Consider the following 57,671-nt stretch of genomic DNA (forward strand, 5'->3'; position numbering starts at 1 on the left):
TATTTTTCCTGATCCGCATTTAACGTGATCTGTACTAAATTATTCACCTTCATCCCTCTTTCCTACATAAGTTTAAGTATCTAATATAACCTATTTTTGTGCAAGAAAAAAGACGGCATGTACGTCTGCCGCCCTTATTTCAATTATCCATCAAGTTCAACGCCTTGCAGGTCTTTCATTTTACTATAAACACGACCTCGTTGACTTGAATCAAACTCCAAAACAAGCATATCGCCGCCACGAATAATCGTCTGACCCGTTGGGATAATTTCACCCCCATCACGGCGAATAGTTCTAACTCTAGTATCATCAGGCCACTTAATATCTGCGACCTTTTTATCAACTAATTTACTGCTCTCATAGACCGGCAGAACCATTTGATCGGCCTCGCCAGTATAGTTAGCCTTGCGATCGCTGCTAGTGTCCATAGCGGCTGCGAGAAGACCGTAAATCGGCTTGCCGCCAAGTAGTTCATCAACCAAAAGTGCAATAAACGCAACAACTGCTAATGGCATTAAGTGAAGCAACGAACCAACCATTTCGGTAATCAAAATAATTGCAGTAAATGGTGCCCGGATAATTGCAGCAAAATAGCCTGCCATTGAAAAGATGACCAGGTTAACTACCAAGCGTTGTGGTAATAATCCAAGTTGAACCATAAACATACCGTAAGTAGCACCAATCAAGGCACCCATCGTCAGAATTGGTAAGAAGATACCACTTGGTAAACCTGAATCATAAGCTACGATTGAAAAGACGATTCTCATTACGTAGTAAAAGGCCAAAAGTCCAACTAAGCCCCAACCTGTTTTGGTAATCATGTTAGGAAGTGACAAAATCAAGCGATTACCTGGACCAGTAATTAAAGGCCAGAAATAAGCGATTGGAATCAAAAGTGCTAAAGGAATAAGACCATGTAACCAACGTGGTAAAAAAGTGATTTTAGCATAGACCTTTTTTAGGCTAAATAAGCCCACCTTGTAGAGGTGACCCAATAGTCCCAATAAAACGCCCAAAATAATTAAATGCCAATAAAGATTAATTGGAAAAGAATAATTATATGGAATTGCCAATGCATGGTGCAAACCAAATAAGTTGGAAACCACAAAGTTTGAAGCAAGTGCACCAGCTAAAGCATTCATCCATACAAGAGGAGAAAAATTATGAAAGACTTCTTCTAAGACAAAGAGTGCGCCACTCAAAGGTGCACCAAATGCGGCAGATAAACCACTAGAAGCACCTGTAGCTAATAAAACTCTTGTATTAAGCTTATTTTGTTTAAAGCCTTCACCTACGCCTTGACCAATTGTAGAACCCAATTGCAAGGATGGACCCTCTGGTCCTAAAAATAGCCCAGTACCGATGACCAGGATTCCTCCGATTAGCTTACGCCATAAAATTGGAAACCATTGCAAAGTTAATTTACCTTGCAGCTGCAATTTTACTTCTGGAATACCAGATCCACCTACGTGCGGATATTGCTTAACAAAATAGCCAGCAATTACCGCTACTGCAATAAAGCCAACAATAATTGCAATAAACCACACTGGATTTTGGTGAGCTAATTGGAACAAATGCAACCAAAAAGCGGATGTTTGTTCAATACCAAATCTAAACAGTCCAACTACTATCCCAGTACAAACACCAACTACTAAAGCCTGCAATAGCAGCTTTATATTAGTTTGATTTCCCTCGTCTTTCATAGAATCCTCTCTTTAAAACCATAAAAATATACCGATACTTATTGTACAATAAAAAGCCAGTTAGAATATGTCTAACTGGCTTTTTTTGGTTTCACATGAAACCTAATTATTTTTCCTCGTACCATTCAGTGTGGAATGTACCCTTACGGTCATTTCTAAGGTAAGTGTGAGCACCGAAGTAATCACGTTGACCTTGGATCATGTTAGCTGGCAACTTAGGGTTAAAGATTGATTCCAAGTAGTTGAGTGCTGCACTCAAAGTTGGAGTTGGAACGCCAGCCTTGGTAGCAAATTCAACTGACCTTCTTAAAGCTGGAAGGTTGTCTTCCATTAACTTTCTGAAGTAGCCATCTTCAAACAAGTTAGTAAGTTCCTTCTTGTCTGAGTAAGCATCTTCAATATCCTTAAGCATTGCAGAACGAATGATACAGCCGGCTTCCCAACCTTGGGCAATTGACTTGTATCTAAGGTCCCAGTTGTAAGCTTTAGCAGCCATAGTTAATTCTTGGAAACCTTGAGCATATGCGACAGCTTGAGCTAATTGCAAAGTCTTACCGAATTCGTCAACTAAGTCTTCAGGGATTTCACCTTCATACTTAAATTCAGTTGGCTTAATGTCGCTTTCAAGTGCCAAATGAGTTTGTTTACTCATGAAACGTGCCATAACGGCTTCGGCAATAACTGTTACAGGTGCACCAAGAGCTACACCATCTTCAAGAGTCCAGTTACCAGTACCCTTGTATGAAGCAACGTTTAAAATGTGATCAATGATGTTGTCTGAAGTAAGATCATCCTTTTGCTTCAAAACCTTTGAAGTGATTTCACTTAAGTAAGCTTGTACCACGCTGTGGTTCCACTTATCAAAGATTTCTGACATTTCATCGTCACTCTTATGAGCAACATCACGGAGCAGGCTGTAAACTTCTGAGAATTCTTGCATGATGGCATATTCAATACCGTTGTGAACCATCTTTACGTAGTGACCTGCACCTTCAGGGCCCATGTAACTTACACAAGACTTACCTTCTTTGTTCTTAGCAGCAATGGCTTCAAGAATTGGAGCAACTTCCTTGTAAGCTTCTTCGTCACCACCTGGCATAAGAGCAGGACCATTTAAGGCACCTTCTTCACCACCGGAAACACCCATACCGATGAAGTGAATGCCATGCTTTTCCATTTCGTGGTAACGACGGTTAGTGTCGTGGTAGTTTGAGTTACCACCATCGATCACGATGTCGCCTTTATCCAAAAGTGGAAGCAACTTATGTAAGGTCTCATCAACTGGAGCACCAGCCATAATTTGGATCAAAATTTTACGTGGCTTTTCAAGTGAGTTAACAAATTCTTCCAATGTATAGCATGGCTTTAACTTGTCATCTTCATATTTTGCTAAAGCATCAATTTCAGGTTTATCAATTGAATAACCTGAAACTGAAAAGCCGTGATTTCTAACGTTTAAAGCAAGATTTTTGCCCATAACAGACAAACCGATAACGCCGAATTGTTGCATATCTTTATAACGTCCTCCATTTAATCAAAATTTATCAATTATTATTATACGTTTTAGTATAGAAAAAAGCGAAACGAAAAGGTCTAAAATTTTCGGTATGGTTAATAACTGTTTTATTATTGTCTAAAAATGTTTCACACACGTTTTTTGATTTCCCAGGAAATATTTCTTAGAAAATAAAAAAGGCGAGATTTTCATCTCGTCTTTTTATGGTTATTACTCAAATGAATTAGTGTTGTGAAGCACCGGAAACTGTATCAGGAGCAGTATCTTCTTCTGGTTCTGATTCTTCATGTTGAGATGCACCTGTTGCAGCGTCAGCTTCCAAGCCATACTTTTCAGCAAAGTAGCTGAATGGCTTCAAGTCTTCTGCTTCATACTTCTTAACGAATGCTGGATCATCCAGTGAATTCAATTCAGTTGAGTAAGGCATGTTGTGAGTGTATTTAACATCAATCAACATTGGGCCATCTATCTTCTTGAATTCGTCAACTGCTTCTTCGAATTCCTTCTTGGTGCGAACCACTACACCCTTAACATTCATACCTTCAGCAACCTTAGCCCAGTCGTTGTCTGGAAGTTTTACACCTGATAATGGTTGGTGAGATTCATCTACTTGTTCAGCTTCGATGTAGCCTAAAGTTTCGTTAGTAAATACTACGTTCAAGATATGCATGTTGTAGCGTGACATAGTCAAAAGTTCTTGGTTCATCATGGCAAAGCCACCATCACCAGCTAAGTTCCAAACTTCACGGTCTGGGTAAACTGTAGCTGCCATCAATGCGGCAGGAGCACCGTAACCCATAGTTGCGTGAAGGCCAGAAGTTGTCCACTTTTGATCATCGTGTAAGTTCAAAAGACGGCAAGAGTCAACGTTTACGTTACCTACATCGATAGCAAAGACAGCGTTGTCGTCAGCCTTCTTGTTGATAACATCCCATATTGGTTCTTGACGAACTGGCATCTCATCTGAGTTCTTGAAGCTGTCTTCCCATGCATCCCAGTTTTCACGGTCTGCAATAGCAGCCTTGTAAAGTGGTGATTCATTTCTTTCTTCACCAGCATCAATGATAGCGCGAAGTGCCTTCTTAGCATCTGCAAGCATTGATACATCAGTTGAGTGACGCTTACCAAACTTAGCAGGGTCAACATCAATTTGGATAACCTTAGCGTTCTTAGGGAACCATAATACTGAGAATGGTGAGTTATTGCCGACCCAAACAACTAAGTCAGTTGCCATTTGAACTTCTTGAGCTGCCTTAGGTCCGATACGGCCGATAGTACCCATGTATGCTGGGAACTTGTCTTCAACAACACCCTTGCCTAAGTATGATGACATAATAGGTGTCTTGAACTTTTCAGCGAATTCCTTAACTTCTTCGCCAGCATCCTTAGCACCTAAACCAATGTACATTGTTGGGTTCTTGGCTTCCCTCAAAAGCTTGACAGCTTCATCAACTGAAGTCTTAGTTGGTGCTGGGTAGTTTGGCTCTGGATGAGCATCCTTGTTTACACGGAAGTTATCCTCAATCTTTTGCCAACCGTAGTCCTTAGGAATGATTAAAACTGCAGGACCTTTTCTTGCGTAGGCTTGACGGATAGCTTCGTCAGTCAATACTGGAATAAGCTCTGGAGTCTTAGCTGAAGCGCACCAAACGCTAGCGTCTAAGAACCATTTATCTTCATCAAAGGCTTGGAAGAAGTCGATGTCTTGTTTGCTAGTTGGAACATTAGCTACGATGGCAAGCATTGGAGTCTTGTCAAACTTAGCGTCGTACAAGCCGTTGAATAAGTGGGCAGCACCAGGACCAGCTGAGCCAAAACATACACCCAATTTACCAGTAACTTTGTATTCAGATGAAGCAGCAAGTGCGCCAGCCTCTTCGTGACGAACTTCGATAAATTTCATCTTATCTCTGAAGTCGTAAATAGCATTCATGCTGGAGTCGAATGATCCACCTGGGAAACCATAGATATGATCAATTCCCCAGTCATAAATAACTTTAAGCATTGCATCAGAACCATTAATTTTAGTCATATAAGTGCATCTCCTTAGTTTCGTTTCTTTCATAATGTATTAAAACACATTTTTTCACATTTGCAAAACGTCAAAAGCATTGTTATTATGCAGATGAAAACGCTTTTGTAATAATAATCATTTCACAAGCTCAGATAAATTATTACTTACGTCTTGCTAAAGGATAGCGTTTTACATTGTGATTCAATGAACATTATTATACTAAAACTTTTTCATTTTATATATTTTTTTATTTACTTATAGCTAAAATTTAAGAAAAATTTTTCAATTATTTTTTCCTTGGCCCTAATTATTTCCTGGGTTATCTTATTTCCAGTAAAAAAAGAGGGACATGATTATTTTTGAATCATGCCCTCTTTATCTTTTAGCAAAAATTATTTTTTAACTCTTGAATAGCGTCCGTTTTGAATGTAAACACTCAAAATAGCCAAATCAGCTGGGTTTACCCCGGAAATACGCTCTGCTTGGGCCAAAGTCTCTGGACGAATCTTTTCAAACTTTTGACGTGCTTCAGTTGCCAAGCCTTCAATTGCTTCATAATCAATATCTGCAGGAATCTTCTTAGCTTCTTGGCGCTTCAAACGAGCGATACGAGTTTCCTCTTTCTTGATATAACCAGCATATTTAATGCCAATTTCTACCTGTTCCTTTACGTAACGGTCGCCTGGAATCTTTTCACCAGTTAATCTTTCGATGTCAGCAATCTTTACATTTGGACGACGCAAGAAGACGTCTGCCTTAACCCCAGCCTTCATTGGTTCTTGGCCAATGCTCTTCAAAAAGTCTTGCACCTCATCAGTCAAGTGAACTGTAATTTCATGCAATCTTTCTTTAGCTTTCTTAATGGCTTGCTTCTTTTCTTCGAATCTCTTGTAACGCTCATCAGAAATAAGACCTAATTCATGACCGTATTCAGTCAAACGCAAGTCGGCGTTATCAGTACGTAAAATCAAACGGTATTCTGCACGGCTAGTAAGCAAACGATATGGTTCGTTAGTGCCCTTAGTTACTAAGTCATCAATCAAAACACCGATATAAGCATCGTTTCTACCCAAAGTAAAGCCAGGCTTGTTTTGAGCAGAAAGCGCAGCGTTAATACCGGCGATCAAGCCTTGACCTGCAGCTTCTTCATAACCGGAAGTACCGTTCATTTGACCTGCAGTAAATAAGTGCTTTACGTTCTTAGTTTCCAAGGTATGCTTCAATTGCCATGGTTCAACTACGTCATATTCAATTGCGTAGCCTGGACGCATCATTTCAGCATGTTCAAGTCCGGCAACAGAGTGAACCATCTTTAATTGAACTTCTTCTGGCATTGAAGTTGAAAAGTCACCTACATAAACTTCCTTGGTAGTCTCACCTTCTGGTTCAAGGAAAATTTGGTGACGATCCTTATCAGCAAAACGTACAACCTTGTCTTCAATAGATGGACAATAACGAGGTCCTACACCCTTAATTACACCAGTAAACATAGGTGCACGATCAAGATTGTTGCGGATAATCTCATGCGTGGTTGGGTTAGTATAAGTCATCCAGCAAGAAATTTGGTGTTGTAAATAATCGGCATCCTTGGTTTCAAATGAGAAGTGACGTGGAGTCTTGTCGCCAGGTTCTTCTTCGGTCTTGGAATAATCAATAGTATTGCCGTTAACACGTGGAGGCGTACCGGTCTTGAAACGACGAAGCTTAAAACCAAGCTTTTCCAAATTCTCAGACAACTTAATTGAAGGAGTAGTGTTGTTAGGTCCTGACGAATAAGTAAGTTCACCAATAATGATTTTACCGCGGGCAGCAGTACCAGTAGTCAATACAACACTTTTAGCATGGTATTTAGCACCAGTATTGGTAATTACTCCTTTGCAGACGCCATCTTCAACGACAACTTCATCTACAATTGCCTGACGCAAAGTCAAGTTAGGTGTATTTTCAATGGTATCCTTCATGTGTTCATGATATTGCCACTTATCAGCTTGAGCACGAAGTGCACGCACTGCAGGACCCTTACCAGTATTAAGCATCCGCATTTGAATGTAGGTAGCATCAATGTTTTTACCCATTTGACCACCTAAAGCATCAATTTCTCTAACAACGGTACCCTTGGCTGGACCACCTACAGATGGGTTACATGGCATGAAAGCTACCATATCAAGCCCAATAGTTAACAGTAATGTCTTTTGTCCCATGTGGGCACTAGCAAGAGCAGCTTCACAGCCTGCGTGACCCGCTCCTACAACGATTACATCATATTCATTTGAATCATATGTCTTAATCATTATTTCCCCTACTTTCCTAAACAGAATTGACTGAACAAAGTTGTGATCAATTCATCCGGTGCACTTTCCCCTGTAATCTCACCTAGTGTATCCCACGCACCAGTGAAATCAATCTGTGCAATATCCACAGGCACGCCGTCATTCACAGCTTGCACAACATCCTGCAATTCCTTTTTCGCCTTTTGCAAAAGTGAAGTTTGTCGTTGGTTGGTAACCATAACCTGATCATTTGAGTTTTCAATCCCTGAGAAGAATAACTTGCTGATCACTTCTTCAAGCTGATCTAGATTCTTTTCCTTCAAAATTGAAGTTGAAATAACTTCGCTGCCAGTCATTTGCTTCATCTGATCAACTGTCAGCTTTTGACCCAGATCAGATTTGTTTAAAATGATAATCCGCTTCTTGTCTTTAGTTTCGTCAATAAGTGCTTTATCTTCATCTGTTAATTCTTGACTAGCATCGATTAACAAGAGAACAAGATCTGCTCGTTCAAGAGCTTTTTTAGATCTTTCCACACCAATTTTTTCCACTTTATCATCAGTATGGTGAATACCCGCAGTATCAATTAATTCTAGAGGTACACCTTTTACAGATACATATTCTTCAAGCGTATCACGCGTAGTCCCAGCGACATCAGTTACGATAGCCTTGTCGCTTTGGGTTAAGTAGTTTAGCAATGAAGATTTACCAACATTTGGCTGCCCTACAATCGCTGTCGCAAGGCCGTTACGCAAGATTTTACCCTCTTGAGCCGTACTCAAAAGTCGATCAATTTTTTTAATTACTGAGTTTGCTGTATCCGCCATTTGCTTAGCAGTTACAGTATCAGCATCATACTCTGGGTAGTCAATATTAACTTCCACATTGGCAAGCGTATCTAAAATTTCTTGACGCATTGCACGTATCTTGTGCAAAAGTCCACCTTCAAGTTGTTTTTCCGCAACTTTTCGTGCCTTGTCAGTCTTAGCACGAACGATATCCATCACACTTTCGGCCTGGGTCAAATCGATTCGTCCATTTACAAAGGCACGCTTGGTGAATTCGCCAGGGTCTGCCATTCGAGCACCGTGGCTTAAAAGAAGCTGCAAAATACGGTTAGTAACAACGATACCACCGTGACAATTGATTTCAACGATATCTTCACGGGTAAAAGTCTTAGGCGCACGCAACACAGTAACCATTGCTTCATCAATAGTTTCACCAGTATCAGGGTCAATAATATGACCGTAGTGGATCGTATGAGTTGGAACTTTAGCTAAATTAGCACCTTTAAAAACCTCATTAGCAATTTTAACTGCATCTTCACCGGACATTCGTACTATGGAAATTCCACCTTCACCAATAGGGGTAGAAATCGCTGCAATTGTATCAAATTCTGTTAAAGTTTGAGCCATAATTTTCCCTTTTCTCAATAAAAAAAGTGCATTATCCCACCACGAATAAACATGATGGATAAAGCACTTTGACTACTTTATCTAAAATCATTTTTAGATTAAATATTCTTTTATTTTTGTTTGCGTCCTAAACGCTTGTAGGTTCTTCTTAGCTTACGTTTACGTTCGCGTTCTGCCTCAGCCTTTGCTTCTTGTTCTCTCTTGTATTTAAGAGGGTTTTGCAAAATAAAGGTTTGAACTGCCTGGAATAAGTTAGAAATTACCCAGTAAAGTGTGATGGCTGATTGGAATTGCAAGGCCATTACACCAACCATAATGGACATTCCGTAGGTCATTATCTTGGTCATTCCGTTTTGAGATGACGCAGGTGTTGATAATTGACTAATATATGTAGACAAGAAAGTAAACGCCATTGCCAAGATAGGCATAATGAAATATGGGTCTGGTTTACTCAAATCCATCCATAAAAAGCGTCCAGTTTGCAATTGTGGTGTACGTAAAATCGCACCATACAAAGCATACATAACTGGCAACTGAATGATCAGAGGCAAGCATCCAGCATATGGATTTACTCCTGCTTCCTTATACAGTTTGTTAGTTTCTTGTTGTAATAACGATCTTGATTCAGTGTCACGTCCTGGATACTTCTTACGTAGCTCATTGATTTGTGGTTGGATGCTTTGCATCTTAGTTGTGCTTCGAATTGAAATAGCATTCAAAGGCAACAAGATGACACGAACAATAACAGTGAAGACAATGATTGCCCAACCATAGCTATTGCCCATTAACTTAGCTAGCCACAAAATGAAAGCTGACATGTAATAAACAATCCAGCGGTCCCACCAGTTACCACTTGTGTGTGATACTGGTGCCACTTGACCGTTTGCACCCTGACTTGCACACCCTGTCAAAACAACAGCCAAGGTGATTACAGCTAGGACTGCAAGAAGACGTTTGACATTTCTTTTAGTCAGAATGTCCTTCAATCTAATTTTCCTCAACTTCATCTGGCATTTCTTCAATGATATGTGCCAAAGCTAACGCATGTAGCAAGTTCTTGCGTACCTTAACAATATCAAAATCGCGAGCATAAGGCCGCGTAATGATTAAAAAATCAACATTTGGATTAATTTGCAATTTTTCTTCATCAATTACGGCCCGAATATAACGCTTGAGTCGATTACGTGCGACAGCGGTATGACCAACCTTCTTGCCTACAGAAATACCTACCCGAAAATGTTTATTTTCAGGTTTTTCTACTACATATATGACAAAAGCACGGTTAGCGACGGAGTCGCCAGATTCGAAAACTTGCTGGAAATCTTTTTCAGATTTTACTCGATAAGACTTTCTCAAAACGTTTCATTCCACTCTAGTAGACTAAAAAAACCACTGGGATTCAGTGGTTTAAGCAGATAAGACTTTTCTACCTTTTGCACGGCGTCTTGCTAAAACCTTACGGCCATTTGATGTACTCATGCGCTTCATAAAACCGTGAACACGTGAACGGTGACGCTTCTTAGGTTGGTAAGTTCTTTTAGTTGTCATTATAAACTGCACCTCCATAAATTCTTTGTGCCAACTGCACAATTTCTTACTAAGGATAGCACGAATAGCAATAAAAACCAAGTATTTCTTGAAAATAATGCTGCACTCTTTACCACACATTTTTCGATTTTTTGGCTATTTTTGTGTGGATAAAAAATATTTTTATTTTTCCACAAAGCAAAATTCACAAATTAATCCCTAGTTTTTTCCACAACTCACATCGTGTTAAAAACTTAATTCACACTATGTGGATAACGCATATAGATTTTGAATTAAAGTCTTGGTACAATAGCTTTTGCTATCCACACTATAACTGTGCATAAAGTAATCGTTCCACCTCAGTCATGTCAAATTGTGCATATTAAATTCTAAAATATCCACAGGATGTTTATATTGTTAATATTTATTTCACTTGTGGAAAACTTTTTATCAACATGCTAAAATAAATATGCTTTTTATCAACATGGAGGAATGCAAATTGTTCGACATTGAGAAATTTTGGCAACACTTTAACGACGAAATGCGCGCTCGTTTTAATGAAGTTGCCTATAATGCATGGTTTAAAAATACTAAACCTATTTCTTATGATAAAAAAACTCATGAACTACAAATTTTAGTTCAAAATCCTGTTGCAAAAGGTTACTGGGAGAAAAATCTTTCGTCACAATTAATCCAATCAGCATACGGCTATGCTGGTATCGAAATACTACCTGTATTTAAGATATCTGAAGACAGTGACACGCCTGAAAGAATCGTAACTCCTGAGCCACAACACGATATTCGAGTGCAGCCAAGAAATAGGGAACAACAAGAATTCACTAAAGATTTGAAGTTAAACGAAAAATATACGTTTGATAATTTCGTTCAAGGTGAAGGAAACAAATTAGCTGCCGGTGCCGCATTAGCTGTCGCAGACAGTCCTGGTAGTTTTTATAATCCTTTATTTATCTTCGGGGGAGTAGGTCTCGGAAAAACTCACTTGATGCAAGCAATTGGCCATCAAATGCTGCTTGAAAGACCCAACGCTAAAGTAGTTTATATACAGAGTGAGACCTTCGTCAACGACTTTATTAATTCAATAAAAAATAAAACACAGGACCAATTTCGCGAAAAATACAGAACCTGTGATTTATTACTAGTTGACGATATTCAATTCTTTGCTAAAAAAGAAGGAATTCAAGAAGAATTCTTCCATACTTTTGAAACCCTATATAATGATCAAAAGCAAATCGTGATGACCAGTGATCGTTTACCTACAGAAATTCCTGATCTGTCTGAACGTTTAGTTTCTCGATTTACATGGGGCTTACAAGTTGAAATTACTCCTCCAGATTTGGAAACCCGAATCGCAATTTTACGAAGAAAGGCTGAATCTGAAGGCTTAACTATTGATGACAACACTCTCGATTACATTGCTTCTCAAGTAGATACTAATATTAGAGAACTCGAAGGGGCTTTAGTTAAAGTTCAAGCATATGCTACTATCGAAAAGGCTGACATCGACGTTAACTTAGCTCGAGAAGCCTTAGTTGACCTGAAACTCGTACAAAAAAATCGTGGACTACAAATTTCGAAAATACAGGAAGTTGTCGCAAATTACTTCCAAACTTCGACAGCCGAATTGAAGGGTAAAAAGCGTGTACGGCAGATTGTGGTACCACGACAGATCGCGATGTATCTTTCTCGGGAATTAACTGATGCAAGTTTACCTAAGATAGGACAAGAATTTGGCGGAAAAGATCACACGACAGTTATGCACGCTTATGATAAAATCGATAAGCAAATGAAAACTGATGCTGACATCAAAACGGCTGTTTTCGATTTGAAACAAATGCTTGAGCATTAATCAAAGTTATCCACTGTGGACAACTTTGCGAGTTTTACACATCTTTTTTAACCGTTACAATTCCGTTATTTTCAGGCTTCTTATGAGTTTTCAACAGAATTCACAGGCCCTACTACTACTAATTAAATATATAATTAAATAAAAAAGAAAAGTCACTTTCGTTTAGGAGGATTAAAATGAAATTTACGATCAATCGCAACCTGTTTATCGAGAACTTAAACAATGTTATGCGTGCCATTTCATCAAGAGCTACTATTCCAATTCTTAGTGGGATCAAATTGGATTTAACAGAAGATGAATTAACTTTAACAGGTAGCGATACAGATATTTCTATTGAAATCAAGATTCCTGTAAATGAGGACTTGAACGTAGAATCCACAGGATCAATTGTTTTGCCTGCTAGATTTTTCAGTGAAATTGTTAAAAAGTTGCCAGGTAAAGATTTCTCTTTTGAAGTAAAAGAAAGTTTCCAAACTCAAATCGTATCTGAAAATAGCGAATTTACGATTAATGGTTTGGATGCAAATAATTATCCTCGTTTACCAGAAATTTCTGATGCTGCATCATTTACTATTTCAGGTAAAACTTTCAGAGAAATTATCAATGAAACACAATTTGCTACTTCAAATGATCAAACAAGAGCAATTTTAACTGGTGTACGTTTCTTTTTTAATCCTGATAGCATTAAGGCGGTTGCCACTGATTCACACCGTCTTTCACAAAGAACTATTGCTTTAGAAAACGGACCTCAATCAGAAACTGATTTAATTATTCCAGGGAAGAGCTTGCAAGAATTGGCAAGAATTATTGCCGAAGCAGACCCAGAAGTAAAAGTTTGCCCAGGGGACAATCAAGCGCTCTTTGTAATTGGCAATCTTTCATTCTACTCACGTTTGCTTGACGGTAATTACCCTGATACCGATCGTTTGATTCCGACCGAAAAGACTACCAGCATTGAATTTGATATTCCTGAATTATCTAGTGCGCTTGAACGTGCAAGTTTGTTAACGCACGCTGGCCGCAACAACGTTGTAACGTTAACTTTGGATGTGGGAAACCAAACTGCTAAGTTATCAGGTAAATCAGCTGAAATTGGTAACGTAGAAGAAGATGTTAGCTTCAGAAACTTGGAAGGTAATAATTTGGAAATTTCATTTAACCCAGATTACATGCGCGATGCCCTCAGAGCTTCTGTTACTGATTCAGTAATTATGAACTTTACTAAACCACTTCGTCCATTTGTCATCAATCCTGATAAAGAAGACGTTGACTTCGTTCAATTGATTACTCCGGTTAGAACTTATTAATCAATTACACAATATTAAGATTAAGCTTCTTAAAAAGCCACCGCAAAAGGTGGCTTTTATTTTTTTGTTTTTTGTTTAAAGCGTCAAAAATCGGTCTCTGTTACTTTTTCTTCGGCCTAGTGTGATTAGTTTATTTTTTAAAAAAACGCTTATATCGCTTTAAATAGCGTTTTAGGTTTGTTATTTTTGTCGAAAACTAATATAATTATATAGGTATAAAGGGCATTGAAGGTGAGTATTATCAAGTATTTTACAATTACAGGCGAGTACATAACTTTGGGACAATTCCTGAAGGAGGAAAGCTTTATTTCATCCGGTGGACAAGCGAAATTTTATCTGCAAGATAATCCCGTAACTTTAAATGGAGAACTCGAGCAGCGACGCGGCAAAAAAATCTTTGCTAACGATCGTTTGCTCGTAAATGGACAAGAGTACGAGTTTCGGCAGGAAGATTAATGTATCTTGATCATTTCACTGTGCAAAACTTTCGCAATTTGAAAAAGTTGGATGTGGACTTTGACCCTAACGTCAATATTTTTATTGGCAAGAATGCACAAGGCAAGACTAATTTGCTAGAGGCAATTTATTTTTTGGCATTAACACGTTCCCATAGAACGAATAATGATAAAGAATTAATTGGTTTTGATGGAGAATACGCAAATTTATTAGGTCATGTGCAAAAGAGTCAAGTTGATCTGACTTTGCGAGTGTTAATCACAAAAAAGGGTAAAAAAGTGTGGATAAACCGGGTTGAGCAAAGCAAGCTCTCCAAATATGTGGGGCAGCTGAATGCAATTTTATTTTCTCCAGAAGATTTGGAGTTGATAAAGGGTGCGCCAGCTTTGCGACGTCGATTCATGGATCAAGAATTTGGTCAAATTAATCCGGAATATCTATATTTTGCCAGCAAGTATCGCCAGGTACTGATGCAAAAGAATAATTATTTAAAGCAACTGTCTAAAGGCAAGGCGAAAGATCAGGTTTTTCTAGACGTTTTGTCAGATCAGTTAGCTGGTATCGCGGCAGAAGTAATTTCTCGCCGCTTTAAATTTCTAAGATATTTGAGTCATTACGCTAGTGATGCTTATGCACATATTAGCTTAGGCGGTGAAAAACTCGCAATTGCGTATCATCCATCTGTTTCAGATATTGAAGCAGACGATAATACCGAAACGATCTACCAAAAGATCCTAGCAAGTTTTGAACGCAATAAAGCAACCGAAATCCGCAAAGGAACTACTACATCTGGTCCGCATCGCGATGATATTGAGTTTAAGCTTGATGGTAAAAATGCTCATTTGTATGCTTCGCAAGGGCAGCAGCGCTCCATTGCTCTTAGCGTAAAACTAGCGGAAATTCAGTTGGTTCACCAGTTGACCGATGAATATCCGTTATTGCTGTTAGATGATGTCATGAGCGAATTGGATCATGGTCGTCAGAGTGCACTTCTTAATTACATTCATGGAAAGACCCAAACGTTTATTACCACAACTGACTTAGAGGGGATTTCTTGGGAAATAATCAAGAAGCCACGCGTGTACCACATTCAATCAGGCAAAATTAGTTTGGAGAAGGAGAATTAAATGGCTGATAAATCAAAAGAAAATCTTGATAAGGTCAAAAAATATGAAAAAGAGGCCGACAAGTATAATGCCAGTCAAATCCAAGTCTTAGGTGGTCTTGAGGCTGTCCGCAAGCGTCCTGGTATGTATATCGGTTCGACTAGTTCTCAAGGATTGCACCATTTAGTGTGGGAAATTATTGATAACAGTATTGACGAACGACTTGCTGGTTTTGCCACCAAGATCGAGGTTACTATCAACGAAGATGGCAGCGTTACTGTTCAAGATGATGGTCGTGGTATTCCTGTGGATATCCAAGAAAAAACTGGTCGTCCAGCACTTGAAACTGTCTTCACTGTTCTTCACGCCGGCGGTAAATTTGGCGGTGGCGGATATAAAGTTTCAGGTGGTTTGCACGGTGTAGGTGCTTCAGTTGTTAACGCCTTATCCACAAAGCTTGATGTTACTGTTATGCGTGATGGCAAGAAGTACTTCATTGACTTTGATCACGGTCGTGTAAAGGATGAGATGAAACAAATCGGTACGGTTCCACTTAGTGAACACGGTACTATCGTTCACTTTTACCCAGATCCTGATATCTTTACCGAAACTACCGTCTTTGACGACAAGATTTTAAAGAACAGAATTCGTGAATTAGCCTTTTTGAACAAGGGATTAACACTTACCTTTACTGATAAGCGTAAAGATAGTGCAGAAACCGATGTTTACAAGTTTGAAGGTGGTATCAAAGAATACGTTGCCTTTTTGAACAAGGACCAAGAAGTATTGTTTGATGATCCTATCTATGTGGAAAGCACTTATAACGGTATCGACGTTGAAGTAGCTTTGCAATATACAAATGGCTATAAGACAACGTTAATGACCTTCGCTAACAACATTCACACCTATGAAGGTGGGATGCACGAAGCTGGATTTAAGACCGCTTTAACGCGTGTGGTTAACGACTATGCCCACAAGGCTAAGATCTTAAAGGACAAAGACGATAATCTTTCTGGTGAAGATATTCGTGAAGGGATGACTGCAGTTGTTTCAGTTAAGCACCCTAATCCACAATTCGAAGGTCAGACTAAGACCAAGCTGGGTAACTCAGATGCTAGAACTGCTGTTGACAAGTCATTCTCTGAAACCTTTAGCCGCTTTTTAATGGAAAACCCATCAGTTGGGCGTAAGATTGTGGAAAAAGGTCAATTAGCAGAACGTGCTAGAACTGCTGCTAAGCGTGCGCGTGAAGTAACGCGTAAAAAGTCTGGTTTGGAAATTGCCAACTTGCCAGGTAAGCTGGCTGACAACACCAGTAATGATCCAAGTATTTCAGAATTGTTCATCGTCGAAGGTAACTCAGCCGGTGGTTCCGCAAAGCAAGGTAGATCTCGTTTGACTCAAGCTATTTTGCCAATCAGAGGTAAGATCTTGAATGTGGAAAAAGCTTCAATGGATCGAATTTTGGCTAACCAAGAAATTAGATCTTTATTCACAGCTTTAGGCACAGGCTTCGGCGCAGACTTCGATGTTTCAAAGGCACGTTATCACAAGTTGATTATCATGACTGATGCCGATGTCGATGGTGCCCACATTAGAACTCTTCTTTTAACGCTGTTCTACAACTACATGCGTCCAATGATCGACAAGGGATATGTTTATATCGCTCGTCCACCTCTGTACCAAGTTCGTCAAGGCAAGGTTGTTAAATATCTTGATACTGACGAAGAATTGCACGACTACTTAGGCAGCTTGCAACCAAGTCCAAAGCCAGTAGTTCAACGTTACAAGGGGTTAGGTGAAATGGACCCAGAACAACTTTGGGAAACAACCATGAATCCTGAAAACAGACGATTAGATCGTGTAAGTCCTGAATATGCTAAAGATGCCGATGCGGTCTTTGAACTTTTGATGGGTAATGAAGTTGCACCTAGACGTAGCTTTATTGAAAAGAACGCCAAGTATGTAGAAAACCTAGATGCGTAGGAGGTTTTAAATGGACGAGAATCAAACTCAAGATCATAGAATTAGAAACGTTGATCTGACCAGCATGATGCGTAGCTCCTTCTTGGACTATGCGATGTCAGTTATTGTGGCACGTGCTTTACCTGATGTTCGTGATGGTTTAAAACCAGTACAGCGTCGTATTCTTTACGGAATGAGCGAATTGGGCGTAACACCTGACAAGCCATACAAAAAGAGTGCCAGAATTGTTGGTGAAGTTATGGGTAAGTTCCACCCACACGGTGACTCATCAATTTATTTGGCTATGGCCCACATGGCACAAGACTTCTCATACCGTTACATGTTGGTTGACGGACACGGAAACTTCGGTTCTGTCGACGGTGATGAACCAGCCGCAATGCGTTATACCGAAGCAAGAATGAGCAAGATCGCTGTGGAAATGCTTCGTGATATTAACAAGAACACGATCGACTGGCAAAGAAACTACGATGATACCGAAAATGAACCAGTAGTTTTGCCAGCTAGAATTCCTAACTTGCTTGTCAACGGTGCTAACGGTATTGCCGTTGGTATGACCACTAACATTCCACCTCATAACTTGAGTGAAGTTATTAGTGGTTTGCACATGTTGATGAAAAATCCTGACGCTACTACCAAGGATTTGATGAAAGTTATTCCAGGTCCGGACTTCCCAACAGGCGGAATTATCATGGGCCGTGGCGGTATTTACCGTGCTTATGAAACTGGTAAGGGCAACATCGTTGTTCGTGCCAAAACGAATATCGAAACCGAAAAGAGTGGCCGTGAAAGAATTATAGTCAGCGAAATTCCATTCATGGTTAACAAGGCTGAATTAGTTAAAAAGATTGCTGACTTGGCTCGTGAAAAGATCATCGATGGAATTACCGGTGTTCGTGATGAATCCGACCAGACTGGTATGCGGATCACAATTGATATCCGTAGGGATGCAAGTGCGAGCGTTGTTTTAAACAACTTGTTCAAGCAAACTCAAATGCAGGCCAACTTCGGGATGAATATGGTTGCCATTGTTGATGGTGCACCACATTACCTCACCTTGAAGCAAATGCTCCAATACTACTTGGATCACCAAGAAGATGTTGTAACTCGCAGAACTAAGTTCGAATTAGCTAAGGCTGAAGCAAGAGCACACATTCTCGAAGGTTTGAGAATTGCCTTGGACAACATCGATGAAATTGTCCACATCATCCGTAGCAGTCATTCAAGCGATATCGCTAAGGCAACTTTGATCAGTCGTTTTGGCCTTGATGATAAACAATCACAAGCCATTTTAGACATGCGTTTAGTTCGTTTGACCGGATTGGAACGTGACAAGGTTGAAGCTGAATACAAAGATTTACAAGCTAAGATTGCAGACTACAAGGATATTCTTGCTAAGCCAGAAAGAATCGACCAAATCATTTACGATGAATTGCTCGATATCCAAAAGCGTTTTGGTGATAAGCGTAGAACCGAAATTGGTGCCAGTGAAGTTGTTTCAATCGAAGACGAAGATTTGATTGAAAAGCAAAACATTCTTTTGACTGTAACGCATAACGGCTACATCAAGAGAATGCCTATCCAAGAATTTAAGACCCAAAACCGTGGTGGTAAGGGTATTAAAGGTATGGGTGTTCAAGACGGCGACTTTATTGAACACTTGATTTACTCAAGTACGCATGACATGCTTTTGTTCTTTACCAATGCAGGTAAGGTTTACTCAAAGAAGGCCTACGAAATTCCTGAATATGGTCGAATGGCTAAAGGTTTGCCAGTAGTTAACTTGCTCCAATTAGAGAAGGGCGAAAAGGTTCAAACAGTTATCAACATTCCTGAAAATGCGGATGATAACTACTTGTTCTTTATCACCAAGATGGGAACAGTTAAGCGTACCCACGTTAGCGAATTTTCTAACATTAGAAACAGTGGTTTGATTGCCCTTACTCTCCGCGATGGGGATGAATTGAGCAACGTTTTGACCACTGATGGCAACCAAAACATTTTGATCGGTACTCACTTGGGTTATGCCGTTACCTTCAAGGAAAGCGACGTTCGTGCCATGGGTAGAACCGCTGCCGGTGTTCGTGGTATCAACTTGCGTGAAAACGACTACGTTGTCGGCTCAGGCGTTTTAGGCAAGGACGATCAGGTCTTAGTCATTTCAGAAAAGGGTTACGGTAAACGTACTCCTGCCGCTGAATACCCAGTTAAGGGTCGTGGTGGTAAAGGTATTAAAACTGCCAACATCACTGAAAAGAATGGTCCTCTTGCCGGTGTAATCGTTGTGGACAAAGGCAAGGACATCATGGTAATTACTACGAACGGAATTATGATTCGTTTCAAGACCAAGGACGTTTCTCAAACTGGACGTAGCACAATGGGTGTTCGTTTGATTAAGGTTAACGATGACAGCAAGGTTGCAAGTTTGACCATTGTTCCAACTGAAGCTGAACAAAATCAAACCGATGACGATGAATAAATAATTAAAAAAACAAAAAATTTCAACTTTTAAAAAAATTATCAAACTTTTTTGCGTAATAAATAGTGAGCAGTAAAAAAACTGCCAGGATCACGTGAAAAACTGTTTGGTAATTTTTTGTTTATATGCTAGAATTAGAAATTGCGAGTAATATTCCAATTACTCCTTGTTCTTGATTTTAGCAAGAACCATATAGTCCAAAAGGAGGTGCAATAGTCATGGCAACTACAAAGTACGAAGTAACTTACATCATCAAGCCAGATGTTGACGAAGACAACAAGAAGGCTCTCGTAGAAAACTACGACAAGGTTATCGCTGATAACGGTGGTACTATGGTAGAATCCAAAGACTGGGGCAAGCGTCGTTTCGCATATGAAATTGATAAGTATCGTGAAGGTACTTACCACATTATGACTTTCACTGCTGACAACGCTGACGCAGTTAACGAATTTAGCCGTTTGTCAAAGATTGACAACGCTATCTTACGTTCAATGACCGTTAAGTTAGACAAATAATTTTAATTTATTATCGATGTGATTTAGGAAAGGAAGGACATAAGTATGATTAATAGAGTTGTACTTGTTGGCCGTTTAACACGTGATCCTGAATTGCGTACTACTGGGAGCGGAATCTCGGTTGCTACGTTTACTCTTGCTGTTGACCGTCAATTTACAAATAGTCAAGGTGAGAGAGGCGCAGACTTCATTAGCTGTGTAATCTGGAGAAAGTCAGCAGAAAACTTCTGCAACTTTACCTCTAAAGGTTCATTAGTTGGTGTAGATGGCCGAATTCAAACCAGAAGTTATGATAATAAAGACGGGCAAAGAGTATATGTAACTGAAGTTGTTGTTGATAACTTCGCATTACTCGAATCACGCAAGGATCGTGAAGCCCGCGGTCAAAATGGTGGTTATACACCAAATAATGGAAATAATAGTACACCAAGTACTAACAATTTCCAAAATAATGGCGGATCACAAAACAATAATCCACAGAATAATAACAATCAAAATAATGCACAAGATCCATTCGCTGGATCAGGTGATACGATTGATATTTCTGATGATGATCTTCCATTCTAAAAATAAATTTAAGAAAGGATTCTAGAACATGGCTCAACAAAGAAGAGGTGGCCGTCGTCGTCGTAAGGTTGACTACATCGCAGCTAACCACATCGATTACGTTGACTACAAAGATGTCGATCTGTTGAAACGTTTTATCTCAGAAAGAGGTAAGATTTTACCACGTCGTGTTACTGGCACTAGTGCTAAGAACCAACGTAAAGTAGCTAATGCAATTAAGAGAGCTCGTATCATGGGCTTATTGCCATTCGTTGCTGAAGACTAATTTAGATCGAATAAAAACCAGAGGTTAGGAGATATTCTCCTAGCCTTTTTTCATATCAAATCTGAGTGAATACTTGGATTTGATTTTTTAGTTTCAACCTTTTCAATACAGGTACTTAATAAGGTATAATTGACACTGATATAGTTTACTCTTATAGGAAGGATCTTCATGAAAGATTTTTTACATAAGCTTGAATTGCCTGAGTTTATTAAGGATTCAAGATTAACAGCTTCCATGATAATCATTTTGTCGCTTTCCTTACTGGGAAGCGTAATTGCAATGATTATGAATCCGTTATTCGGGTTGGCAATGGTATTGATTTTTATCCTTACCGTTGCTTTTGCAATTTATGGAACCTATATTTTGGCAGGCAATGCGAATAACTTCGCAGTCAACTTGTCTTACCGCATAAAGCGTAGTGAGCAAGAAGCAATGATCAAGATGCCTTTGGGTATTTTGCTGTATGATTCTGATCACCAAATTCAATGGGTCAATCCATACTTGCAATTGTATTTGAAGGATACGGATTTGGTAGGACATACTATTGAGGCTGTTGATCCGGACTTAAATAAGCTGCTTAATGAAGCAATTGAAGCTAAAACCTCAGAGAATCATATCGTCGATTGGGATGGACATCGCTTTGAGATGGTGGTTCAAGATAACTTGGGCGTAATTTATCTATTGGATATTACGCGCTATGCAAAAATTGAAGATAAGTATAAGGCTGAGCGTCTAGCTATTGGTCAAATCTTCATCGATAACTACGATGAATTGAGCGAAACCATGCATGATCAGGAATTGACCAGCATGAGTTCCTATGTGCAAAACACATTGAGCAATTATGCTAAGAAGTTTAAGGCCTATTTAAAGCGGATTGATGAAGATCATTTCCTGTTGCTGGTTCATATGCAGGATTTGGCAGAAATGGAAAAGGACAAGTTCTCCGTTTTGGATAAGGTGCGCCAAGAAACTAGCCGTAACAATACTCCATTGACCTTATCGATGGGGATTGCCTTTGGCAGTGATTCATTATCCGAAATTGCTAACCAGGCTCAATCCAACCTAGACTTAGCACTGGGCCGAGGCGGGGATCAGGTTGTTTTGCGTCAGCCAGGTAAGGATGCCCGTTTCTACGGTGGTAAATCCAACCCAATGGAGAAACGTACTCGTGTTAGAGCGAGAATGGTTTCTCAAGCAATTAGTGAATTGTTCAAAGATGCAGATCGTGTCTTCGTAGTAGGACATCAACGTCCTGACATGGACTCTGTCGGTAGTGGTATTGGTGTAGTAAAATTGGCTCGTCTTCACGGCGTTAAAGCCAATTTCGTCCTTGATACCAATAAGACCAATTATGACGTTGGTCGTTTGGTTACTCGGATGCAACAAAAGAATCAGGATAAAGATATCTTTATCAGTCCTGAAGAGGCTTTGTCCGAGGTTACCGACAAGTCAATGTTGGTAATGGTGGACCATTCTAAGTATTCAATTACTTATTCACAACCGTTATATGACCGGTTGAAAAACAGAATTATCGTAATTGACCACCACAGACGTGGCGAGGAATTCCCAGAGAATCCAATGCTTACATATGTTGAACCATATGCATCGTCTGCCTGTGAATTGGTTACCGAAATGATTGAATATCAACAGCCAGCTAATGGTAAGCGAGTATTGACTGACCTTGAAGCAACAGCCATGCTTGCTGGTATCGTTGTTGACTCAAAGGAATTCTCACTTAGAACTGGTACGAGAACCTTCGATGCCGCAAGTTACTTGCGTTCAATCGGTGCCGATTCAGCCGTAGTAAGCATGTTGTTAAAAGAAGACATTGATAGCTTCCTTGAACGAACTCACTTGGTCGCAACGCTCAAGATGGTTAAGCCACATATGGCCGTACTTTGTGGTCCTGATGATAAGATTATTGATCCGATCATCACCGCTCAAGCGGCCGATACTGCGCTTGATTTGGAAAATGTAGGTGCAAGCTTTGCCATTACTAGACGTAGCTCAGATACGATTGGTATTTCTGCTCGTTCAATGGGCAAGATCAATGTTCAAATTATTATGGAAAAACTCGGCGGTGGTGGACACCTTTCAAATGCGGCAACTCAGATCAAGGGTGTTACTATTGAAGAGGCAAAACAAAAATTGCTTAAAGCAATTGATGAATATGAAGAAGAAAATGATTAAAGGGGGACCCGAGAATGAAAGTTATTTTTACACAAGACGTTAGAGGTCGAGGCAAGCGTGGACAAGTTAAGGAAGTTCCAGATGGCTATGCACAAAACTATTTAATCAAGCGTGGTCTTGCCAAGGCAGCTACTAAGGGTAACATGAACACTTTGAAGCGTGTTGAAGCTAACGAAAAGGCTGCTTATGAAGCAGAAAAGGCTGAAGCCGAAAAGATTAAGGCAGAACTTGAAAAAGACAGCACTATTGTTAATTTCAAGTCAAAGGCTGGTAACGATTCTCGTTTGTTCGGTTCAATCTCAAGCAAGAAGATTGTTGAAGGCCTTGAAAAGCAATACGGTATCAAGATTGACAAGCGTAAGTTGAACCTTCCAGAACCAATCAAGACTTTGGGTTACACTAACGTTCACGTTAAGTTATTCAAGGGCGTTGAAGGAACTATTCGCGTTCACGTTACTGAACAAGACTAATTATTTTTATAAAAAGTGGTTGTGATTGATGGATAATATTGTTTCTCAACAAATTCCGCATGACTCCGACGCTGAAAAAGCCGTTCTAGGTGCGATTTTCATTGATCCAGAAGCGATTGCGGATGCTAGTGCGGTCGTTCAGCCTGAAGATTTTTATGAACGCGCAAATCAGATTATTTTCCAGGCAATGCTGGACTTGTCTGATCGTGGGGATGCAATTGATCCACTGACTCTTCAGGATGAGCTGAATAAACGTAATCAGCTTGATGATATAGGTGGCATTGGCTATGTTTCAGAATTAGCAATGTCCACGCCAACTGCGGCACACGTTAACTTTTATGCACAAATTGTGCACAGAAAGGCCTTGCTCAGAAGACTGATTTCAGCCAGTCAAAATATTATTACTAATGCCATCAATGGTTCAGACGATGTAACGGATATTCTTGATGACGCGGAAAGCGAGATCATGAATGTCTCGTCTGAGAACAACACCGGTGGCTTTAGATCAATTAAGGAAGTTGTTAACTCAACGATTAATGATATTAACAACTTGCCTGAAGATAATAATATGGTTACGGGTTTGCCAACCGGTTTCTATGAGCTGGATAAAATGACTACTGGTTTTCACGATGACGAATTGATCATTATTGCCGCTCGTCCTGGTGTTGGTAAAACTTCTTTTGCATTAAATGTGGCCCAATATGTCGGTTTACACACTGATAAATCTGTGGCGATGTTCTCACTAGAAATGAGTGGTGAACAGCTTGTACAAAGAATGTTAGCTTCTGAAGGGCTGATTGATTCACAGCATCTTAGAACTGGTCAATTAGATCAGGAAGAATGGCACAATTTGGTTATGGCGGCTGGATCACTAGCTGGCACCGACATTTTCATTGACGATACGCCAGGTATCAAAATGAGTGAAATTCGTGCCAAGTCACGGCGACTGGCTAAAGAAAAGGGCAATTTAGGTTTAGTTGTTGTCGACTACTTGCAGCTGATTGAAGGTCCACGTAGTGAATCACGGCAACAAGAAGTTTCCGCAATTTCTAGACAACTTAAGAAGCTTGCTAAGGAGCTTCACGTGCCTGTCATTGCCCTTTCACAGTTGTCACGGTCAGTTGAGCAGCGTCAAGATAAACGGCCTGTATTGTCCGATATTCGTGAATCTGGGTCAATTGAACAGGATGCCGATATTGTTTCGTTCCTTTATCGTGACGACTACTATCGTGATGAACCCGAAGATGGTGAAAATAGCGGTAGCAGTAGTGAAGTCGGAGCAGAAGACGATAACGGTGAAGTTGAAGTAATTATTGAAAAGAACCGTTCAGGTAGTCGTGGGACTGTTAAATTAATGTTCTCGAAGCCATATAACCGCTTCTCGAACCTTGATTATGCTCATGATGATCCTGATGGCAATTAAGCACATGTTAAAAGCATGTGCTTTTTTATTTATTAAGAGTATTCAAAATCCGAATATTAAGTGACGAATGTTGATATCACAGGAAATATAAAATAAATATCAGAACAATAATCATAAATATAAATAATATAATTCGCATTTTATATTGAAATCTAGCATTTATTCTGTTATACCTATTTATGTGATGAAACCTATTAATTAATTTTTTGGAGGAATTTCAGGTTTATGAAGTTTAAAAAAGTATTAGTTGGAGCTTTAGCAGTTTTAGCTACTGTTTCACTTGCGGCATGTTCGAACAATCAAAAGAGTAGTTCATCTTCATCAAATGAACCAAAAGAATTGAATGTCGAATTCGTACCAAGTACTCAAGCTAACAAGATGGAAGCTAAGGCCAAGCCACTTGGAACGCTTTTACAAAAGCAATTGCATATTCCAGTTCACGTAACAGTTTCTACAGACTACAGTGGTTTGGTTGAAGCTATGTCATCTAAGAAAGTTGACGTTGGTTTCATGCCACCATATTCTTACATCCTTGCTCATAAACGCGGAATTGCGGACGTACTTTTACAAGCTGAACGTTACGGCTATGATGAACCATCTGGTAAGATGAATCACACTTTAATGCACAAATACCGCGGTATGATCGTGGTTAAGAAGGGTTCTAAAATCAAGTCATGGAAGGACCTTAAAGGTAAAAAGATTGCTATCGGTGATCCAAGTTCTTCATCCGGTTACGTTTACCCAGTTGCAGAACTTTACAAGAAGGGCTTAAATGTTACTAAGGAATGTAAGCTTGTTAACATCAAAGGTGATGATCAAGAAGTTCTTTCAGTATTGAACGGTGACGTTGATGCTGCATTCGTCTTCTCAGATGCACGTAACATTGCAGCTCAAGACGATAAGAAGGCAATGACTGACGTTGTGCCAATCTACTTCACTAAGTGGATTCCTAACGACACCATCGCAGTTAGAAAAGACATGCCTAAGAAGTTTAGAGCTAAACTTTCTAAGGCATTCAAGAACATTGCTAAGTCTAAGAAGGGTAAGCAAATCATTGAAAGTATTTACAACCATTATGGCTATGTAAGTGCCAAAGACTCAGACTTCGATGGCTTGCGTCAATACCAAAAGATTGTTAACAAAGCTACTGGCGGCAGTAGTAATAATAACTAAAGTTGATTATTAAAAAGACCTGCTTTTTTAAAAGCAGGTTATTTTTTTGCTAAAAGCTATCTGAAATCGGTTAAAATATAAGTAACAATCAAAGGAGAAAGATTATGAAAATTGCTGTTTTAACCGATAGCTCAGCTTACTTAACTAAAGAGCAACAAGAAAAGTATCATATCGATGTTTTGCCAATTCCAATTATGTGGGGCGATAAGACTTACCGCGATATGATCGATATTGGCTATGAAGAATTTTATAAAAAATTAGCTGATGAAAGTGAATTACCTTCAACTTCACAGCCTTCCCCAGGTGACTTGCAAAAAAGAATAGATGAATATGTAGAGCAAGGCTACACTGATGTGATTGTAATTACCTTGTCTAGTGGTATTTCTGGTTATTATTCAACTGTTGAAAGTATTGCGAATAGCGAAACTAGAATCAAGATTCATCCATTCGATAGCAAAATCACCTGTGCTGGTGAGGCCGATTATGCTATGCTGGCGGGCCGCCTAGTCGAGGCTGGAGCCGACGTTGATTTAATTATGCATGATTTATCTGATTTGCAAAAAACGATGGATGTGCGCTTTATGGTGGACAATTTGAGCCACTTGAAGAGAACAGGTCGACTTTCTAACGCTGCCAGTTTTGTGGGAACATTGTTCAAAATTAAGCCAATTCTTTCAATGGATGTGCAAGATGAAGGTAAGATCTCTGCAATTGCTAAGGAAAGACAAACTAAACGTGCATATAAGCATGTGCAAAATGATTTTGACAATCTAACTAAGAACATGCCATACAATATTCAATGCACAATTTTTGATTCACTTGATCCTGATAAGAAAGAAGAATGGATTGAAGATTATCGTGCTAAGTTCCCTAGATATAAGTTCGATGAAAGTATTATTGGGCCGGTAGTTGGTGTCCATGTAGGACAGGGAACAATGGCAATGATTTGGTGTCGTGATCTTGATGACTACTTTGATAAAAATGGTAAGCCAATTGAAGAAATCAATTCTGAAGAAGTTGTAGATAAAGCGTAAGTAAATAAAATTAATTACATACATATGAAAGCCTTTACATATAAAGGCTTTTTTCTTTATAATATTATCAGCACAAAACTATTCGGAGATAAAAACATACAAGAAAAGGATGAGAAAATGGCAGAAAAGAAATATGTCGGCAGTATCGAAGCCGGTGGTACAAAATTTATCGTAGCAGTTCAAGACGTTGAAACAGGCAAGGAAGTTGCTCGCGACAGAATTCCTACTACAACTAATAAAGAAACTTTACAAAAGACAGCTGATTTCTTTAAGAAGCACTCAGTTGATGCATTGGGTATCGGTACTTTTGGTCCAATCGACATCAACCCTAAGTCACGCACTTATGGTTACATTTTGGACACTCCTAAGCCAGGCTGGTCAGGCACTAACGTTAAGGGCTTCTTTGAAAAAGAACTTGGCATTCCAGTTGCAATGACGACTGACGTTAACGCATCTTGTTACGGTGAGTACGTTGCCCGTGGTCGCGATGATTCAAAGAGTTACTTCTACGCAACTGTTGGTACTGGTGTTGGTGCAGGTATTGTTCAAGCAGGTAAGCTTCTTGGTTTGAACAACCACCCAGAAATGGGTCACATGCTCGTTCGTCGTTATCCTGGTGATGACTACAAGGGTCACTGTCGATTCCACAACGACGCTTGTGTTGAAGGTATGGCAGCTGGTCCAAGTCTTGAAGGCAGAACCGGTATCCCTGGTGAAAAGCTTTCACGTGATAACAAGGTCTTCACTTATTCTGCATACTACATCGCACAAATGCTCTTCAATGTTTACATGACTGCTCGTCCAGATGTAATGGTTGTTGGTGGTTCTGTATTAAATGAAGATGACCTTGTTAAGGTTAGAAAGTTCTTCAATGAATTTAACAACAACTATGTCACAACTCCAGATTTGGACAAGTTAATCGTTCGTCCAGCCGTTGCCAACAACGGTTCCGCAACTCTTGGTGACTTTGAATTAGCTAAGAATTTACTCAAATAAAAATACACGCTTTGATCAATAAAGCAATGAAAAAGACTCAGCACGTTAAGAAAGACGTAAGCTGGGTCTTTTTTGACGTAATTAGGGGTAAATCAGCGTAGTATTAACTATAGAACGTATCACGTTATTAACGAAAGGAGCCGCTTATGAGTAAAGATAGTGGCTTAAAAGACAAGATAATAGGTAAGGCTAAAGAAGTCGAAGGTAAAATAACCGGAGACAAGACGCGTGAAGCACAAGGCAAAGCCCAGCAAGTAAAGGGCAAAGTCAAAGCTAAGGCCAAAAAAGTAAAAGAAGATATAGAAGACAATCAAAAAATAGACGAAGATTGCTGAAGTTTGTAGTAGATAAATCTAGTAAAAACTACGAAGAAAGAAAATAGGTGATCCTATGTTATATTGGATTTGGGTTTTAATCGTCGGAGCTATAATAGGACTGCTTGCCGGTGTCATAACCGGTAGGGGTGGTTCAATGGGCTTTCTTGCAAATATCTTAGCAGGACTTGTTGGCTCAACGCTAGGTCAAGCACTCTTTGGCGCCTGGGGACCGCAAATGGCGGGGATGGCAATAGTGCCATCGGTACTAGGGGCAGTTATCTTGGTATTAGTAGTCTCATTTGTTTTGGGATTCTTCAATCGAAAAAATGTATAAGAAATAATAAAAGCATGCTTATGCATGCTTTTGTTTCATGTGAAACTATTTATTCTCATTCTTTTGTTCACGTTCTTTATCATCTTTGAAGCGTTGTTTAATTTCTTCTGGTAAGATGCTTGGCACAGTTTTATCGTAAAATTCAAAGAAGATAGGGGCCTTGTTCGAGTCGTTACTCTTAGGATATAAAGCAAAATCAGTTTCATTGAATGGCAAGCTAATATTACCACGGATCGCATTAAGAATTTCTCCGACCATGTGTAAAACATATTTACGCGTTTCTGGGGTTAAGGCCATAATTACGCGGCTGAATCTTACAGTTCCCAGCAACTTGTTAGCAGTAATTTGGAACACATCGGTGATATTTAATTCGTCGAATGCTTGAAACAATGCGTCCCATAATTCACCACGTTGTTCATCGGGAATAGTGTGATTAAAGTCAATAAAGGAATGTCGCAGCGATCTTGCACCTGATGTAAGACCTTCAGCTAAAACGAAACTATCTCGTCCTACACTCCAGCGACGCGGATCGTGTTGTTGGATCATTGGTGCAGTACTTTTAACAATTAATACTCGTTCTGGGTGATCTAACATAGTGCCAATGATTGAAGATTCTGGTAGATAAGTCTTCATCTTAGGAAGTGCTCTAACAAAGCCGGGTGAACGCCATACTTGATGGAAAAATCCTGGGCCGTCAAAACTGAATGCTCTGATAACGCGGTTTTGCAAGGCGGGTTCTGCCACACTTAAAGCATATTCTGCGTAATTGCCGCCTTTTGAGTGACCAGCTAAGTAAATCTTGTCGTCAGGATATTTGGCCGCAATTTCTTTAAGATAATTTGCCGCCACATCTTGACCATAAACCTTAGGCATGTAGTTCATATTCATATCTTCATTCCAGCCGATAATTGAACTGTCGGTGCCGCGGTAAACGATTAAAATAGTTTTCTTATCTAGTTGAAAAGTAGCCGCTGTAAATTGTAATGGATATGGGTCTTTCTCCATTCGGTTAGTCCAGTTTAAAATTTCTACATTTCCTAGTCGTGGACTTTTAGGAAGGAGCCAGATCTGGGTACCGTTTTCATCGTGCATTTGTACTTGGAAAGAGGGGAGAACGCGAAGTTTTTCCGCTACTTCGCTTAGGGTATGTCCTTTAGCTGATTTATCTACAGGGAGATAGATAAATGAGGCGAAGAGTGATGCATCTACACTATTGAATGGCTTCTCTTTAAATGATAAATCTCCTCGCCAACGTAAATAGTCAAGAGTTCCTGCCATAAAGTCATCCTTTCATGGTTAATAATGACATTTTACTAATTATTACTCTAAAAATAAATGTTATAAGCCACCGCGTGTGTAACTGATTTTTCGAATATCAGGATATTTGCGTAAAGTCATGATGATTTGATTTTCGTCAATTTTATTGTTGATAACGCCATCGACATAAAGAACGATCTTTTTATCGCTGACATCGAGAATCTTGATTGAAATATTTTCAACTTTATTATTTTCTAGCTCTTGCTTTATTTGTGGCAAAACATCTGGTTTATTGATAGCATCTATCAAAATGTCGAAACGAATGTGTGGTGTAAGTTTATCAATGATTTCGTCATCATGAAAGAATAGTTGAATGATGAAAAGCAGGGCGGTTGATAAGATGCCGATGAAGTACATGCCTGCACCAACGGCCATTCCGATGGCGGCAGTTGCCCAGACACCAGCGGCTGTTGTTAGACCAGAAATTTGTTCTTTTCTTACTAAAATTGTACCAGCACCGATGAAGGAAATACCGGTGACAATTTGGGCGGCAATTCTTGAAGGGTCGAGTGAAAGATCGTGCATGTTGAGCAGATCGGTGAAGCCGTATTTAGATACGATCATGAACAAGGCAGAAGCAATAGCAACTACAATGTGCGTTCTGACACCTGCAGTTTTTCTTTGGATAGCTCGTTCATAGCCGATTAGGGCACCACAAAAGGCGGCGACGAGAATCCTGAGCAGCCAATCTAGTTCAGTTGTAATGGGAGCGAATGTCTCCATAAAATCACCTCTTGAATGACTAACACTTTTAGTTCCATTCTAACGTAAATAGCCTTATTTGATAGTTTTGAAGATTTTTTTTGAATTTTTTTCAAAAAAGGGTTGCGCAACTCCCATCTATATGGTTTAATAAATACTGTTGTCGATGAGATAACAAATGAGTTGCTGACTTAGCTCAGTTGGCAGAGCACGTCACTAGTAATGATGAGGTCGGAGGTTCGAATCCTCTAGTCAGCATTAATAAATACGTTTAAAAGATCTGATTGAAAAATCAGATCTTTTTTGTACTATAACTAAAACATTTATTAATAGCGCAATTTTCTTGGAGGAGAATTATGAAAGCATGGAAAACTAGCGGATTAATTGTATTGCTGGTCTGGATAGCAATTGCAGCAATTATCTGGTTTAGGAATGTTGACGGAGCAGGAGTAGCTCAGACGGCTCAATTAAAAGAAATAACTTTGCTGATCTGGCTAATTTTTGCAATTCCTGTCATTATTGGCTATCTAATTTGGTTTATTGTTTTAAAAAGAAAGCAAGAAAATATAAACTAAGAGAAACAAAGGAATGGTCGATTGCTTTAGGGATACCGGTTGAAGATCGTCATGGAAAGCACTATGAAGATGGTGCGGTAACTCTTGACGATTTTGATTATTCAAAAACTGATGAAGTCAAGCCAGATGCGGAAAGTGGAGCTTCGCAAAAAGAATAGAAAATAAAGAAGAGCAACATGAGAAAGAATCTCGTGTTGCTCTTTTTGATCTTCGTTAATCTACTGCATTACCAAATTGATGATCTTTTTTATTAAACCATTGACGGGCAAAATCGATCAAGGATTTGCTGTTAATTACTTTGATAATTCCTTGACCTAATTTTTGTGCTTTAACTTCATTAGGAAATTCTTTTTCAAAAGCTTCACCTAATTCGTTGAAATCGTCATAAGAATCTAAATCTATGTTTTGATAATTTGTCCAAATCGTTTTTCCATCTTGGTCGATACTAGTTGCTGCAGAACAGGTTTCAGTTTTGCGATGAATCGTAGATTCTGCGTAGTGAAGCATTGTGCAAGTTTCGTAATCGGTACCTAAGAAAATAATTTTGCCATCGTTCTTGTACAAATAATCAAGTGGACTGTTGATCCCATACGGCAGGTTTAAAGGCTGACGTGCGGCAATTTCAGCCGCATTTTTACCCCAGATAGCAACTGGCAAATAGGGATGCGTGCTGCGAACTACATCAGGTAAATTCCTAAAGTATTCTGGCGTTATGCCCAGGCCTTCTGTAGCTGAGGTCCTTGGATCATATGGTGGTATATTATCTCTGACCACCTGAATTAAATCTTGACGAACGGGTGGATACTCCCAAGTTGCTGGATCACAATTCGTTGAAACCTGTGACGGCATCATTAGTGTGCCAACGGATAAAGTTTCTTCAAGTGCTCTAACAATTGTTTTAGGCCCACCGGGTAAATATTGAAACTTACTCATGGCAGTATGAACCGTGCAAGCATCTGTACTTTTGACACCTAAATTGTCAAAAGCAGCCTTAAAATCATTTTTTGTGATAATAGTTTCGATTAATTTTTCAGACATAGTGTGTTTCCTTTTCTAAAATAGTTTATTGACTTGGTCTGAAAAATCTTACTCTTGCTTTAATTTCACGCTTGTTAATCATAGTTTGTTTGTTACTCATTTTTTCTCCTCGTAATAAATACGTATTAACTAATATTATAGAGAATGATTTTATAATAAATATACACAATTTATCCTCAAGGAGAAAAAAGATAACTTTAAAAGAAAAATTCGCATATATGGCAACAGGCAAGCCTTACAATGACTTGGATCCATTGTTAATTGAAGCAAGAAACAAGGCTACCGAAGATACTAATAAGTTGAATGCTGAAAATAATTCGGCTAAAAAAGAAGAACTGATCAGAAAACTTTTTGGTAGTGCTGGTAAAACACCATTTGTTAATCCAAATTTCCGTTGTGAATTTGGGCAAAATATTCATGTTGGTGATAATTTTTATGCCAATTATGACTGCGTAATCTTGGACGGTGCACCAGTAACGATTGGCGACAATACAATTATTGGTGCCGGCAGTGTTGTGACTCATGATATTCCAGCAAATGTGATTGCGGCAGGTGTACCTGCTAAAGTTATTCGTCCAATTACTGAGAAGGATAAAACCGGCTTTGATCCTAATGATCCTCGATTTTTATAAAGAATAGGAAAAAGAAAAACTAATAAAACACCTCATAGCTACTAGATTGACATTTGGTAATTATGAGGTGTTTTGATATTATTCTTCTTTTAGAATATCTTCTGGATTTTTATATTCTTGTTCCATATTTAAGGATTCAAGATATTTGTCTAAACTAATATTTTTACGATAGAGTTCTTTATTAACAATTTCAGCAACTTGCTTACCTGTGATTAGTAAGATAGGATAGTTATCTTCTAGAATCTCTTGTTGAGTGGCATTAGTAAAATAAGAAGTTGTTACAAATGCTGCAAGCCATCCTCTCTTTAATCTTGCAATAATTCGATCAACATCTTTGCCACTAACTCCATTATTTCTTTCGTAGCATTTAGCTTGTCCGAGAACTACCTGTCTAACTTGGCTTAAGCCATGATTTCCAATATCAATTCTTAGTACGTAATCATATCCGCCATCTCCAGATGCCTTAGTAACCCAACCATCGTGGCAGATAGTGCCAGAGTCCTCGATTAATAGGCGAGTTACATCTTTAGCTAAGTATTCAAAACCAAAAGGATTATTTTGATAGTGAGAATATATTTTTTGGAGAATTATATCTAACTTACTACCAGGTGTAGGTAGTTGTTCCTTTTTGTTGGCAGTACTTCGACCGTAAACGTGACGTCTAATTTTATTAAAATCGCCATCTTTAATCCACTCTTGCCATTCTTTTGGTGCTAAACAAGGAGCGAATTTATCTTTTTCTCTTCTGGCATCGATCCAGTCCCAATTGAAGCCTTCTTGTTCCTTTTTAAGAGAAAAAACACAGAATGTAAAAAGATAGTTTGAAAAATAAGTTTTATTCTTATTGGAGCCGCTATACTGAGTGACTAATTTAATTGATTCAACTGTGCCATATCCGTGAAAAGTTCGTTCGCCTTGTTTTTTACTTTCAAAAAATAAAATTGGAATAGCTTTGGCTCTTTCTTTAGGATCATTACTGTGACTTAATTTGAACTGTTCGAGTAGTCGTTTATTGCCAGTTGTAGTTGCTGGATCTTTATCTGCTGTTTTGTTATCGCCGTAATAATATATGTAGCCGATATCTTCATTAAATTCATCTTCCCATGGATTATAAGCGTCACTTCTAATGTGATTAGTGCTAGATATTATGATGCATTCTTGATCACTATATTGTGTAATACCGCGCTGATTATTATAGTTTTTAGGACTGCTGCCTAAGTGAGTTTGGTTATAATAATTATTTTGTGCGGAATCATTAATTTCTAAAATATTATTAGAAGTTTTTTCTGCGTATTTCTTAGCTTGGATTGATGTTGAATATGTTTGTCCGATGTATAGCATGACTTTATCCTCTGTTGTTTGATCTTAAAGATATTTTAGCAGCATTATTTTGGAATCTTTTAGCTTTGACTAAATAAAACTAAAATAATTTAACCTATAAAAGTTTTACAATAAGGATAAGAAACAAATTATAGGAGGAATCAATTATGCCATGTACAACAATTTTAGCCGGTAAAAAAGCTACTACCGACGGTTCAACTCTAGTTGCCAGAAATGAAGACTACGGTCACGCTTTTAACCCTAAGCGTTTCATCGTTGTAACGCCAGACAAGCAACCTAAGGAATATCAATCCGTAACTTCAAAATGCAAGGTAGATCTGCCAAGTGATCCAATGCGTTACACCGCTGTGCCTGAACTTGAATCAACTATGAAGAAGATGGGCTGGTGGGGTGAAGCCGGCATCAATGCCGCAAACGTTGCTATGTCAGCTACTGAAACTAGCACCACTAATTCACGTGTTTTGGGCGTGGATCCAATGAATAAAAAGGGTATCGGTGAAGAAGATTTTGTTACCATCGTTTTGCCATATATTTATTCAGCTCGTGAAGGGGTAAAGCTTTTAGGTAAATACCTTGAAAAGTATGGTACCTATGAATCAAACGGTGTTGCCTTTTCAGATAGGGACGAAGTTTGGTACATGGAAACAATCGGTGGCCACCACTGGGCCGCAAAACGTGTGCCTGATGACTGCTACGTTGCTGCACCTAACTGGTTCAGTATTACCGACTTTGACTTTAATAGCGACGACACAATGGCTTCTGCCGATTTGGAAAAGATGATTAAAGATAATTATTTAGACATCGATCATCAAGGCAATCCATACAATTTGCGTCATATTTTTGGTAGCCATGACGATTCAGACTATGAATACAACATTCCACGTGAATGGTATATTCAAAAGTTGTTTAACCCAAGTGACGTTCGTGAACCAGACGATCCAGAATTACCATTTGCAAAAAAGCCTGAACACTTGCTTACTATTGAAGACTTTAAGTATGCATTGTCTTCACGTTATCAACACACTAAGTACGATCCATATGGCTTAGAGGGTACAGACGCAGACCGTCATGCCTTCCGTCCAATTGGTTTCCAACGTAACCAAGAATTATCAATCTTGCAAATTAGAAACAACGTTCCAGAAAAAATCGCTGGTGTTCAATGGGTAGCCTTTGGTCCAAATGCCTTCAATGGTATTGCTCCTTACTACACCAATATTCTTGATACTCCAAGTACTTATCGCGATACTAAGGAACATTTCGATATTCAAGATATGTACTGGCTTACTCATGCAATTACAACAATTGCTGACGAGCACCCATTCCGCTACAGTGCTTCAATTGAAGAGATGAAACAAAGTACTTTAGCTGCTGGTCGTCATGTTTTACTTGAAACTGATCAAGAAGTCCAAGATCTTGACGGTGAAAAATTGCAAAAGAAACTTCAAGAGGCTAACGATAAGACAGCTAAGTCCACATACGATGCCGCAATGAAGTGCTTTGGCGACTGTGTAGAAACAGGTTCATTACAAATCAGATTAAATTATTAATTTTGAAGGTCCACCCAAAGGGTGGGCTTTTTTTGATAAGTCTTTGTTTATTGAATAAACAAAAAAGCAGTTTTGTTTGCTAAATTGCGACAAAACTGTAAAAGTGTATTTTTCCATTGAAGAAAGCATTGTTCTACAAGTTTATCTCCGTATAATTTCAAATAACAAAAAAGTTGTACGGAGGGAAAAATGAGAAAGATTCTTGTAGGCATTGCTTTCTTTTGTTTTTTATCCTTTGCCCAAGGAGTAAGAACCGTTCAGGCAGCCGTGATGGATGTGAGCGATAATTTTGTCTCACTCAAGGTTGATAAAAAGAGAGCCAAGTTTAACGATGATTTTGTGCATGTGCAGGCCAAGTTTAGTGATAGAAGACAGGCTTTTACTGCTAACAGTCTGATGAAAATTACGTGGGAAAATGTAGGTGGTGCATCGCTTCAAGGGATTAAAGAAAATAATAGACTCGTAATTCAGGATGAAGCAGGTAGAGATCATGAAGTAGGTCAATATGTTGTTGATCAAGATGGCGTAGTTATCTTATTCAATGACAATATAGAGGATTTTGAAAATGTAACTGGTCAAATTGATTTTGATCTGCAAGTTAAAAACAAATCTGAAAGAGGTCAGACCTTGTTTATTCAAGCGGGTGATGTAACTAAGTTTCTTCATGTAGTAGGACAAAATAATCCTGTAGAAGAAATTAGCTCTGTTGATATTAACGGAATTTTTGATCAAGACAATATTTCCTGGGAAATCAAGATTGATCCAAAAAAGGCAGAATATGATCAAGTTGTAGTGGAAAATGCTATACCTGAAGGTTTAATTTGGGATGAAAAATCTTTAAATGTCCAAGTCGCAAACCATGAAATTAAGTTTGATAAAGAAAATCCAAAGAGGTATAGATATGGGGAAAAAGCTACGCGAATTAGAAGGACAGACGGAAATGAGATGCTGGTGGCTCGAAATGCTGATGGAAGAAGAGAAGAAAAAGCAGACACTGAATTAGGAAATAAAGAGTTAAAGCTCCCAGTAACGGGTTTAACAGGCTTGGATAATCAGCCAACTACAATTAGTACACCTAAAGCAACTAGGGTTAGACATAGTGATAAGGACTTCAAAACTGTCGCAGATAAAATTTTAGACGATGATGATCTAAAAGAAGTTAGCTTCAAAAAGCATAATCGACACAGAAATAGAACTTCTTCAGCTAGCCTTCCTAAAGCAGGCGAATCTGCATCACTTTTCTTGTCTATCATCGGTTTATTTGCTCTAATTGTGGGTGCCCTTACATTGGGCTTAAAAAAGGAAAAGTAGATAGTTAATAAAATCTATATTTTCGATAGCCAAATTACTCTCTTTCACTTATTATGGATATATAAGCTTGTATATTGAAAGAGAAATATAAAGATGCCATACACTATTTCTGAAATTATTGTTTTATTTTTTACATATTCTTTTATTGGCTGGTTATGGGAAACAATATATTGTTCGATCAAAGATCATCATTATGAATATCGTGGCTTTTTGTTTGGCCCATATTGTCCAGTCTATGGATTCGCAGTTACTACAGTCTTAATCTGCACTAAAGATGTCCAAGACAATATCTTCTTGCTATTTATCGTCGGAATCATTGTCGCGACAGTCTTCGAATATGTCGCGAGTTTATTCCTTGAAAAAGTCTTCCATCTTAAATTATGGGATTACTCAAAATTGTGGGGTAACATCCAAGGTCGTGTAGCGCCAGTTATTTCCTTATTCTGGGGCTTCGGCGTAATTCTACTAGTAAAATTTATCCAGCCATTTGTACAAAAGATTATCAATATTGAGGAAAGAGATACGCATGGTTGGTTAGCCGTAGGGATCACGATAGTTATGGGAATCGATACAATCTTAACTGTAATCAGTGTCGAAAGATTCCATATTACAACCAAGATGTGGGACAATCGCATCAACCAATTTATTGAACGCGTTAGATCCAGAGTAGAAAGCAGAATGGCTGAGAAAGGCAGACTTAAAGTTGGCGACTGGCATCACTCAGTTATTCAGCACTACGACGAATTAAAACCAAATCGTTTAAGTTGGAACCAAAAACGTATGCTTAAGAGCTTCCCTAAATTAAGAGTTTTGGATGCACCTAAGTTTATGGAAATAAAGAAAGCAATTCTTGAAAAAGAAAATCGCTCAAACAAAAACACCGCTGCTTAATCCGGCAACGGTGTTTTTTAGCCATTAATACGGTTTTTTTCTCGCACTTTGCTTTTTATTTCGGTGTAACCATCAAGTACATTTGCGTAGCGTCCTAAGATGAAAAGGTAATCGGAAAGGCGATTCATGTACTCCAAATCGCAATCGTTTAATTTTTGTTCATTTAAACTCAACTTGACTAAAGACCTTTCGGCACGTCTAGCAACGGTTCTAGCATATTGTAAGTTAGCACCCGTAACCTTGCCACCAGGCAAGATAAATTCAGGAATAGTGGGTATTTTAGGAGTTAATTCATTAATGCGGTCTTCTAACTGTGTGACATTTTTCTCACTAATTTCATGATGGTGCTTAACGACAATATCGGCTTGCAGTTGGTATAAATTACGCTGAACGTTTTCCAGCTCTTTACGTAATTCCCGGCAATTCTTTGATAAGTTGGCAATCACCACACCAAGGTATGATTGAAGCTCATCCACATTGCCAAATGCTTCAATTTGCAGGTCATATTTTGGCACTATTTTACCAGTAACCTGCTTGGTTAGCCCTTTGTCGCCAACTTTAGTGTAGATTTTGATTGTCATTAGATTATCCTCCGTTGATAGGCTTCAAGTGCTTTGGTGATTGGTTTATATAAAACAAAGTAGAAGGCAAAGTTGCCAATTGCATGGTAGGTATCAAAGGCGAAGCTAGAAACAAGGTAAGCGATGAAAGCAGGCAAACCACCGAAAATAGTCATCCCCAGGTCGACTAAAAAGCCGTATTCCCAACCTAAAAAGGTGGCCAAAGCTACCTGTAACCAAAAGTGATTTTGCAGTGGCGTAACTTTGTTTAAAAAGGCCACAGTTAATACACAACCAGCATAAGCTAAAATTTGGGGAATAGTCCAAATGCCGAATCCCAAATAAATATTAGAAATCAACATTGTCAAAGCAGCTAAAGTGATACCTGAGCCGATACCCAAATAAAGAGTAGCGATCATCAAGATATCAGTTACTGGTTGTACGTTGGGAATAGGAATAATTTTGAAGATACGCAAGACCACGCACATTGCTGTAAGCATGGCCAGTAATGCGATTTGTCTGATTTGCAGCCGCTCAGTAACCATAAATTACTTCACCTTGTCTAGAGTAAATTTAACTTTATCCTTGTTAGCAACAGCTTGTTTGTCGGCACCTTTGGTTGCCCATTTGCCGTTAATTGTGTAAGTCCAATAAATCTTTTTCTTAGGGTTTTGCTTTTTACCATCGATTGAAGTAATAAAACCCTTAGTTTCTTGCACTTTCCATGCTTTCTTAAGACCGGTAATTACCTTGGCCTTTTTCTTAGGAATCTTAACGGATTTATCACTTACGGTTTTCTTGCCTTGTTTCAAGGTGTAGTTAACCGTAATTTGATTGTTAGAGCTCTTTTTGGCAGTGGATGAACTATTATTTGAGCATCCCGTCAAAAATAAAGTTAAAAATGCAACGATTGTAAATAATAAACTAAATTTGTGTTTGTTCTTCATTTTTATCTCCTAATAAATTACTTGATTGGGCAAGCTCCGCCTTCACAGTCGGTTTGTCCTACAATTTCTAATCCCTTTTGATCATCATTTTGCTTTGCAAATACTTCTTCAACATCATCAGTAATCAAAGCAGCTCTTTCTTTATAGGTCTTCTTGTCAATTGGCTCTTTTGGAGCTTGCTTGAGTGAACCACCGTAGTAAGGAAGAAGTGAAGTTGATTTAATAGTGTGTCTGTATTGGTGAAGAAGTGGAGCAATTTCGTCACTTTCATCTGATTGGAAGGTGATGGTGCAGCTGACGGCATTGTCAGACCAGTATGTTTGCAAGAATGCTTGGGTCGCGAATTGTTCCGCAATTGAAACCGTTCCGGCAGAAGCAAAGTTTTTACTATCGGCGTGAGCAGCCCGTAATGGAAATTCGACGCAAATAGTGTTCTTAGTGTAAATATCTGGTTCAGTATGATAGCCGCATTCTCTTAAGGCTGGAAGCAATGGATCACTAGCCTGGAAACGAATTCTCTGAATCAAATAACCAGCATAGTGGAAGTGCATCCCTTCTGACACACCAGCCAATTTAGCCACCGTACCAGATGGTTTAACTGTGGTGTGCTTAATTGATGGGTGGGTGCCTAATTCCTTGCTGTAGGCCTTATCTGCGTCGACTACAGCCTTGTATAAGCCATCCACTCTTTCAACTGCCTGTGAATCATAGATTGGTTTCTTAATCTTTTCACCAGTTTCTGCATCAACGGCATCTTCAAAGCCAGTGACTACTCTGTGGCCCAAGTCATTAAGCAGCCAGTCTTGAATACCAGACATTGAAATACCGATTCTGCGGTTCTTTTGAATAATCTTACGTGAAACTTCCCAGTCGTAGTGACTAAAGGTAACTCTCTTAGCAAAACGAGTAGCTAAGGCGAAGGCCTCCTTTAAGTCCCAGCCTTGCATTTCAGCGATGTATGGGAAGACCTCAAACAAGTTGCATGGCTCACCATTTGCCAAAGAAATTTCGCCACAAGGATTAGTACCTTCAACGTCATCGTCAATTCCTGGTTGATAGCCATCAACAATACGACCATAGTTGCGTGACAAATCTAAGTTAACGATACCAGGCTCGCCATTATGCAAAATGCCGTCAGCAATTGGACCATAATTATTAAACTTAGAATTAATGGCCACACTGTTGTTAGAAGCCCAACGGTGGTGATAAAGCTTTTTCTTATCCTGCTTCATCTTGATAAAGTCTTGGTCGTCACTAGAGCCAAGTGCAAGCTCAGCTGAACGACGAACGTTGCCGGCAACAACTGTTTTACCAATCAAGTTACAAATGTCAGTCGCATCAACAGCAGTCAAGTTTTTACCTGCGCGGGCATTAATGACGTTGTTGATATCGATAAACATTTCAACTAAAGGCATTGGACCTGAAGCAGTACCGCCGAAGCCATGGATCTTGGCACCGTATGGACGAATATCAGTAATGTCCAAAACTAATTTGGTCTTTCGATCAGGATTGGTTTGGTTAAAGTGCATATCAATTAAACGGGCATTGGCAAGAACCCAGCCTTCACGAGTATCAGGCAATCTGTAGTAAATCACGTCGTCTTGATCTGGATTTTGCTTTTTCCATTCGTCTTTATCAATGGCGCCAACCTTGATTGAGGCATCGTGTGACTTGCTGCCTTTATCGATTACAACAGTTAAATCGATTTTGTTATTAACCTTAGGAATTTGCTTGATGTTGTCGTTAACAACTGAAAAACCAACGCCGCCGCCTTTCATTAATTGATCGAATAGGAAGGAGAAAGGCATGGAGACAGCTTTTTCTCTCTTATCAACGTAAGAAGGCACGATGTGACTGTCGCCATATTCTTGAGGACGAATAGCGATGAACCAGCAGTTGTTTAATGAATCGCCAGTCCGTTTTTGATAATCGGTTCCTGAAATCCAAAGGTTACGACCTGAAGGGGTAGCTGATAAGCCATAAACTAAACGGAATAATCGTTTAGCTTCATTGGTCAATTCGCTGATAACTTCTTTAGAGGGAGAGTCTTTTAGACGTGGATCAAGGTTGATGTTACCTTCGATCACACGCTTAACTGTCTCATCCCAGTTTTCTGAACGATCTTGATCAGGAAGCCAACGGGCATAAGTTCTCTTATAGGTTACCCAGCCAAGTTCACCCCAGTGAGGTTTGATTTCATGTTTCACTTGATCAATAAAGTTTTGATCTAGTTCAATTCTAGTAGATGGCATGTTTTTCACTCCTAAAAGATTATTATTGTTTCGCAAAACACATTATGTATGAGCACATATCTAAATGTACCACAATATCTTGTGGTTTGTAGAAAATTATCGCGGATAGCATTGATTTGTAAACTGCAAATCCCATCAGAATAGGGCTAATAAATTAGAAAAAATTTTAGATAAAATGTGGTATAGCTTTAGAAAGCAAAAAATATAGAAAATTATCATGTTACAATCAAAAATAATGAAAAAACGAGGTTTGATTCATGAATACAGCTTGGCAAAAATTTAAAGACAATGTGCCATTGCGTAGAGTTGTCGTATTTTTGTTAATCGTAGCTTGTTTGTACGAGATGCGGGCAATGATGAATACGATTCTGTTAACATTTATTTTTACTTACGTAATCGTGCACCTGATTCGTTTAGTCCAGCGTTACATTCCTAAGATGCCGACAGGGATAATAGTTGTCGTCACGTATCTGATAATTCTGGCGCTATTGTATTTCGTTATAACGGTTTACTTGCCCATGCTGATGGTGCAAATCAGTAAGATGGTAAAGTCCGTTATGGCATTTTATGAAAGCGATGAATCGTTGCGTTTGATGTCGTACGTAACGCGTTACATTAGTAAAGGCGAGTTGATTGAACAGGCAAAGCACGCTATGACTTTTGCCTTTCACACTGCTACTAATATCGGCACGCTGACCATCGCGACATTTATGTCACTGATCTTAAGTTTCTTTTACACGATTGAATTAAAGAAGATGAGAGAATTCTCTAGTTTATTCGTTAAAAGCGGCTACTTGAAGTGGCTCTTTGAAGATATTTGTTACTTCGGTAAAAAATTTACCAATACCTTTGGTGTAGTGCTTGAGGCCCAATCCCTTATTGCGATTTGTAACACAGCTTTGACAATGATCGGTTTGGCTATAATGAGAATGCCACAGATTGTCGCCTTAGGCTTGATGGTCTTCATTTTGAGTTTGGTTCCAGTTGCTGGTGTAATCATTTCACTGATTCCGCTAAGTATTGTGGGCTACTCAGTAGGCGGCATTCGCTACGTGATTTACATTTTCATTATGATCATGATTATTCACGCCGTTGAAGCCTATGTCTTAAATCCTAAGTTCATGGCCAGCAAGACTGAATTACCAATTTTCTACACATTCTTGGTTTTGCTTGTGGCAGAACATTTCTGGGGCAGCTGGGGCTTGATCGTAGGTGTGCCAATCTTTACTTTCTTCTTGGATGTTTTAGGCATTAAGCCAACTAAAAAGAGTAAGAAGAAGGCAGTTCTAAAATGAGATTATTACTGACAGGCGATAGCATCATCGCACGCAATGAAGGCAAAGAAGAGCCGCATATTAACTGGAATTTAAAAAAGATGTTGCCTGACGTAGAAATTGAAAATACTGCAGTGTCGGGGATCAATTCAGGTGCGTTTTTTGCAAGACTTAATGAATTAGTTTTGAGCGTGAAAAAGTGCGATAACTTGGTAATTTTACTTGGGACTAATGATCTGGCAACGCATAAGCAGGTACCGTTAACGCAATTTAAGCAAAATATGGAATTGATTTGTTCAGCGATAATTTGTGCATATTATCCGCCACATGTTTTGCTTGTTTCGCCACCCGCCGTTGATGAGGAAAAGCAGCTTGTGCGCGATAATGCTTTAGTAGAAAAATATGCCAAAGCAGTCGAAGAAGTCGCTCAGGAATATCATTTTAGATATGCGGATTTATGTCAGGCGATGCTAGATGCAGGGGACATCAAGAAGACTGCCCAAGGAATGAAAAATGATGGTTTGCACTTTGGGGATGCAGGCTATGAGATATTAGCTAAATTGATTGTTAAAAATTTGAAGAGCATGTAAAAAAGAGGCCGAAAGGCCTCTTTATTTTTTATTCAATTAAATTATCTTATTGCCGCAAACAACAATCCACCCACGGCTACCAGAGCCAGGAATGGGATGAGCAAGTATGCGCAAAATACGAAAATCAATCCGGCAATGAGTAAGAAGCCGAAAATCTTGATTAAGCCAACCCCCAACTTGAAGAAAAGCCAAATCAAGAAAATTGTTAACAAAAGTGAAAGCATAGTTTCATACCTCCATAATCTATGAGAATATTTTACTACCAAGAGATGGAGAGAGCGTAGATTAAGTATGCTGCTTTTAGAAAAAATCAAGAAATGTTTATGCAATTAAGTTACCGTTAACAGAGCAAATCGTATTGAAAGCTCTTTCTGAAATCGATATCATTTAAAATATGAAAGCGATTTAGATGGAAGGAGAAAGAGAACTTGAAGCAAGAAAAATCAGGTTTACCAACGCTAGCCGCTTCCACTATTTGGATGATTAGCTTAGGTTATTTAGGCGTACAAATTGCATTTACTTTGGAAACTTCACAAATGAGTAGAATTTTCCAAACTTTAGGGGCTGACCCAACAAAATTAGGTTGGTTCTTCATTTTGCCACCACTTGCTGGTCTGGTGGTGCAACCAGGAATCGGATCCTTATCAGATCGTACTTGGATTCCTAAGATTGGTAGAAGATTACCTTATTTGTTAATCGGGATGATCTTCGCCGTAATCACAATGGTCATTTTGCCAAATGTTGGTAGTTTTGGCTTAGGATATGGATCCTTAGAAGCACTTATTTTCGGTGCTGTCGCAATTGCCATATTGGACGTTGCTTCTAACATGGCCATGCAGCCATTTAAGATGATGATCGGTGATATGGTTAACGATGAACAAAAATCATATGCTTACGGAATTCAAAGTATGCTTTCCAACTTTGGTGCTGTAATTGCCGCATTTTTCCCATTCTTGTTAACTAGTTTTGGTGTTGCTAATACTGCTAAAAAGGGTGTGGTACCACAATCAGTTGTCATTTCATTCTATGTTGGTGCAGCTGTTTTGGTAATTACTTCATTGTTCACCATCTTCAGAGTTCATGAATATGATCCAGAAACTTATGCTCGTTACCATGGTATCAAGGAATCAGATAACAAAGAAGGTGGCGGTTGGATTGAATTGCTAAAGAAAGCGCCAAAAGTATTTTGGCAAGTTTCATTAGTCCAATTTTTCAGCTGGATTTCATTCCAATACCTTTCAACTTATGCAACTGGTGCGATTGCGCAAAACGTATGGAACACTACTTCCGCTTCTTCAGCAGGCTACCAAATTGCAGGTAACTGGTTCGGCGTATTGACTGCTGTTCAATCAATTGCGGCTGTAATTTGGTCATATGTTTTGGCTAAAGTACCAAACAATCGTCATAAGTTAGGCTACGGCTTAAGTTTGGCATTAGGTGCAATTGGCTACACTTCAATTTTCTTGGTTCATTCACAAATGCTGCTGATTCTTTCATTCATTTTAATCGGAATCAGCTGGGCAGGGATGAACACTTATCCATTGACTATGGTATCTAACGCTTTATCAGGTAAACACATGGGAACCTACCTTGGCTTATTCAACTGTTCAATTTGTTTGCCACAGATTGTCGCTTCATTACTCAGCTTTATCATCTTCCCAATGGTAGGTAACTCAATGCCAGCTATGATGTTAATCACTGGTATTTCAGGATTCTTAGCTGCTTTATCAGTTATCAGCATTAAAGAAACCTACGTAAAATAATTTAGACCAAAATAAAAATGCATGAAGTCAGAATTTGGCTTCGTGCATTTTTTAGTTATTCATTTTGTTAGATCTGAATATTTTTATTAATCCTTAACAACATCCTTAGTGTCTAACCATTGATTGCCACTGATCTTAACAAGCTTCTTGCCGTTAGTCTTCTTAACATCCTTAGCAGTGAAAGTTGAATCCATTGAAACTGTCTTAGCGGGCTTTCCACCGTTTGCGTTTAAAACAGCGTCTTGGTATCTTTAACAGTAACGAAGATCTTGTCGCCTTTCTTGATAGCTGGGTTAGTAGGAGCAACTTCTGCAACACCCAACTTTGGGGCAGTGAAACTAGCAGCTTCGGTAACTGAAGCACTGACACCTAATAAACTCATTGAAGCGACTGCGACTGAAACAACTTTAGCTAATTTCTTTGCGTCTAACATATATTATTAAATTCAAGGGATAATTTGAATTTTTTGAAAATAATTTAGGTCCCACAAATGTTGCTAGAATAACGTTTTCAATTATTTTTAGTTAAAAATTGGCAAAATAAATAAAAATAGCTATCTATTTTAGATAACTGTTTTCTTAGTATAAGTCCCTTTATTATGATCTCAATTCTTATTTTAGTCAGAATTAAAGCCATTTCATAGTGCTTATTTTACGGAACATATGAGTAAAAATAACTAATCAGTGAAATATTGCAAAATATCTTCTTCAGTTAATTCTTTCTTTTCTTCACCTTTAACATCTAATACAATTTGCCCGCTATTCAGAATTACCATCCGATTGCCATACTTAATGGCATCTTTTAATTGGTGGGTGATCATAATGCAGGTTAATTTTTCTTCGCGTACAACTTGATCAGTTAATTCGAGTAAATCGCGGCTGGTATTAGGATCAAGGGCAGCTGTATGCTCATCTAGCAACAATAATTCTGGCTTTTTGATGGTAGCCATTAAGAAACTGAGTGTTTGGCGCTGACCACCTGAGAGATTGCCCACGAAAGTATTTAAGCGCTCATTTAATCCATTAGGCAGCTGAGCAGTCTCTTTTTCAAATTCTTTCATGTGTTTATCGAGCCCTCTAGGGCGCAGGCCACGATGTTGACCACGCTTAGTAGCTAAAAGTAAGTTCTCGGCAACCGTCATTCTTGGAGCAGTTCCCATCTTAGGATCCTGGAAAACTTGGGCAATATACTTGGCACGTTTTACTTCAGATAAAGGAGTTAAATCACGGTCTTTTAAGAGGACTTTCCCAGTAATGGGAAAAATGGAGCCGTTGATGATATTTAGCAGGGTAGATTTACCTGCACCGTTGGTCCCCAGCAAGGTCACAAAGTCGCCATCTTCCAGTTTTAAGTTGATGTTTTTGAGAATTTGCTTTTCTTCGTTTGTACCTTCATTAACTGTGGTGGTAATGTTTTGTAAATCTAAAATTGTGCTCATGGTTTTTGAACTCCTTTTTTCAATAATTTACGTACATGGAACTTTTTCTCAAACAATGGCAACATCATGCAGATAGCTAAGATGATTGCGGAGATCAATCTGAAGTCGTTGGTGCTGAAGCCTAGTTGCAAAACTAATAACAAAATCAAACGGTAGATGATACTGCCGATGATGATGGCAATTAAACGAGCAGTTAAAGTTAAATTGTTGCCGTAAACGACTTCGCCGATAATGATTGCGGCAAGGCTGATAACCATTGTTCCGATCCCCATGTTAACGTCGGCATAACCACCGTTTTGGGCGATCAAACCACCAGTTAAACCAATTAAGCCGTTTGAAAGCATCAAGCCTAGGATCTTCATGTTATCGGTGTTGATACCCAGTGAGCGAGCCATTTTTTCATTATCACCAGTTGCGATGAAACTTTGACCAAGGTCGGTATTTAGAAAAAAAGCTAACAAAAGGATAATCAATACTGCAAAGAAGAGACCAACCACAATAGTAGGGAAGTTAGTAGGCAACTTTTGTAAAAACTTCTCGTTAAGCAAAGTAGCTTTGTTGAGCAAGCCGACATTTGCTTTACCTAAAATACGCAAGTTGACTGAGTAGACACCAGTCATGGTTAAAATTCCAGCAAGTAAAACTGGAATTTTGCCTTTGGTATAAAGTAGTCCAGTAACTAACCCTGTAAGCATCCCGCCTAAAAATGAAAGGATGGTAGCCAGCACCGGATCAACGCCGTGTACTAAAGCACTGACGCAAATCGCTGCACCGAAGGGAAATGTTCCTTCAACAGTCATATCAGGGAAATTTAAAATTCTAAAAGTGAGAAATAGGCCTAAGGCTAAGACTCCCCATAAGAGACCTCGCCCGATAGTTGATGTAATAAGGCTCATTTGATAATCCGTCCTTTCTTTTGTGCAGCCTTGATGACGCTGTCTGGAATATGAATGTTTAATTCGTTTGCGGCTTTTTGGTTAATCATAGTTTCATAGCTGGTCACTTTTCTAACCGGTGTATCTGCTGGATTTTTACCTTTCAAAATTTGTCCGGCCATGTGACCAGTTAAAACTCCCATGTCGAACTGGCTCACACATCTAGTGGCAAGACCACCTGACTTAACCATGGTATCGGCAGCTGGGAAAACAGGAATCTTTGCTTCGTTAGTTGCCTTAAGCAAGGTGGCAATTCCTGAAGCAACGGTGTTGTCGGTAGGTACATACACTGCTTGAACTTTGCCCGCCATGGTTTGGGCAACTTGTTCAATATCATTGGTAGAAGTGATCGTGTATGGACGAACTGTGAGGCCTTCTTTTTCAGCTAATTTTCTAAATTCACGATATTCAGATGCGGATGAATCATCGCTTGAGGTGTAGACAACCCCGATCCGTTTAGCTTTAGGTAAAATCGTCCGCAACAATTTTAATTGAGCTGGAATAGGCTGACGATCTTGCACCCCGGTAACTTTGCCACCAGGATGGTTCAAACTTTTAACTAAGTGCGTTCCTAGTGGATCACTGACTGCACCCATGATTACTGGCGTGTCGCCTGATTCGTTAGCCAAAGATTGAACAGCTGGTGTCGCAATTCCGATTGTCACTGCCGCATTTCTTTGGTTAAAACGATCACTCATTGATTTCAAATTACTTTGATCGCCTTGGGCATTTTGAAAACCGATTTGGATATTTTTACCTTCGCGGTAACCTTCGTCTTCAAGACCCTTAATAATACCGCGGTGGATCTGATCCAAGGCTGGGTGACTCATAGTTTGTAAAATGCCCACAACCTTTTCTTTTTGCGCTGTAGTTTGTTTATTTACCTCTATAACAAATGCGGCAACTAAAAAGGCGAAGAGAGCAATAATTGTTCCGATTAATCTTTTCATTTTTCCGACTCCCATAAACAAAAAAGGACATTTCCGTTTTACGGGAAATGTCCAAAAAAACCCGCACGTTTATTAAATCCGTGCGGGCTACTTTTTTATGAAGATTTACCAGCACAGATGCGAAAAGTATCTGAGTCGCATCCGTGCTTTTAATAAGCGTGCAGAAACAACTCTAGTGCTGGAATTGCCAACGATTGATTACTACATTCTTAAACATGGTTAAATCTTCCTTTCATTCAAATTATTTGTTGTCACAAATTTTAAAGAGTTATTAAAAAGTTGTCAATCACTTTTTTCATTTAATTTTTAAAAACTGATATAATTAATATTCTAGAATTAAGGAAAGGACTAACCACATTGCGCTATAAACAAATTATTTTTGACGTTGATGATACTATTATCGATTTTGCGGCAACTGAAGATTTTGCTTTGCACAGTCTTTTTAATGCACATCATTGGCCATTATCTCAAGAACTTCAGCGCCAGTACCATGCTTACAATCAGGGATTATGGCGCAGACTTGAACAAGGCGAGTTAACCTATGAACAGCTGAGTGAAATGACCTTTCATGACTTTATCAAGGATCATTTTGGAATTGAGATTGATGGTAAAAAGGCCATGGACGAATATCGTTCATACTTTGGCGAAGCACATAAACTTCTGCCGGGTATAAAAGATACTTTGAAGTTTGCGAAGAAGCAGGGCTATAAATTAACTATTTTGAGTAATGGTGAAAAGTTTATGCAAAATCACCGCTTGGAACTAGCTGGCGTGAAAAAATATTTTGATTTGATTGTTACTTCAGAAGAAGCCCATTATTCTAAGCCGAATCCACATGCTTTTGATTATTTCTTCAGTCGAACTGAGATCGGTCCTGATGAAACAGTCTTCTTTGGCGATGGCTTGCAATCCGATATTTTAGGTGCAGAAGAATATGGCTTTGATAGCATCTGGTACAATCACCGTCACCGTAAAAATACGCTCCATTTGCACCCAATTTTTGAAGTGGAAAATTATCCAGAATTCGTTAAATTGATGCAGAATGATTTTCAAAAGAAGTATTAATTGAATTAATGAGAAGGGTATCTTATCTTTGAGATAAGATACTTTTTTTAGGTGAAAAATGATGAAGAAAATTACAACAGGAATTGTGGCCCACGTTGACGCGGGTAAGACGACTCTTTCTGAAGCCTTGCTGTATCGGGCAGGAAATATCAGGAATTTGGGAAGAGTGGACAATGGGGATGCATTTTTAGATACCCAACAACTTGAGAAAAAACGGGGCATTACTATTTTTTCTCATGAGGCTAAATTGACCACGGATGATGCAGAGATTACTTTGCTTGATACGCCAGGGCACGTCGATTTTGCTTTTCAAACCGAAGAAGTGCTGAGCGTTTTAGATTATGCGATTTTGGTTATTTCGGCGACCGATGGCGTCACCAGTTATGCCAAGACGCTGTGGAATTTACTTGAGAAAAATCATGTGCCTGTTTTTATTTTTGTTAATAAAATCGATATTGCAGGTACAAATAAAGGTCAGGTTTTAACCGATATTCAAAAAAGTTTAAGTGAAAATTGCCTGGATTTTAGCCAAGAAGATCAAACTTTTTATGAAAATGTGGCTTCGGCTGATGATCAGCTGCTCGAAAAATATCTGAATGGCGAGGAAATTATGAATTCGGATATTCAAAATTTAATTGTGCAGAGAAAGATCTATCCCGTTTATTTTGGCTCAGCTCTGAAATTAACTGGAATTACGGAATTTTTAGCAGGCTTTGATAAGTGGACTAAAGAAAAAGAATATAGTCCTGATTTTTCAGCTAGATGCTTCAAGATTTCGCATGATAAAAATGGGGAGCGCCTTAGCTGGATTAAAATTTTAGGCGGCAAATTGCAGGCAAAAACTGAATTAGCCGGCGAAAAGATTAATCAATTGCGCGAATATAACGGTGAAAAATTTACGACGGTTGTAAAAGTAAATGCAGGCGAAATTGTTGCAGCTACTGGTTTAACTAAGACTTATCCAGGACAAGGCTTTGGCGCTACAGACGCAAAAGAAGCCAGTCTAAAGCCAGTTTTAACTTACAAGCTTAATCCACTGGATGAGGATATTCATGCCTGTCTGATGGCCTTAAAGACGCTAGGAGACGAAAATCCACAGCTTCATGTAACTTGGTCAGAACATTTGCAGGAACTTCGCGTTCAGGTGATGGGGAAAATTCAACTCGAGATTTTAAAACAATTGTTGCAGGAACGTTTTACTTTAACCGTTGATTTTGAACAAGGCAGCATTTTATACAAAGAGACTATTGCTCAACCAGTAGAAGGCGTAGGTCACTTTGAACCGTTGCGTCACTATGCGGAAGTGCACCTGTTGCTTGAACCAGGTTCAAGAAATAGTGGCGTAGTTTTTGAAAATAACTGCAGTCTAGAAGTTTTAACCAAAAATTGGCAACATCAGATTATGACAGCTCTTGAATCAAAAGAGCATTTGGGAGTTTTACTGGGTACGCCAATTACAGACGTAAAAATTACTTTGCTTGGCGGTAAAGGTAGTATTGTGCACTCAGTCGGTGGCGACTTTAGAGAAGCAACTTATCGTGCGGTGCGTCAGGGCCTGATGGAATTAAAAGAGCAGGACCAATTGATCTTACTTGAACCATGGTATGATTTCCGCCTTGAAGTAAGTCAAGAACATGTGGGCCGCGCGCTGAGTGATATTCAAAGAATGAGTGGTCAGTTTAATTCACCAGAAAATAAAGGCGACCGCACCATCATTGAAGGCTCGGCACCAGTTAGTGAAATGCAGGATTACGCTGCGCAAGTACGTGGCTACACGCATGGTGACGGAATCTTTGAATGCGTCGTAAAGGGTTATTTGCCTTGTCATAATGCTCAAGAAATCATCGAACAGAAAAATTATGATCCTGTTTCAGATCTAGAAAATACGCCTAACTCGGTCTTTTGTTCACATGGTGCAGGCCACACGGTAACCTGGGATAAAGTGCCAGAAACAGCGCATTATTCATATACGTACCCATTAAAATAAAACTTCTTGCATGAAGTGAAATATATGATTACCTGTGAAAGAAATTTCATTTTTAGCTAAAAATGATGAAACAAAAGCGCTTACATAGTAACATAAAGGTATTGGAAAGGTGATACACATGACTACAATACCCTTTAAAGCCGTAGCTGTTGATATGGACGGTACTTTTTTAACAGAAAAGAAGACTTTTGATCATCAGCTTTTTGGTAAAATTTTGAAAAAACTACAAGCAAACAATATTCCCTTCATTTCAGCTACAGGTAATCAATTGATCAGATCACATGAATACTTTCAAGAATTCACTGAAGGAATTGATTATGTATCTGAAAATGGCGCTATTCTCGAAGCCGATGGCAAAGTAATCAAAAGAACTGCGCTCGATTATGATATTGCTCAGAAGTTGCTTCACTTTATTCAAACCGAATATCCAGAAGCAATCATCATGGTTAGTGCAGAACATCATTGTTACATCTTGAAGAGTATGGATAAGGCAACAAAAGATGATATTCGAATTTACTATCGCAAAGTAGAAGAAGTCGATAAATTTACTGATATCGATCCTAGCGATGCTATTTTGAAAGTTTGTCTGACTGCCGACGATGAATTAGCTACAATTATTCAAGATCGCTTCAATGAAAAATATGGTGATTACGTTCGCGGTACTAGTAGCGGTAATATGACGATCGATCTGGTGCACAAGGGCATTAATAAAGCCAAAGGTGTAGCTGATATGCTTAAGTACTATGGCATTGAACAAAAAGATTTGATTGCTTTTGGTGATGGTGAAAATGATATCGGCATGCTTGAGGCATGTGGTTATAGCTATGCCATGGAAAATGCTAACGCTAAAACGAAGGCGGTTGCCAAATACGAAGCACCATCGAATGATGAGAATGGTGTCTTAAAAGTTTTAGCTAAATATTTAGATATTGAATAAAAATAAAAAAGCCGTAAAACGGCTTTTTTATTTTAAGCTAAATCCTAATCTGACTGGATTGTGATCGGCATAATGATAATCGGTGTTGATATCGGTAGCCTTGGCTTTAATATTTTTTGAAATGATAAAGCCATCGCCAACTGTTTGGTAGTTAACCTTAGGCCGATATTTCATATCCGTTGATCTAACTGTAGCTACACGCTCACGGTTAGTTGCTTTAACCATGATGAAATCCTTAGGCAACATCTTTTGATCTAAAACAGATACCCAACTAGGAATCTTTTCTTGATGGTCAAAGTGGGTGAGCATGTCGCGGCCTAATGCGTGGTTGAAGTCACCACCGACAATGACGTAATTGCCCGCTTTATATTCAGCTTCGATTACTTTAGAAAGAATCTTCATTTGCGCTTTACGCATTTTGCCGCCTTTATCATAGGCTGACATATGACTATTGATGACGATTAATTCTTTTCCGCCTTTGATTGGGTAGTGCATAACCGTGAAGCAGCGATCAAGATCTGTAAATTTGGAGATAAATGCGGAAGAAACAGGATATTTTCTTCTAACTGCGCTTTGCATGTGGTATTTACTCATACTAAGCAAACCTGATTGAACGCTGCCGTGTGGGTCATAAAGTGGCCAAGCGAGATATGCGGAGTGGAAATTATTGGCAAAAACATGGTCATAATTTTTAAAAGCGTGCTCAACTAAATTAACTTGGTTGACATAGTGGCTACGCGTTGAGTGGGTATCGATTTCTTGAAAGAGCATGAAATCAGGATTCTGTTTTTTCATCGTCTTGATGACACCGTCGGTTGAAGCAAGAACGGATTGTTTAGAAAAGGCAGTACCACGTGTCCCTTGCGTTTTTGTGCCGTTTTTGAGTTCACCTTTATCCATAAAGAAATCAAAATTGTGATTATATGCACCAAAACCAACATTATAAGTAATGATAGAGTATAGATGGTGCAAGCTTAATTGTTTAGATTGATTATTTTTTATAGACAGTTTGCGATTATCAGGGATGCGATAGTAGTGCATTTGCATGTAGCCCACATAACCGATAATTACTACAAGCAGAATACCGATTAAGTTGAGCAAACCGATTCCAATTCTTTTTAGTATTTTCATTTTTAACCTCGATATGGGAGAAGACAATGATTACAGTATATTTAGTTCGTCACGGACAAACCTTTTTTAATTATTTCCATAAGATCCAAGGCAGATGCGATTCTCCATTAACTCCATTAGGAATTGCGCAAGCAGAAGCTACACGTGATTATTTAAAAGAAAAACACGTACACTTTGATTATGCCTTTTCTTCAAGCTCTGAAAGAGCGAGTGATACGTTGGAAATTATAACGGAACATAAGATGCCATTCAAGCGTGATAAGGGATTGAAGGAGTTTGCCTTTGGTCGCTATGAAGCCCACGATCAAAGTTTGAATCCTAAGCCACCTTATAATGACTTCTTCAAACAATTTGGTGGAGAAAGCCAAGTCGAAGTAGAAGAGCGGATGGATAAAACGATTCGTAGATTGCTTAAGGATATTCCAAATGGTAAAAACGTGTTAATTGTTTCACATGGTGGTGCCTTAATGAACTTCTTAAGAAAAGTACTGAACAGTTTACATCCCCTAGGAAAACTGCATTATCACAATTGTGGCATCGTTGTTTTAAACTATGATGGTAAGAACTTCACTTTAAAGTCAGTAGCCAATCCTGCGGACGACGTGTCTGATAGCTATAACGATAATTTATAAACCAAACAAAAAATCTCAGCCCAATTGAGCTGAGATTTTTTATTAATTCTAATTTATTTTTAGAACTTGTTCTTGTCCAATGCAACTGGAGAATCTGGCTTTTCGCCGTTGATTAACTTCAAGTTGTTGTCAAATGCCTTAACAACCATGTTGCGTACAGCGTGAGTGGTGTAGAAGGCGGTGTGTGGAGTTACCAATACGTTTGGACGATCAATTAAGTCTGCCAAACGCTTGTCTGGGAATTCTTTACCTTCCCAATCCTTGTTAAATACACCAACTTCGCCTTCGTAAGTATCCATAACGAAGCCGAAGATCTTGCCTGAGTCCAAACCACGGATAACTGCGTCAGTGTCAACAAGTGGACCACGTGAGCAGTTTACAATTACAACGCCGTCTTTCATTTCTGCGATTGACTTGTCGTTGATCATGTGTACGTTAGCTGGTACATCTGGTACGTGAAGTGAAATTACATCAGCTTGCTTGTACAAATCGTCAAGTGAGTCAACGTAGTAACCCTTCTTTTCAAGTTCTGGGTTCTTGAAGATATCGTAAGCAATAACCTTTGCGCCGAAACCTTCCATAATTTTCATAAATACTTGACCAATGTGACCAGTACCAACAACACCGACAACTTGGTCACGAACTTCACGGCCGATAGTTGGTGCCCAACGTAAATCACGTTTAGCCATCTTTTCGTCCATGCGCTTGTCTTGACGTAATATACGTGCAGCTTGAATAGCAGCATGTTCAGCAATAGCGTCTGGTGAGTAAACTGGAACATTAGTAATTTCGAAGCCTAATTCCTTAGCCTTGTCCATGTCAATGTTGTCGACACCAACGTTACGTAATGACATCTTAGTTACGCCAGCATCTGCCAATGCTTGAAGAGTATCAGCGGTGTAGTCTAGTTGTTGGTAAACAACAACACCATCTGAACCTTTAGCAAGCTTTGCAGTTTCAGGAGTCAAAAGCTTATCAGTGTAATCAACATCGATATCCTTGTGAGCTTCCTTCCATTCGTTCAAGAATGGTTCTTCATCTTTACGAATAGCGTAAGCAAAAATCTTTGTCATAAATTTAAACCTCCGTAAAATTTATTAATATGACCAGCCCTCATTATACACTTCCACTTGTTCAACAAAACACAAAAAAGCTTATTTTTTGCAGAAAATTTTAAAAATTTAAAATAAAACAAGCTAAATAAGCAGAATAAATTATTCCTATATACGGCAATTGTTTAAGGAATTATAAAGACATAGAGAATATTGTGACACAATGTCATGCGATTGGTATTATATACTCATAACAAAAATACAACGCAACAAATAGAGATAGATTGCAAGAAGGTAACAAATCTTCTAATTCCTTATTAATACATCCTATTGGACGTTTTATTAACTCATACATTGGGAGCTCAAGCGACTATGTGGTCGCAAGAGCGAATGTTGATAAAAAGCCCATCCCCTTTGCGAAAGTGAAGAATCAAGTCCCCTGCATATCTCAAGCGTTGAACCTTTTTGTTAACCTTGATGATTCGTTTTCGCAGCATTAGTGATGAGTAGGCTAATGTAAAAAAATCTCGTTATTCTCATTCAACACAACTCCCTTAAAGGGCTGGTTTAGATTAGTCATCTAAGCCAGTCCTTTTCTTTTTCGGCTATAATTAGCATGAATAGAAAAAAGGAGAAAGAGCAATGATTTTAATTTCATGGAATATTGATTCACTTAATGCGGCTTTGACCGGAACATCAGCTAGAGCTGAAGAAACCCGTCAGGTGTTAGATAAAATTCATGACGCAAATCCTGATATTATTGCAATTCAAGAAACCAAGTTGCGTGCAACGGGTCCAACTAAGAAGCACCAAACAGTACTTGCAGAAAAGTTTCCTGAATATGATTACGTTTGGCGTTCTTCAGAAGAACCGGCCAGAAAAGGTTATGCCGGAACAATGTATCTTTATAAAAAAGAATTAACGCCAAAAGCTTCATATCCAACTATTGGTGTACCAGATACGATGGACGCGGAAGGCCGAATTATTACGCTTGATTTTGATAAGTTCTTTGTCACACAAGTTTATACGCCCAATTCAGGTAGTGGCTTAAAGCGTTTAGCTGATCGCCAAGTTTGGGATGAGAAATATACTGAATACTTACACAAGCTAGATCAAGAAAAGCCAGTTTTGGCAAGTGGCGATTACAATTGTGCTCACACTGAAATCGATTTGAAGCATCCCGAAAATAATCACCATTCAGCCGGCTTTACTGATGAAGAAAGAGTAGACTTTACCAATTTGTTAAATGCAGGTTTTACAGACACATTTAGAAAAGTTCACGGCGATATTACAGATGTTTATTCTTGGTGGGCTCAACGCGTTAGAACCGCCAAGGCCAACAATTCTGGCTGGAGAATCGACTACTGGCTAGTATCTAATCGGATAGCCGATAAGGTGGTTCGGTCAGAAATGATGGATACCGGAAAAAGAGCAGACCACTGTCCAATTTTGCTCGAAATTAACCTGTAAAATAATCAAAACACTAGTATAATTACTTTCAAAAAAATATTTTTTTGGAAGAGTAGAGGTTAATTATTTTGAATAACGAGAAAAAAGAAGATTGGGCCCTGGAGCAGGACTTGAAATACAATCGTCTGACTGCATTCAAGCTGTTTGCGATGACTAGCTCCATTTGGTAAGACTGGTGCTACAGCGCTGCTTTATTTATTGATTGCTGGTATTGCCTGGTTTATACCAATTACGTAAATGGCCGGAAAAATGGCTTCAATCAATAATTGGTCTTCCTGGTGATTTATTGCAAAAGATTGTGGGAATCATGCTCGCCTGCGGAATCATCGGTGAACTTGGTAACTGGATCGCTGGTCCTAACCAAGGGATGTATGAAGCCGCAAGGGAAGGCTACATGCCTAAATTCT

General features: G+C 38.9%; 54 protein-coding genes, 1 tRNA gene and 2 pseudogenes (2 of these 57 cut by a window edge). 33 read left to right on the forward strand and 24 right to left on the reverse strand.

Annotated elements, in window-relative coordinates; genetic code table 11:
- From BN1206_RS09035 to rpmH, 9 genes are all read right to left on the reverse strand, one after another.
- Positions 1-47, reverse strand: partial view of a hypothetical protein gene (locus BN1206_RS09035; protein ID WP_013642613.1) — the start only. It extends 1,057 nt beyond the left edge of the window; the window shows 47 of its 1,104 coding nt (coding positions 1-47); it begins with the start codon at positions 45-47; its stop codon lies beyond the left edge, outside the window.
- A gap of 96 nt (positions 48-143) precedes the next feature.
- Positions 144-1,703 carry a ClC family H(+)/Cl(-) exchange transporter gene (locus BN1206_RS09040; RefSeq protein ID WP_014566270.1) on the reverse strand — a complete coding sequence of 520 codons (1,560 nt, stop codon included), beginning with the start codon at positions 1,701-1,703 and terminating at the stop codon, positions 144-146.
- Between the two features lie 106 nt (positions 1,704-1,809).
- Entirely contained in the window at positions 1,810-3,213 is a 1,404-nt protein-coding gene (gene gndA, locus BN1206_RS09045) for an NADP-dependent phosphogluconate dehydrogenase (protein WP_052543283.1), read from the reverse strand.
- Positions 3,214-3,442: 229 nt separating this feature from the next.
- Complete coding sequence (gene spxB / locus BN1206_RS09050; protein WP_052543284.1) at positions 3,443-5,251, reverse strand: pyruvate oxidase; 1,809 nt, start codon at positions 5,249-5,251, stop codon at positions 3,443-3,445.
- Positions 5,252-5,625: 374 nt separating this feature from the next.
- The gene (gene mnmG, locus BN1206_RS09055) at positions 5,626-7,524 is read right to left on the reverse strand and encodes a tRNA uridine-5-carboxymethylaminomethyl(34) synthesis enzyme MnmG (protein ID WP_013438813.1); all 1,899 of its coding nucleotides are present in this window, start codon (positions 7,522-7,524) and stop codon (positions 5,626-5,628) included.
- 8 nt (positions 7,525-7,532) lie between these two features.
- A complete protein-coding gene (mnmE, locus tag BN1206_RS09060; RefSeq protein ID WP_013438814.1) occupies positions 7,533-8,918 on the reverse strand; it encodes a tRNA uridine-5-carboxymethylaminomethyl(34) synthesis GTPase MnmE in 1,386 nt (461 codons plus the stop codon).
- Positions 8,919-9,028: 110 nt separating this feature from the next.
- Positions 9,029-9,925 carry a YidC/Oxa1 family membrane protein insertase gene (locus BN1206_RS09065; protein ID WP_013438815.1) on the reverse strand — a complete coding sequence of 299 codons (897 nt, stop codon included), beginning with the start codon at positions 9,923-9,925 and terminating at the stop codon, positions 9,029-9,031.
- Positions 9,906-10,274, reverse strand: a complete 369-nt coding sequence (gene rnpA / locus BN1206_RS09070) for a ribonuclease P protein component (protein ID WP_013438816.1) — start codon at positions 10,272-10,274, stop codon at positions 9,906-9,908. The genes BN1206_RS09065 and rnpA overlap by 20 nt, the downstream gene beginning before the upstream one ends.
- A gap of 51 nt (positions 10,275-10,325) precedes the next feature.
- Positions 10,326-10,466: a 50S ribosomal protein L34 gene (rpmH, locus tag BN1206_RS09075; RefSeq protein ID WP_003549412.1), complete on the reverse strand. Its 141-nt coding sequence runs from the start codon at positions 10,464-10,466 to the stop codon at positions 10,326-10,328.
- Positions 10,467-10,944: 478 nt separating this feature from the next.
- Here rpmH and dnaA point away from each other — a divergent pair, with 478 nt between their 5' ends.
- The 17 genes from dnaA to BN1206_RS09160 all read left to right on the forward strand — a co-directional run bounded on the left by dnaA (position 10,945) and on the right by BN1206_RS09160 (position 28,927).
- Positions 10,945-12,312, forward strand: a complete 1,368-nt coding sequence (dnaA, locus tag BN1206_RS09080; RefSeq protein ID WP_013436841.1) for a chromosomal replication initiator protein DnaA — start codon at positions 10,945-10,947, stop codon at positions 12,310-12,312.
- A 176-nt stretch (positions 12,313-12,488) separates the two neighbouring features.
- Positions 12,489-13,619 (forward strand): DNA polymerase III subunit beta, encoded by a 1,131-nt coding sequence (dnaN, locus tag BN1206_RS09085; RefSeq protein ID WP_052543285.1) that lies wholly within the window; start codon positions 12,489-12,491, stop codon positions 13,617-13,619.
- A 231-nt stretch (positions 13,620-13,850) separates the two neighbouring features.
- Positions 13,851-14,075: a S4 domain-containing protein YaaA gene (gene yaaA, locus BN1206_RS09090; protein WP_013436843.1), complete on the forward strand. Its 225-nt coding sequence runs from the start codon at positions 13,851-13,853 to the stop codon at positions 14,073-14,075.
- Entirely contained in the window at positions 14,075-15,202 is a 1,128-nt protein-coding gene (gene recF / locus BN1206_RS09095) for a DNA replication/repair protein RecF (RefSeq protein WP_013436844.1), read from the forward strand. The genes yaaA and recF overlap by 1 nt, the downstream gene beginning before the upstream one ends.
- A complete protein-coding gene (gene gyrB / locus BN1206_RS09100) occupies positions 15,203-17,167 on the forward strand; it encodes a DNA topoisomerase (ATP-hydrolyzing) subunit B (RefSeq protein ID WP_013436845.1) in 1,965 nt (654 codons plus the stop codon).
- A gap of 10 nt (positions 17,168-17,177) precedes the next feature.
- Positions 17,178-19,643, forward strand: coding sequence for a DNA gyrase subunit A (gyrA, locus tag BN1206_RS09105; protein ID WP_013436846.1), 2,466 nt, complete (start codon positions 17,178-17,180; stop codon positions 19,641-19,643).
- 218 nt (positions 19,644-19,861) lie between these two features.
- A complete protein-coding gene (gene rpsF / locus BN1206_RS09110; RefSeq protein WP_005723612.1) occupies positions 19,862-20,158 on the forward strand; it encodes a 30S ribosomal protein S6 in 297 nt (98 codons plus the stop codon).
- Between the two features lie 45 nt (positions 20,159-20,203).
- Positions 20,204-20,725, forward strand: a complete 522-nt coding sequence (gene ssb / locus BN1206_RS09115; protein WP_013436847.1) for a single-stranded DNA-binding protein — start codon at positions 20,204-20,206, stop codon at positions 20,723-20,725.
- A gap of 28 nt (positions 20,726-20,753) precedes the next feature.
- On the forward strand, positions 20,754-20,990 hold the full coding sequence (rpsR, locus tag BN1206_RS09120; RefSeq protein WP_003549366.1) for a 30S ribosomal protein S18: 237 nt from the start codon (positions 20,754-20,756) through the stop codon (positions 20,988-20,990).
- A gap of 168 nt (positions 20,991-21,158) precedes the next feature.
- Complete coding sequence (locus BN1206_RS09125; RefSeq protein ID WP_013436848.1) at positions 21,159-23,180, forward strand: DHH family phosphoesterase; 2,022 nt, start codon at positions 21,159-21,161, stop codon at positions 23,178-23,180.
- Positions 23,181-23,194: 14 nt separating this feature from the next.
- Complete coding sequence (rplI, locus tag BN1206_RS09130; RefSeq protein ID WP_013436849.1) at positions 23,195-23,650, forward strand: 50S ribosomal protein L9; 456 nt, start codon at positions 23,195-23,197, stop codon at positions 23,648-23,650.
- A 28-nt stretch (positions 23,651-23,678) separates the two neighbouring features.
- The gene (gene dnaB, locus BN1206_RS09135; RefSeq protein WP_013436850.1) at positions 23,679-25,073 is read left to right on the forward strand and encodes a replicative DNA helicase; all 1,395 of its coding nucleotides are present in this window, start codon (positions 23,679-23,681) and stop codon (positions 25,071-25,073) included.
- Positions 25,074-25,298: 225 nt separating this feature from the next.
- Positions 25,299-26,246 carry a phosphate/phosphite/phosphonate ABC transporter substrate-binding protein gene (locus tag BN1206_RS09140; protein WP_013436851.1) on the forward strand — a complete coding sequence of 316 codons (948 nt, stop codon included), beginning with the start codon at positions 25,299-25,301 and terminating at the stop codon, positions 26,244-26,246.
- Positions 26,247-26,350: 104 nt separating this feature from the next.
- Positions 26,351-27,280 carry a DegV family protein gene (locus BN1206_RS09145; protein WP_013436852.1) on the forward strand — a complete coding sequence of 310 codons (930 nt, stop codon included), beginning with the start codon at positions 26,351-26,353 and terminating at the stop codon, positions 27,278-27,280.
- 117 nt (positions 27,281-27,397) lie between these two features.
- Positions 27,398-28,276, forward strand: coding sequence for an ROK family protein (locus tag BN1206_RS09150; protein WP_052543286.1), 879 nt, complete (start codon positions 27,398-27,400; stop codon positions 28,274-28,276).
- A gap of 146 nt (positions 28,277-28,422) precedes the next feature.
- On the forward strand, positions 28,423-28,611 hold the full coding sequence (locus BN1206_RS09155) for a CsbD family protein (RefSeq protein ID WP_052543287.1): 189 nt from the start codon (positions 28,423-28,425) through the stop codon (positions 28,609-28,611).
- A 55-nt stretch (positions 28,612-28,666) separates the two neighbouring features.
- A complete protein-coding gene (locus tag BN1206_RS09160; protein WP_052543288.1) occupies positions 28,667-28,927 on the forward strand; it encodes a GlsB/YeaQ/YmgE family stress response membrane protein in 261 nt (86 codons plus the stop codon).
- 45 nt (positions 28,928-28,972) lie between these two features.
- Here the strand turns inward: BN1206_RS09160 and BN1206_RS09165 are convergent, their stop codons facing one another.
- Both BN1206_RS09165 and BN1206_RS09170 read right to left on the reverse strand, forming a co-directional pair.
- Positions 28,973-30,205 (reverse strand): DUF2974 domain-containing protein, encoded by a 1,233-nt coding sequence (locus BN1206_RS09165; protein ID WP_052543289.1) that lies wholly within the window; start codon positions 30,203-30,205, stop codon positions 28,973-28,975.
- A gap of 60 nt (positions 30,206-30,265) precedes the next feature.
- The gene (locus BN1206_RS09170) at positions 30,266-30,967 is read right to left on the reverse strand and encodes an MgtC/SapB family protein (RefSeq protein WP_052543290.1); all 702 of its coding nucleotides are present in this window, start codon (positions 30,965-30,967) and stop codon (positions 30,266-30,268) included.
- A 164-nt stretch (positions 30,968-31,131) separates the two neighbouring features.
- Here BN1206_RS09170 and BN1206_RS09175 point away from each other — a divergent pair.
- A tRNA-Thr gene (locus BN1206_RS09175) sits at positions 31,132-31,204 on the forward strand.
- A 98-nt stretch (positions 31,205-31,302) separates the two neighbouring features.
- Positions 31,303-31,521: a DUF3923 family protein gene (locus BN1206_RS09180; protein ID WP_013436872.1), complete on the forward strand. Its 219-nt coding sequence runs from the start codon at positions 31,303-31,305 to the stop codon at positions 31,519-31,521.
- A gap of 213 nt (positions 31,522-31,734) precedes the next feature.
- Here the strand turns inward: BN1206_RS09180 and BN1206_RS09185 are convergent, their stop codons facing one another.
- Positions 31,735-32,559, reverse strand: coding sequence for an AAC(3) family N-acetyltransferase (locus BN1206_RS09185; protein ID WP_013436874.1), 825 nt, complete (start codon positions 32,557-32,559; stop codon positions 31,735-31,737).
- A gap of 191 nt (positions 32,560-32,750) precedes the next feature.
- On the opposite strand from BN1206_RS09185, the gene BN1206_RS09190 reads away from it, so the two are divergent.
- A complete protein-coding gene (locus BN1206_RS09190) occupies positions 32,751-33,191 on the forward strand; it encodes a maltose acetyltransferase domain-containing protein (RefSeq protein WP_181989493.1) in 441 nt (146 codons plus the stop codon).
- A gap of 78 nt (positions 33,192-33,269) precedes the next feature.
- Here the strand turns inward: BN1206_RS09190 and BN1206_RS09195 are convergent, their stop codons facing one another.
- Positions 33,270-34,532, reverse strand: a complete 1,263-nt coding sequence (locus BN1206_RS09195) for a restriction endonuclease (protein ID WP_052543291.1) — start codon at positions 34,530-34,532, stop codon at positions 33,270-33,272.
- A 146-nt stretch (positions 34,533-34,678) separates the two neighbouring features.
- Here BN1206_RS09195 and BN1206_RS09200 point away from each other — a divergent pair, with 146 nt between their 5' ends.
- The 3 genes from BN1206_RS09200 to BN1206_RS09210 all read left to right on the forward strand — a co-directional run bounded on the left by BN1206_RS09200 (position 34,679) and on the right by BN1206_RS09210 (position 38,281).
- A complete protein-coding gene (locus BN1206_RS09200; RefSeq protein WP_022087634.1) occupies positions 34,679-36,079 on the forward strand; it encodes a C69 family dipeptidase in 1,401 nt (466 codons plus the stop codon).
- A 189-nt stretch (positions 36,080-36,268) separates the two neighbouring features.
- The gene (locus BN1206_RS09205; protein ID WP_052543292.1) at positions 36,269-37,390 is read left to right on the forward strand and encodes an LPXTG cell wall anchor domain-containing protein; all 1,122 of its coding nucleotides are present in this window, start codon (positions 36,269-36,271) and stop codon (positions 37,388-37,390) included.
- Positions 37,391-37,483: 93 nt separating this feature from the next.
- Positions 37,484-38,281 carry a putative ABC transporter permease gene (locus BN1206_RS09210; protein WP_013641328.1) on the forward strand — a complete coding sequence of 266 codons (798 nt, stop codon included), beginning with the start codon at positions 37,484-37,486 and terminating at the stop codon, positions 38,279-38,281.
- A 17-nt stretch (positions 38,282-38,298) separates the two neighbouring features.
- On the opposite strand, the gene BN1206_RS09215 is transcribed toward BN1206_RS09210, so the two are convergent.
- The 4 genes from BN1206_RS09215 to nrdJ are packed head-to-tail and all read right to left on the reverse strand — an operon-like array spanning position 38,299 to position 42,040.
- Positions 38,299-38,862 carry a cob(I)yrinic acid a,c-diamide adenosyltransferase gene (locus tag BN1206_RS09215; protein WP_052543293.1) on the reverse strand — a complete coding sequence of 188 codons (564 nt, stop codon included), beginning with the start codon at positions 38,860-38,862 and terminating at the stop codon, positions 38,299-38,301.
- On the reverse strand, positions 38,862-39,386 hold the full coding sequence (locus BN1206_RS09220) for an ECF transporter S component (RefSeq protein ID WP_014565452.1): 525 nt from the start codon (positions 39,384-39,386) through the stop codon (positions 38,862-38,864). Before BN1206_RS09220 ends, BN1206_RS09215 begins: the two co-directional genes overlap by 1 nt.
- Before the next feature lie 3 nt (positions 39,387-39,389).
- A complete protein-coding gene (locus BN1206_RS09225) occupies positions 39,390-39,788 on the reverse strand; it encodes a DUF4430 domain-containing protein (protein ID WP_013436882.1) in 399 nt (132 codons plus the stop codon).
- 17 nt (positions 39,789-39,805) lie between these two features.
- A complete protein-coding gene (gene nrdJ / locus BN1206_RS09230) occupies positions 39,806-42,040 on the reverse strand; it encodes a ribonucleoside-triphosphate reductase, adenosylcobalamin-dependent (RefSeq protein WP_052543294.1) in 2,235 nt (744 codons plus the stop codon).
- Between the two features lie 257 nt (positions 42,041-42,297).
- On the opposite strand from nrdJ, the gene BN1206_RS09235 reads away from it, so the two are divergent.
- Both BN1206_RS09235 and BN1206_RS09240 read left to right on the forward strand, forming a co-directional pair.
- On the forward strand, positions 42,298-43,335 hold the full coding sequence (locus tag BN1206_RS09235; protein ID WP_052543295.1) for an AI-2E family transporter: 1,038 nt from the start codon (positions 42,298-42,300) through the stop codon (positions 43,333-43,335).
- Positions 43,332-43,904, forward strand: coding sequence for an SGNH/GDSL hydrolase family protein (locus tag BN1206_RS09240; protein WP_013436885.1), 573 nt, complete (start codon positions 43,332-43,334; stop codon positions 43,902-43,904). The genes BN1206_RS09235 and BN1206_RS09240 overlap by 4 nt, the downstream gene beginning before the upstream one ends.
- Positions 43,905-43,945: 41 nt before the next feature.
- Here BN1206_RS09240 and BN1206_RS09245 read toward each other — a convergent pair whose 3' ends face one another.
- Positions 43,946-44,128, reverse strand: a complete 183-nt coding sequence (locus BN1206_RS09245; RefSeq protein ID WP_013436886.1) for a hypothetical protein — start codon at positions 44,126-44,128, stop codon at positions 43,946-43,948.
- Positions 44,129-44,383: 255 nt separating this feature from the next.
- Here BN1206_RS09245 and BN1206_RS09250 point away from each other — a divergent pair, with 255 nt between their 5' ends.
- On the forward strand, positions 44,384-45,667 hold the full coding sequence (locus BN1206_RS09250; RefSeq protein WP_369792942.1) for an SLC45 family MFS transporter: 1,284 nt from the start codon (positions 44,384-44,386) through the stop codon (positions 45,665-45,667).
- 86 nt (positions 45,668-45,753) lie between these two features.
- Here BN1206_RS09250 and BN1206_RS09255 read toward each other — a convergent pair.
- From BN1206_RS09255 to trpX, 4 genes and pseudogenes are all read right to left on the reverse strand, one after another.
- Positions 45,754-46,100: pseudogene (locus tag BN1206_RS09255) on the reverse strand (hypothetical protein).
- Between the two features lie 243 nt (positions 46,101-46,343).
- Positions 46,344-47,105, reverse strand: coding sequence for an ABC transporter ATP-binding protein (locus tag BN1206_RS09260; protein WP_013436888.1), 762 nt, complete (start codon positions 47,103-47,105; stop codon positions 46,344-46,346).
- Complete coding sequence (locus tag BN1206_RS09265) at positions 47,102-48,001, reverse strand: ABC transporter permease (protein WP_052543297.1); 900 nt, start codon at positions 47,999-48,001, stop codon at positions 47,102-47,104. Before BN1206_RS09265 ends, BN1206_RS09260 begins: the two co-directional genes overlap by 4 nt.
- The gene (gene trpX / locus BN1206_RS09270) at positions 47,998-48,990 is read right to left on the reverse strand and encodes a tryptophan ABC transporter substrate-binding protein (RefSeq protein WP_013641336.1); all 993 of its coding nucleotides are present in this window, start codon (positions 48,988-48,990) and stop codon (positions 47,998-48,000) included. Before trpX ends, BN1206_RS09265 begins: the two co-directional genes overlap by 4 nt.
- 97 nt (positions 48,991-49,087) lie before the next feature.
- Between trpX and BN1206_RS10265 the strand changes: the two genes are divergently transcribed.
- The 4 genes from BN1206_RS10265 (at position 49,088) to BN1206_RS09285 (ending at position 52,979) form a co-directional block, all read left to right on the forward strand.
- Positions 49,088-49,213 carry a hypothetical protein gene (locus BN1206_RS10265; RefSeq protein WP_006351306.1) on the forward strand — a complete coding sequence of 42 codons (126 nt, stop codon included), beginning with the start codon at positions 49,088-49,090 and terminating at the stop codon, positions 49,211-49,213.
- Positions 49,214-49,347: 134 nt separating this feature from the next.
- Entirely contained in the window at positions 49,348-50,055 is a 708-nt protein-coding gene (locus BN1206_RS09275; RefSeq protein WP_013436891.1) for a YjjG family noncanonical pyrimidine nucleotidase, read from the forward strand.
- Positions 50,056-50,116: 61 nt separating this feature from the next.
- Positions 50,117-52,042: a GTP-binding protein gene (locus BN1206_RS09280; protein ID WP_052543299.1), complete on the forward strand. Its 1,926-nt coding sequence runs from the start codon at positions 50,117-50,119 to the stop codon at positions 52,040-52,042.
- Positions 52,043-52,160: 118 nt separating this feature from the next.
- Positions 52,161-52,979, forward strand: coding sequence for a Cof-type HAD-IIB family hydrolase (locus BN1206_RS09285; protein WP_052543301.1), 819 nt, complete (start codon positions 52,161-52,163; stop codon positions 52,977-52,979).
- A 27-nt stretch (positions 52,980-53,006) separates the two neighbouring features.
- Here BN1206_RS09285 and BN1206_RS09290 read toward each other — a convergent pair whose 3' ends face one another.
- Positions 53,007-54,110 carry an endonuclease/exonuclease/phosphatase family protein gene (locus tag BN1206_RS09290; RefSeq protein WP_052543302.1) on the reverse strand — a complete coding sequence of 368 codons (1,104 nt, stop codon included), beginning with the start codon at positions 54,108-54,110 and terminating at the stop codon, positions 53,007-53,009.
- Positions 54,111-54,136: 26 nt separating this feature from the next.
- On the opposite strand from BN1206_RS09290, the gene BN1206_RS09295 reads away from it, so the two are divergent.
- Positions 54,137-54,742 (forward strand): histidine phosphatase family protein, encoded by a 606-nt coding sequence (locus BN1206_RS09295; protein WP_052543305.1) that lies wholly within the window; start codon positions 54,137-54,139, stop codon positions 54,740-54,742.
- Between the two features lie 59 nt (positions 54,743-54,801).
- Here BN1206_RS09295 and BN1206_RS09300 read toward each other — a convergent pair whose 3' ends face one another.
- Complete coding sequence (locus BN1206_RS09300; protein ID WP_052543307.1) at positions 54,802-55,815, reverse strand: D-2-hydroxyacid dehydrogenase; 1,014 nt, start codon at positions 55,813-55,815, stop codon at positions 54,802-54,804.
- A gap of 621 nt (positions 55,816-56,436) precedes the next feature.
- On the opposite strand from BN1206_RS09300, the gene BN1206_RS09305 reads away from it, so the two are divergent.
- Positions 56,437-57,264, forward strand: a complete 828-nt coding sequence (locus tag BN1206_RS09305) for an exodeoxyribonuclease III (protein WP_013436897.1) — start codon at positions 56,437-56,439, stop codon at positions 57,262-57,264.
- 265 nt (positions 57,265-57,529) lie between these two features.
- Positions 57,530-57,671: pseudogene (locus tag BN1206_RS09310) on the forward strand (amino acid permease) (its annotated part continues 435 nt past the right edge of the window); the annotation flags it as partial.

The sequence above is a fragment of the Lactobacillus sp. OTU4228 genome, assembly GCF_001006945.1.
GTDB classification, from domain to species: Bacteria; Bacillota; Bacilli; order Lactobacillales; family Lactobacillaceae; genus Lactobacillus; species Lactobacillus amylovorus.

What these genes read in the sequence shown, in the direction of transcription:
- BN1206_RS09040 (WP_014566270.1), bottom strand. Translation starts at nt 1,703, where the DNA reads ATGAAAGACGAGGGAAATCAAACTAATATAAAGCTGCTATTGCAGGCT.
- gndA (WP_052543283.1), bottom strand. Translation starts at nt 3,213, where the DNA reads ATGCAACAATTCGGCGTTATCGGTTTGTCTGTTATGGGCAAAAATCTT.
- spxB (WP_052543284.1), bottom strand. Translation starts at nt 5,251, where the DNA reads ATGACTAAAATTAATGGTTCTGATGCAATGCTTAAAGTTATTTATGAC.
- mnmG (WP_013438813.1), bottom strand. Translation starts at nt 7,524, where the DNA reads ATGATTAAGACATATGATTCAAATGAATATGATGTAATCGTTGTAGGA.
- mnmE (WP_013438814.1), bottom strand. Translation starts at nt 8,918, where the DNA reads ATGGCTCAAACTTTAACAGAATTTGATACAATTGCAGCGATTTCTACC.
- BN1206_RS09065 (WP_013438815.1), bottom strand. Translation starts at nt 9,925, where the DNA reads ATGAAGTTGAGGAAAATTAGATTGAAGGACATTCTGACTAAAAGAAAT.
- rpmH (WP_003549412.1), bottom strand. Translation starts at nt 10,466, where the DNA reads ATGACAACTAAAAGAACTTACCAACCTAAGAAGCGTCACCGTTCACGT.
- dnaN (WP_052543285.1), top strand. Translation starts at nt 12,489, where the DNA reads ATGAAATTTACGATCAATCGCAACCTGTTTATCGAGAACTTAAACAAT.
- recF (WP_013436844.1), top strand. Translation starts at nt 14,075, where the DNA reads ATGTATCTTGATCATTTCACTGTGCAAAACTTTCGCAATTTGAAAAAG.
- gyrB (WP_013436845.1), top strand. Translation starts at nt 15,203, where the DNA reads ATGGCTGATAAATCAAAAGAAAATCTTGATAAGGTCAAAAAATATGAA.
- gyrA (WP_013436846.1), top strand. Translation starts at nt 17,178, where the DNA reads ATGGACGAGAATCAAACTCAAGATCATAGAATTAGAAACGTTGATCTG.
- rpsF (WP_005723612.1), top strand. Translation starts at nt 19,862, where the DNA reads ATGGCAACTACAAAGTACGAAGTAACTTACATCATCAAGCCAGATGTT.
- ssb (WP_013436847.1), top strand. Translation starts at nt 20,204, where the DNA reads ATGATTAATAGAGTTGTACTTGTTGGCCGTTTAACACGTGATCCTGAA.
- rpsR (WP_003549366.1), top strand. Translation starts at nt 20,754, where the DNA reads ATGGCTCAACAAAGAAGAGGTGGCCGTCGTCGTCGTAAGGTTGACTAC.
- BN1206_RS09125 (WP_013436848.1), top strand. Translation starts at nt 21,159, where the DNA reads ATGAAAGATTTTTTACATAAGCTTGAATTGCCTGAGTTTATTAAGGAT.
- rplI (WP_013436849.1), top strand. Translation starts at nt 23,195, where the DNA reads ATGAAAGTTATTTTTACACAAGACGTTAGAGGTCGAGGCAAGCGTGGA.
- dnaB (WP_013436850.1), top strand. Translation starts at nt 23,679, where the DNA reads ATGGATAATATTGTTTCTCAACAAATTCCGCATGACTCCGACGCTGAA.
- BN1206_RS09140 (WP_013436851.1), top strand. Translation starts at nt 25,299, where the DNA reads ATGAAGTTTAAAAAAGTATTAGTTGGAGCTTTAGCAGTTTTAGCTACT.
- BN1206_RS09145 (WP_013436852.1), top strand. Translation starts at nt 26,351, where the DNA reads ATGAAAATTGCTGTTTTAACCGATAGCTCAGCTTACTTAACTAAAGAG.
- BN1206_RS09150 (WP_052543286.1), top strand. Translation starts at nt 27,398, where the DNA reads ATGGCAGAAAAGAAATATGTCGGCAGTATCGAAGCCGGTGGTACAAAA.
- BN1206_RS09155 (WP_052543287.1), top strand. Translation starts at nt 28,423, where the DNA reads ATGAGTAAAGATAGTGGCTTAAAAGACAAGATAATAGGTAAGGCTAAA.
- BN1206_RS09160 (WP_052543288.1), top strand. Translation starts at nt 28,667, where the DNA reads ATGTTATATTGGATTTGGGTTTTAATCGTCGGAGCTATAATAGGACTG.
- BN1206_RS09165 (WP_052543289.1), bottom strand. Translation starts at nt 30,205, where the DNA reads ATGGCAGGAACTCTTGACTATTTACGTTGGCGAGGAGATTTATCATTT.
- BN1206_RS09170 (WP_052543290.1), bottom strand. Translation starts at nt 30,967, where the DNA reads ATGGAGACATTCGCTCCCATTACAACTGAACTAGATTGGCTGCTCAGG.
- BN1206_RS09180 (WP_013436872.1), top strand. Translation starts at nt 31,303, where the DNA reads ATGAAAGCATGGAAAACTAGCGGATTAATTGTATTGCTGGTCTGGATA.
- BN1206_RS09185 (WP_013436874.1), bottom strand. Translation starts at nt 32,559, where the DNA reads ATGTCTGAAAAATTAATCGAAACTATTATCACAAAAAATGATTTTAAG.
- BN1206_RS09195 (WP_052543291.1), bottom strand. Translation starts at nt 34,532, where the DNA reads ATGCTATACATCGGACAAACATATTCAACATCAATCCAAGCTAAGAAA.
- BN1206_RS09200 (WP_022087634.1), top strand. Translation starts at nt 34,679, where the DNA reads ATGCCATGTACAACAATTTTAGCCGGTAAAAAAGCTACTACCGACGGT.
- BN1206_RS09205 (WP_052543292.1), top strand. Translation starts at nt 36,269, where the DNA reads ATGAGAAAGATTCTTGTAGGCATTGCTTTCTTTTGTTTTTTATCCTTT.
- BN1206_RS09210 (WP_013641328.1), top strand. Translation starts at nt 37,484, where the DNA reads ATGCCATACACTATTTCTGAAATTATTGTTTTATTTTTTACATATTCT.
- BN1206_RS09215 (WP_052543293.1), bottom strand. Translation starts at nt 38,862, where the DNA reads ATGACAATCAAAATCTACACTAAAGTTGGCGACAAAGGGCTAACCAAG.
- BN1206_RS09220 (WP_014565452.1), bottom strand. Translation starts at nt 39,386, where the DNA reads ATGGTTACTGAGCGGCTGCAAATCAGACAAATCGCATTACTGGCCATG.
- BN1206_RS09225 (WP_013436882.1), bottom strand. Translation starts at nt 39,788, where the DNA reads ATGAAGAACAAACACAAATTTAGTTTATTATTTACAATCGTTGCATTT.
- nrdJ (WP_052543294.1), bottom strand. Translation starts at nt 42,040, where the DNA reads ATGCCATCTACTAGAATTGAACTAGATCAAAACTTTATTGATCAAGTG.
- BN1206_RS09235 (WP_052543295.1), top strand. Translation starts at nt 42,298, where the DNA reads ATGAATACAGCTTGGCAAAAATTTAAAGACAATGTGCCATTGCGTAGA.
- BN1206_RS09240 (WP_013436885.1), top strand. Translation starts at nt 43,332, where the DNA reads ATGAGATTATTACTGACAGGCGATAGCATCATCGCACGCAATGAAGGC.
- BN1206_RS09245 (WP_013436886.1), bottom strand. Translation starts at nt 44,128, where the DNA reads ATGCTTTCACTTTTGTTAACAATTTTCTTGATTTGGCTTTTCTTCAAG.
- BN1206_RS09250 (WP_369792942.1), top strand. Translation starts at nt 44,384, where the DNA reads ATGATTAGCTTAGGTTATTTAGGCGTACAAATTGCATTTACTTTGGAA.
- BN1206_RS09260 (WP_013436888.1), bottom strand. Translation starts at nt 47,105, where the DNA reads ATGAGCACAATTTTAGATTTACAAAACATTACCACCACAGTTAATGAA.
- BN1206_RS09265 (WP_052543297.1), bottom strand. Translation starts at nt 48,001, where the DNA reads ATGAGCCTTATTACATCAACTATCGGGCGAGGTCTCTTATGGGGAGTC.
- trpX (WP_013641336.1), bottom strand. Translation starts at nt 48,990, where the DNA reads ATGAAAAGATTAATCGGAACAATTATTGCTCTCTTCGCCTTTTTAGTT.
- BN1206_RS10265 (WP_006351306.1), top strand. Translation starts at nt 49,088, where the DNA reads ATGAAGATTTACCAGCACAGATGCGAAAAGTATCTGAGTCGCATCCGT.
- BN1206_RS09280 (WP_052543299.1), top strand. Translation starts at nt 50,117, where the DNA reads ATGAAGAAAATTACAACAGGAATTGTGGCCCACGTTGACGCGGGTAAG.
- BN1206_RS09285 (WP_052543301.1), top strand. Translation starts at nt 52,161, where the DNA reads ATGACTACAATACCCTTTAAAGCCGTAGCTGTTGATATGGACGGTACT.
- BN1206_RS09290 (WP_052543302.1), bottom strand. Translation starts at nt 54,110, where the DNA reads ATGAAAATACTAAAAAGAATTGGAATCGGTTTGCTCAACTTAATCGGT.
- BN1206_RS09295 (WP_052543305.1), top strand. Translation starts at nt 54,137, where the DNA reads ATGATTACAGTATATTTAGTTCGTCACGGACAAACCTTTTTTAATTAT.
- BN1206_RS09300 (WP_052543307.1), bottom strand. Translation starts at nt 55,815, where the DNA reads ATGACAAAGATTTTTGCTTACGCTATTCGTAAAGATGAAGAACCATTC.
- BN1206_RS09305 (WP_013436897.1), top strand. Translation starts at nt 56,437, where the DNA reads ATGATTTTAATTTCATGGAATATTGATTCACTTAATGCGGCTTTGACC.